This window comes from Streptomyces sp. NPDC001443 (assembly GCF_053597355.1).
In genome coordinates, this window is sequence record NZ_JBSFIA010000016.1 from 56,592 (window position 1) to 112,385 (window position 55,794).

General features: G+C 71.1%; 49 protein-coding genes and 3 pseudogenes (1 of these 52 cut by a window edge). 29 read left to right on the forward strand and 23 right to left on the reverse strand.

Going from position 1 to position 55,794, the window contains the following annotated elements; genetic code table 11:
- The 3 genes in view from ACWC24_RS18525 to ACWC24_RS18535 are tightly spaced (each overlapping or abutting the next) and all read right to left on the reverse strand, a layout consistent with a single transcriptional unit that may run on beyond the window.
- Window positions 1-595, reverse strand: the 5' portion of a protein-coding gene (locus ACWC24_RS18525; protein ID WP_450663892.1) for a phytoene/squalene synthase family protein. Its footprint begins 434 nt before the window's first position; the window shows 595 of its 1,029 coding nt (coding positions 1-595); the start codon lies at window positions 593-595; its stop codon lies beyond the left edge, outside the window.
- Entirely contained in the window at window positions 592-2,130 is a 1,539-nt protein-coding gene (locus tag ACWC24_RS18530; protein WP_450663893.1) for a phytoene desaturase, read from the reverse strand. Before ACWC24_RS18530 ends, ACWC24_RS18525 begins: the two co-directional genes overlap by 4 nt.
- On the reverse strand, window positions 2,127-3,266 hold the full coding sequence (locus tag ACWC24_RS18535; protein WP_450663894.1) for a polyprenyl synthetase family protein: 1,140 nt from the start codon (window positions 3,264-3,266) through the stop codon (window positions 2,127-2,129). Before ACWC24_RS18535 ends, ACWC24_RS18530 begins: the two co-directional genes overlap by 4 nt.
- Before the next feature lie 434 nt (window positions 3,267-3,700).
- On the opposite strand from ACWC24_RS18535, the gene ACWC24_RS18540 reads away from it, so the two are divergent.
- The 5 genes from ACWC24_RS18540 (at window position 3,701) to ACWC24_RS18560 (ending at window position 8,738) form a co-directional block, all read left to right on the forward strand.
- Window positions 3,701-4,894: a lycopene cyclase family protein gene (locus ACWC24_RS18540; RefSeq protein WP_450663895.1), complete on the forward strand. Its 1,194-nt coding sequence runs from the start codon at window positions 3,701-3,703 to the stop codon at window positions 4,892-4,894.
- 17 nt (window positions 4,895-4,911) lie between these two features.
- On the forward strand, window positions 4,912-5,643 hold the full coding sequence (locus tag ACWC24_RS18545) for a methyltransferase domain-containing protein (protein ID WP_450663896.1): 732 nt from the start codon (window positions 4,912-4,914) through the stop codon (window positions 5,641-5,643).
- Window positions 5,644-5,696: 53 nt separating this feature from the next.
- Window positions 5,697-7,208: an FAD-dependent oxidoreductase gene (locus tag ACWC24_RS18550; protein ID WP_450663897.1), complete on the forward strand. Its 1,512-nt coding sequence runs from the start codon at window positions 5,697-5,699 to the stop codon at window positions 7,206-7,208.
- A 55-nt stretch (window positions 7,209-7,263) separates the two neighbouring features.
- Window positions 7,264-7,746: an SPW repeat protein gene (locus ACWC24_RS18555; protein WP_450663898.1), complete on the forward strand. Its 483-nt coding sequence runs from the start codon at window positions 7,264-7,266 to the stop codon at window positions 7,744-7,746.
- Window positions 7,747-7,928: 182 nt separating this feature from the next.
- Window positions 7,929-8,738: a class I SAM-dependent methyltransferase gene (locus ACWC24_RS18560; protein WP_450663983.1), complete on the forward strand. Its 810-nt coding sequence runs from the start codon at window positions 7,929-7,931 to the stop codon at window positions 8,736-8,738.
- A 561-nt stretch (window positions 8,739-9,299) separates the two neighbouring features.
- Here ACWC24_RS18560 and ACWC24_RS18565 read toward each other — a convergent pair.
- On the reverse strand, window positions 9,300-10,004 hold the full coding sequence (locus ACWC24_RS18565; protein ID WP_450663899.1) for a GntR family transcriptional regulator: 705 nt from the start codon (window positions 10,002-10,004) through the stop codon (window positions 9,300-9,302).
- Window positions 10,005-10,154: 150 nt separating this feature from the next.
- On the opposite strand from ACWC24_RS18565, the gene ACWC24_RS18570 reads away from it, so the two are divergent.
- Window positions 10,155-10,694 carry a YbhB/YbcL family Raf kinase inhibitor-like protein gene (locus tag ACWC24_RS18570; RefSeq protein WP_450663900.1) on the forward strand — a complete coding sequence of 180 codons (540 nt, stop codon included), beginning with the start codon at window positions 10,155-10,157 and terminating at the stop codon, window positions 10,692-10,694.
- On the opposite strand, the pseudogene ACWC24_RS18575 reads toward ACWC24_RS18570, so the two are convergent.
- A pseudogene (locus ACWC24_RS18575) lies at window positions 10,630-11,004 on the reverse strand (hypothetical protein); the annotation flags it as partial. The gene ACWC24_RS18570 and the pseudogene ACWC24_RS18575 overlap by 65 nt on opposite strands.
- A gap of 369 nt (window positions 11,005-11,373) precedes the next feature.
- Between ACWC24_RS18575 and ACWC24_RS18580 the strand changes: the two are divergent.
- Complete coding sequence (locus ACWC24_RS18580) at window positions 11,374-12,012, forward strand: hypothetical protein (protein ID WP_450663901.1); 639 nt, start codon at window positions 11,374-11,376, stop codon at window positions 12,010-12,012.
- 196 nt (window positions 12,013-12,208) lie between these two features.
- Here ACWC24_RS18580 and ACWC24_RS18585 read toward each other — a convergent pair whose 3' ends face one another.
- Entirely contained in the window at window positions 12,209-12,760 is a 552-nt protein-coding gene (locus ACWC24_RS18585) for a GNAT family N-acetyltransferase (protein ID WP_450663902.1), read from the reverse strand.
- A 51-nt stretch (window positions 12,761-12,811) separates the two neighbouring features.
- Between ACWC24_RS18585 and ACWC24_RS18590 the strand changes: the two genes are divergently transcribed.
- The gene (locus ACWC24_RS18590; protein ID WP_450663903.1) at window positions 12,812-13,402 is read left to right on the forward strand and encodes a TetR/AcrR family transcriptional regulator; all 591 of its coding nucleotides are present in this window, start codon (window positions 12,812-12,814) and stop codon (window positions 13,400-13,402) included.
- 121 nt (window positions 13,403-13,523) lie between these two features.
- Here ACWC24_RS18590 and ACWC24_RS18595 read toward each other — a convergent pair whose 3' ends face one another.
- Genes ACWC24_RS18595 through ACWC24_RS18605 form a run of 3 tightly spaced genes read right to left on the reverse strand, consistent with a single transcriptional unit; the run spans window position 13,524 to window position 18,903 of the window.
- Window positions 13,524-15,797, reverse strand: a complete 2,274-nt coding sequence (locus ACWC24_RS18595; RefSeq protein WP_450663904.1) for a bifunctional serine/threonine-protein kinase/ABC transporter substrate-binding protein — start codon at window positions 15,795-15,797, stop codon at window positions 13,524-13,526.
- Window positions 15,797-18,037, reverse strand: coding sequence for a bifunctional serine/threonine-protein kinase/ABC transporter substrate-binding protein (locus ACWC24_RS18600; RefSeq protein WP_450663905.1), 2,241 nt, complete (start codon window positions 18,035-18,037; stop codon window positions 15,797-15,799). The genes ACWC24_RS18595 and ACWC24_RS18600 overlap by 1 nt, the downstream gene beginning before the upstream one ends.
- The gene (locus ACWC24_RS18605; RefSeq protein WP_450663906.1) at window positions 18,037-18,903 is read right to left on the reverse strand and encodes a hypothetical protein; all 867 of its coding nucleotides are present in this window, start codon (window positions 18,901-18,903) and stop codon (window positions 18,037-18,039) included. Before ACWC24_RS18605 ends, ACWC24_RS18600 begins: the two co-directional genes overlap by 1 nt.
- 174 nt (window positions 18,904-19,077) lie before the next feature.
- On the opposite strand from ACWC24_RS18605, the gene ACWC24_RS18610 reads away from it, so the two are divergent.
- Window positions 19,078-19,503, forward strand: a complete 426-nt coding sequence (locus tag ACWC24_RS18610) for a hypothetical protein (RefSeq protein ID WP_450663907.1) — start codon at window positions 19,078-19,080, stop codon at window positions 19,501-19,503.
- A gap of 207 nt (window positions 19,504-19,710) precedes the next feature.
- On the opposite strand, the gene ACWC24_RS18615 is transcribed toward ACWC24_RS18610, so the two are convergent.
- Entirely contained in the window at window positions 19,711-20,262 is a 552-nt protein-coding gene (locus tag ACWC24_RS18615; RefSeq protein WP_450663908.1) for a YciI family protein, read from the reverse strand.
- 113 nt (window positions 20,263-20,375) lie between these two features.
- A complete protein-coding gene (locus tag ACWC24_RS18620; RefSeq protein WP_450663909.1) occupies window positions 20,376-20,735 on the reverse strand; it encodes a winged helix-turn-helix transcriptional regulator in 360 nt (119 codons plus the stop codon).
- Window positions 20,736-20,815: 80 nt separating this feature from the next.
- On the opposite strand from ACWC24_RS18620, the gene ACWC24_RS18625 reads away from it, so the two are divergent.
- Window positions 20,816-21,520: an SDR family NAD(P)-dependent oxidoreductase gene (locus tag ACWC24_RS18625; RefSeq protein ID WP_450663910.1), complete on the forward strand. Its 705-nt coding sequence runs from the start codon at window positions 20,816-20,818 to the stop codon at window positions 21,518-21,520.
- A 273-nt stretch (window positions 21,521-21,793) separates the two neighbouring features.
- On the opposite strand, the gene ACWC24_RS18630 is transcribed toward ACWC24_RS18625, so the two are convergent.
- From ACWC24_RS18630 to ACWC24_RS18640, 3 genes are all read right to left on the reverse strand, one after another.
- Window positions 21,794-22,534: an alpha/beta hydrolase gene (locus ACWC24_RS18630; RefSeq protein ID WP_450663911.1), complete on the reverse strand. Its 741-nt coding sequence runs from the start codon at window positions 22,532-22,534 to the stop codon at window positions 21,794-21,796.
- A gap of 244 nt (window positions 22,535-22,778) precedes the next feature.
- Window positions 22,779-24,434, reverse strand: coding sequence for an FG-GAP repeat domain-containing protein (locus ACWC24_RS18635; RefSeq protein WP_450663912.1), 1,656 nt, complete (start codon window positions 24,432-24,434; stop codon window positions 22,779-22,781).
- A gap of 16 nt (window positions 24,435-24,450) precedes the next feature.
- Entirely contained in the window at window positions 24,451-26,256 is a 1,806-nt protein-coding gene (locus ACWC24_RS18640) for an alkaline phosphatase D family protein (RefSeq protein WP_450663984.1), read from the reverse strand.
- A gap of 164 nt (window positions 26,257-26,420) precedes the next feature.
- Here ACWC24_RS18640 and ACWC24_RS18645 point away from each other — a divergent pair, with 164 nt between their 5' ends.
- From ACWC24_RS18645 to ACWC24_RS18655, 3 genes are all read left to right on the forward strand, one after another.
- The gene (locus ACWC24_RS18645) at window positions 26,421-27,098 is read left to right on the forward strand and encodes a DUF4232 domain-containing protein (RefSeq protein ID WP_450663913.1); all 678 of its coding nucleotides are present in this window, start codon (window positions 26,421-26,423) and stop codon (window positions 27,096-27,098) included.
- Between the two features lie 359 nt (window positions 27,099-27,457).
- Window positions 27,458-28,699 (forward strand): transposase, encoded by a 1,242-nt coding sequence (locus ACWC24_RS18650; protein WP_450663914.1) that lies wholly within the window; start codon window positions 27,458-27,460, stop codon window positions 28,697-28,699.
- Window positions 28,700-28,930: 231 nt separating this feature from the next.
- Window positions 28,931-29,437, forward strand: a complete 507-nt coding sequence (locus tag ACWC24_RS18655; protein ID WP_450663915.1) for an allene oxide cyclase barrel-like domain-containing protein — start codon at window positions 28,931-28,933, stop codon at window positions 29,435-29,437.
- A 234-nt stretch (window positions 29,438-29,671) separates the two neighbouring features.
- On the opposite strand, the gene ACWC24_RS18660 is transcribed toward ACWC24_RS18655, so the two are convergent.
- The gene (locus ACWC24_RS18660; RefSeq protein ID WP_450663916.1) at window positions 29,672-31,048 is read right to left on the reverse strand and encodes a serine hydrolase domain-containing protein; all 1,377 of its coding nucleotides are present in this window, start codon (window positions 31,046-31,048) and stop codon (window positions 29,672-29,674) included.
- Window positions 31,049-31,152: 104 nt separating this feature from the next.
- Between ACWC24_RS18660 and ACWC24_RS18665 the strand changes: the two genes are divergently transcribed.
- Entirely contained in the window at window positions 31,153-31,848 is a 696-nt protein-coding gene (locus ACWC24_RS18665) for a TetR/AcrR family transcriptional regulator (RefSeq protein ID WP_450663917.1), read from the forward strand.
- A 150-nt stretch (window positions 31,849-31,998) separates the two neighbouring features.
- Here ACWC24_RS18665 and ACWC24_RS18670 read toward each other — a convergent pair whose 3' ends face one another.
- Entirely contained in the window at window positions 31,999-33,336 is a 1,338-nt protein-coding gene (locus tag ACWC24_RS18670; protein WP_450663918.1) for an aminotransferase-like domain-containing protein, read from the reverse strand.
- A 95-nt stretch (window positions 33,337-33,431) separates the two neighbouring features.
- Between ACWC24_RS18670 and ACWC24_RS18675 the strand changes: the two genes are divergently transcribed.
- Both ACWC24_RS18675 and ACWC24_RS18680 read left to right on the forward strand, forming a co-directional pair.
- Window positions 33,432-34,055: a DJ-1/PfpI family protein gene (locus ACWC24_RS18675; RefSeq protein WP_450663919.1), complete on the forward strand. Its 624-nt coding sequence runs from the start codon at window positions 33,432-33,434 to the stop codon at window positions 34,053-34,055.
- Between the two features lie 394 nt (window positions 34,056-34,449).
- Complete coding sequence (locus ACWC24_RS18680; protein ID WP_450663920.1) at window positions 34,450-34,941, forward strand: DUF1877 family protein; 492 nt, start codon at window positions 34,450-34,452, stop codon at window positions 34,939-34,941.
- A gap of 69 nt (window positions 34,942-35,010) precedes the next feature.
- Here the strand turns inward: ACWC24_RS18680 and ACWC24_RS18685 are convergent, their stop codons facing one another.
- Window positions 35,011-35,691, reverse strand: a complete 681-nt coding sequence (locus tag ACWC24_RS18685) for an SMI1/KNR4 family protein (protein WP_450663921.1) — start codon at window positions 35,689-35,691, stop codon at window positions 35,011-35,013.
- A gap of 289 nt (window positions 35,692-35,980) precedes the next feature.
- On the opposite strand from ACWC24_RS18685, the pseudogene ACWC24_RS18690 reads away from it, so the two are divergent.
- The 3 genes and pseudogenes from ACWC24_RS18690 to ACWC24_RS18700 all read left to right on the forward strand — a co-directional run.
- A pseudogene (locus ACWC24_RS18690) lies at window positions 35,981-36,283 on the forward strand (MMPL family transporter); the annotation flags it as partial.
- A gap of 53 nt (window positions 36,284-36,336) precedes the next feature.
- On the forward strand, window positions 36,337-37,212 hold the full coding sequence (locus ACWC24_RS18695; RefSeq protein WP_450663922.1) for a sensor histidine kinase: 876 nt from the start codon (window positions 36,337-36,339) through the stop codon (window positions 37,210-37,212).
- A pseudogene (locus ACWC24_RS18700) lies at window positions 37,209-37,892 on the forward strand (response regulator). Before ACWC24_RS18695 ends, ACWC24_RS18700 begins: the two are co-directional and overlap by 4 nt.
- Before the next feature lie 172 nt (window positions 37,893-38,064).
- Here ACWC24_RS18700 and ACWC24_RS18705 read toward each other — a convergent pair.
- Window positions 38,065-38,952 (reverse strand): helix-turn-helix transcriptional regulator, encoded by an 888-nt coding sequence (locus ACWC24_RS18705; protein ID WP_450663923.1) that lies wholly within the window; start codon window positions 38,950-38,952, stop codon window positions 38,065-38,067.
- Between the two features lie 215 nt (window positions 38,953-39,167).
- Between ACWC24_RS18705 and ACWC24_RS18710 the strand changes: the two genes are divergently transcribed.
- Together ACWC24_RS18710 and ACWC24_RS18715 are read left to right on the forward strand one after the other, a co-directional pair.
- Entirely contained in the window at window positions 39,168-40,184 is a 1,017-nt protein-coding gene (locus ACWC24_RS18710; protein WP_450663924.1) for a zinc-dependent alcohol dehydrogenase family protein, read from the forward strand.
- Window positions 40,185-40,207: 23 nt separating this feature from the next.
- The gene (locus ACWC24_RS18715; protein ID WP_450663925.1) at window positions 40,208-40,618 is read left to right on the forward strand and encodes a (R)-mandelonitrile lyase; all 411 of its coding nucleotides are present in this window, start codon (window positions 40,208-40,210) and stop codon (window positions 40,616-40,618) included.
- 118 nt (window positions 40,619-40,736) lie between these two features.
- Here the strand turns inward: ACWC24_RS18715 and ACWC24_RS18720 are convergent, their stop codons facing one another.
- Window positions 40,737-41,234, reverse strand: a complete 498-nt coding sequence (locus tag ACWC24_RS18720) for a hypothetical protein (RefSeq protein WP_450663926.1) — start codon at window positions 41,232-41,234, stop codon at window positions 40,737-40,739.
- 126 nt (window positions 41,235-41,360) lie between these two features.
- Between ACWC24_RS18720 and ACWC24_RS18725 the strand changes: the two genes are divergently transcribed.
- Window positions 41,361-42,524, forward strand: coding sequence for a hypothetical protein (locus ACWC24_RS18725; protein ID WP_450663927.1), 1,164 nt, complete (start codon window positions 41,361-41,363; stop codon window positions 42,522-42,524).
- A 171-nt stretch (window positions 42,525-42,695) separates the two neighbouring features.
- Here ACWC24_RS18725 and ACWC24_RS18730 read toward each other — a convergent pair whose 3' ends face one another.
- Both ACWC24_RS18730 and ACWC24_RS18735 read right to left on the reverse strand, forming a co-directional pair.
- Window positions 42,696-44,495 (reverse strand): adenylyl cyclase, encoded by a 1,800-nt coding sequence (locus ACWC24_RS18730; RefSeq protein WP_450663928.1) that lies wholly within the window; start codon window positions 44,493-44,495, stop codon window positions 42,696-42,698.
- Between the two features lie 648 nt (window positions 44,496-45,143).
- Window positions 45,144-45,581, reverse strand: coding sequence for a cupin domain-containing protein (locus ACWC24_RS18735; RefSeq protein ID WP_450663929.1), 438 nt, complete (start codon window positions 45,579-45,581; stop codon window positions 45,144-45,146).
- A gap of 273 nt (window positions 45,582-45,854) precedes the next feature.
- Here ACWC24_RS18735 and ACWC24_RS18740 point away from each other — a divergent pair, with 273 nt between their 5' ends.
- From ACWC24_RS18740 to ACWC24_RS18765, 6 genes are all read left to right on the forward strand, one after another.
- Window positions 45,855-46,079, forward strand: a complete 225-nt coding sequence (locus tag ACWC24_RS18740; protein ID WP_450663930.1) for a hypothetical protein — start codon at window positions 45,855-45,857, stop codon at window positions 46,077-46,079.
- A gap of 625 nt (window positions 46,080-46,704) precedes the next feature.
- Entirely contained in the window at window positions 46,705-48,423 is a 1,719-nt protein-coding gene (locus ACWC24_RS18745) for a hypothetical protein (protein WP_450663931.1), read from the forward strand.
- Between the two features lie 43 nt (window positions 48,424-48,466).
- Complete coding sequence (locus ACWC24_RS18750; RefSeq protein ID WP_450663932.1) at window positions 48,467-50,104, forward strand: ABC transporter substrate-binding protein; 1,638 nt, start codon at window positions 48,467-48,469, stop codon at window positions 50,102-50,104.
- 82 nt (window positions 50,105-50,186) lie between these two features.
- Entirely contained in the window at window positions 50,187-50,546 is a 360-nt protein-coding gene (locus ACWC24_RS18755; protein WP_450663933.1) for a hypothetical protein, read from the forward strand.
- Window positions 50,547-50,960: 414 nt separating this feature from the next.
- The gene (locus ACWC24_RS18760) at window positions 50,961-51,356 is read left to right on the forward strand and encodes a hypothetical protein (RefSeq protein ID WP_450663934.1); all 396 of its coding nucleotides are present in this window, start codon (window positions 50,961-50,963) and stop codon (window positions 51,354-51,356) included.
- Window positions 51,357-51,562: 206 nt separating this feature from the next.
- A complete protein-coding gene (locus tag ACWC24_RS18765; protein ID WP_450663935.1) occupies window positions 51,563-52,525 on the forward strand; it encodes a hypothetical protein in 963 nt (320 codons plus the stop codon).
- A gap of 168 nt (window positions 52,526-52,693) precedes the next feature.
- Here ACWC24_RS18765 and ACWC24_RS18770 read toward each other — a convergent pair whose 3' ends face one another.
- On the reverse strand, window positions 52,694-53,893 hold the full coding sequence (locus tag ACWC24_RS18770; RefSeq protein ID WP_450663936.1) for a hypothetical protein: 1,200 nt from the start codon (window positions 53,891-53,893) through the stop codon (window positions 52,694-52,696).
- 536 nt (window positions 53,894-54,429) lie between these two features.
- On the opposite strand from ACWC24_RS18770, the gene ACWC24_RS18775 reads away from it, so the two are divergent.
- Window positions 54,430-54,879, forward strand: a complete 450-nt coding sequence (locus ACWC24_RS18775) for a hypothetical protein (RefSeq protein WP_450663985.1) — start codon at window positions 54,430-54,432, stop codon at window positions 54,877-54,879.
- A 66-nt stretch (window positions 54,880-54,945) separates the two neighbouring features.
- On the opposite strand, the gene ACWC24_RS18780 is transcribed toward ACWC24_RS18775, so the two are convergent.
- Window positions 54,946-55,770 carry a hypothetical protein gene (locus ACWC24_RS18780; protein ID WP_450663937.1) on the reverse strand — a complete coding sequence of 275 codons (825 nt, stop codon included), beginning with the start codon at window positions 55,768-55,770 and terminating at the stop codon, window positions 54,946-54,948.
- Window positions 55,771-55,794: the final 24 nt, after the last annotated feature.

The following is a 55,794-nucleotide window of genomic DNA, read 5'->3' on the forward strand; positions in this document are numbered from 1 at the left end:
GCAGGTAGACGCGACCGCGGTCCAGATCCTCGCCCACGTCCCGCAGGAAGTTGGTCAGCTGGAAGGCGACGCCCAGCGCGGCCGCGTGCGGCGCGGCCTCCTCGCGGGGGACCACCGTGCCGAGGACCGGCAGCATCTGCAGTCCGATGACCGCAGCGGAGCCGTGCATGTAGGTTCGCAGGTCGTCGTAGGTCGGGTAGTCCCTGACGTCGAGGTCGCTGCGCATGGAAGCCATGAAGTCGCCGAAGTGCCGGTGGTCGATGCCGTACCGGCGGGCCGTGTCGGCGAGCGCCAGGATCACCGGTTCGTCGCTGTCCGCGTCCCTCAGCCCCTGTTCCAGGCCTTGGTGGAGGAGGGCGAGGTCGGCCGAGCGCCTTTCGACCGGGACGGTGGTGTCCAGGGAGTCGACGATGTCGTCCGCCCACCGGGCGAACCCGTACAGCGCGTGGACGGCGGGACGCCGTTCGACCGGCAGCAGCCGGGTGGCGAGGAAGTACGTCTTTCCGTGCCGGGCGTTGAGCATCCGACAGCGCGTGTAGGCACCGCGCAGGGCGGGGTCGGTGATGCCCGCCGCGTCGAGTTCACGGCCGGTCATGAGGACGTTCCCTCGAAAGAGGCCCGCGCTCTGCGTGCGCCGGGCCTGCGGGCCGTGCCTCCGGTGATCCGGGCCGCGGCGAGCTTGCCGGACAGCAGTACGGTCGGTACGCCCACCCCCGGCGTGGTGCCGCAGCCGGCGAGTACGGCGTTCTCGGTGCCCCGGACGAGGTTGCGCGGGCGGAACGGGCCGGTCTGCGCGAAGGTGTGCGCCACCGAGAAGGGCGTACCCGCCGCGTGGCCCTGAGCGTGCCAGTCGGCCGGCGTGACGAGACACTGCTCCTTGATGCTGGAACCGATGCCGTCGAGACCACGCCGCTCGAGTTCCTCCAGGACGCTGTCGCGGTAGCGCGGTGCCAGGTCGCCCCACTCGGCGGCGGCCGGACCGATGTCCGTGTTCGGGCACGGAGCGAGGATGTAGTGCAGGTGGTGGCCGGGCGGGGCGAGGCCGGGGTCGGTGGCCGTGGGGCGGGTGACGAGCAGGGACGGATCGCTCATCAGATCGCCGGTACGGGTCAGTTCGTCGAAGGTGCGGCTCCATGCGGCGCCGAAGGACAGCGTGTGGTGGGCGAGCCCCGGCCAGGTCCGGTCGGTTCCCGCGTGCAGCACGACGGCCGAGGGCGAGTTCCTGATCCGTACCGGCCGGCGGGGCACGTGGCCCAGGAGGCGGTAGGCGACGGGCAGATCGGGGGTGAGGACGACCGCGTCGCACGGGATGCGGTCCTCGCCGGTCACGACGGCGGTGACGCGATCGGCCGAGCGTTCCAGCCGGGTGACCTCCTGTCCGAAGCGCAGGTCCGCTCCCGCTCGGACGGCGGCGTCGGCCATGGCCCGCGGCACCGCGTGCATACCGCCGCGGGGGAAGTAGACGCCCGCGACCGTGTCCATGTAGGCGATCACGGCGTACGCCGCCAGGGCGCGGGCCGGCGGGACGCCCGCGTACAGGGCCTGGAAGGAGAAGACGCGGCGCAGACGCTCGTCGCGCAGGTACCGGCCGATACGCGTGTCGAGCCTGCCGAAACCGCCGAGTGCCGCGAGCCGGCCCAGGTCGGCGGTCAGCAGCTGGAAGGGGGAGTCGAAATTGGCGTCGATGAAGTGACGCATCTGGGCCCTGTAGAGCTGTTCGAGCCACCGGCGCAGCCGCCGGTAGCCCGCTGCCTCACCGGCGCCGGCGAAGCGCTCGACCTCCGCCTCCATGGCCTCGGGGCCGGTGTGTACGTCGATGGCGCTGCCGTCGGCGAAGCAGGCGCGGTAGGCCGGGTGGAGGGGGACGAGGTCGACGTGCTCGCGCAGACTGTCGCCGACGGCGGCGAACGCCTCGTCCGCGAGGTCGGGCATCGTCAGCACGGTGGGGCCGGTGTCGATGCGGAAACCGCCGCGCACCAGGCGCCCGGCGCGCCCACCGGGCAGCGGGTCACGTTCGAGGACGGTGACCCGGCGCCCGGCGCCGAGCAGGTGCAGCGCGGCCGACAGGCCGGAGAGCCCGGCGCCCACGACGACGACGTGGTCCGTACGTCCGGGAACCGTCCGGCTCATGAGCGGACCCCCTCTGCCGCGGACGTGAGCAGCGGGGGAGCGGCCGTGCCGGCTGCGGTGCCGGGCGGGTCCGAGGACGGTCCTCGGGCCGGGGGCGCCGCCACAGCGAGCCGCAGCAGGTCGCACAGACGACCGCGGCCGTCGGGTTCGAGCACCGCGGCTTCCAGACGGCGCAGGCCCTGTGCGAGCAGCCGGTCGGCCTTCGCCTCGACCGCCGCCCGCGCGCCGGTGTCGACGAGGATGTTCCGCACCCGGTCCAGGCCCTCCTCGGACAGGTCGGCGCAGCCGAGCGAGTGCCGCAGCGCCGCAAGAGCGCCCAGGTCACCGCTCCCTTCGGCCCGAGCCAGCGCCACGGCGACGAGATAGGTGGGCTTGCCCGAGCGGATGTCACCGCCCGAGGGCTTGCCGGTGCGACGCGCACTGCCGAAGACGTCGTCGAGGTCGTCCCGCAGTTGGAACGCGATGCCGACGCGCCGGCCCGCCGAACGCAGGGCCGCGGTCGTGGTGTCGTCGGCGCCCGCCAGGGCGGCGCCGAGAGCCAGCGGCCGCTCGACCGAGTAGAGGGCACTCTTGAGGCGGGCGGCGCGGAGCGCACGGGCCGGCGCATGCGACGAGGTGGTCTGGCCCAGGACGTCCAGGTACTGGCCGGCCACCATCTCCGTCCGCATGGCGCTCCACAGGCCGCGTACCCGGCGCGCGGTGTCCGGGGCGAGCTCGGTGTCCGCGACCACGTCGTCCGCCCACGCCAGCGCCAGGTCCCCGGCGAGGATCGCCGCGGCCTCGCCGAAACGCGCCAGACGCGGTGCCGGGGCAGCCTCGGCGTACTGGGCTTCGACATCCGCGTGCAGGGCCGGCCGGCCGCGACGCAGCCGGGAGGCGTCCATCACGTCGTCCTGCACGAGAGCGCAGCTCTGGATCAGTTCGAGGGCGGCGCCGACGCGCAGGGCCGCGTCCGCCTCGCCGGCCCTCCCACCACAGGCGCGCAGCGCCCACCAGACGAACTGGGCCCGGATGCGCTTGCCGCCGGCCAGGGTGAAGCGGGCGACGCGCGCGGCGAGATCGTGGGCGAACACCGGGTCGAGTGCTACGGCCGGTTCGCAGCGTTCGGCCAGCAGGCGGTCGAGGAGGCGTTCCACCGCGGCGGGGACGTCGGCGTCGATCGCCCGGAGTCCGTCCCTCTCCGCGGACCGAGCAGCCGGCGGCTCGCCTTCGGACCGGCCGTCCGGGCGTGATGGCAGCGGCGCGCGATGCGCAAGCCCCACGGGGAGGGCGGCCCACGGCGACGCGGGGGGCGGGCCGGGCGGCGCGTCGCCCGCCCCGGGATCCTTCGCCGTGCTGGGACACATCCCGGTTCCTTTCGTCGTGATCGCAGCCGGTCCGTCGTTATGCCTTCCGCCTCGAGGGCGCTCTCGGATGCACCGAACGGTGGAAACCGCAGCGGCCCGTCCCGGCCGGGCGTCGTAGTGCGCCGCTCGGCCGACCGCTCAGCGTGGCCTGCATCCGGAAGGGCACGGGAGCGGGAATGCTTCCCGGCAACGCAGATGCACACGCGCAAGAGGAGGGAACGCTCGTGCTCGATGCGGACGTCGCCATCGTGGGTGCGGGTGCCGCGGGGTTGTCCCTGGCCCACCTGCTGTCCCGCCGCACGCCCGGGGCACGTCGGCCGTCGGTGCTCCTGATGGACGCCCCGCCCGGGCCCTTGCGGCCCCCACGCCGTACCTGGTGCTTCTGGGAGAACGGTCGCGGACGCTACGACGACGCCGTCAGCGCGTCATGGCGGCGCCTGCGGGTGCACGCCCCGGACGGCCGGGCGATCGAGGACGACATCGGGCCCCTGCGGTACAAGATGATCCACTCGGACGACTTCGAAAGCCTGATCGCACGCGACCTCGCACAGAGCGAGAACGTCCGGCGCCTCGAAGCAACCGTCGAAACGGTGGAGGGCCTTCCCGAGGGAGCCCTGGTCCACACCCGGGACGTCGACGGACACCACTTGGCCGTCCGTGCCCGCTGGGTCTTCGACTCACGCCCCCTGGGCAGCCTCCCGGCGGCCCGCACCACGCTGCTGCAGCACTTCCACGGATGGTTCGTCCGCTGCGAACGGCCGGTCTTCGACCCCGGCACGGTCGAGCTCATGGACTTCCGCACCCCACAACCCCCGCGAGGTCTCTCGTTCGGCTACGTGCTGCCCGCCGGCCGGCGGCACGCCCTCGTGGAATACACCGGATTCTCTCCCGCGGTCCTGGACCGGCAGGGCTACGAAGCCGCGCTGCGCCACTACACCGAGGACGTCCTCGGCCTGCCCCATCTCGAGGTCGTCTCGACCGAGACGGGCGTCATCCCCATGACCGACGCGCCCTTCACCCGGCGGACCGCGCCGTCGGTCTTCCGTATCGGAGCCGCGGCGGGCGCGACCCGGCCGTCGACGGGCTACACCTTCGCCGCTCTCCAGCGCCAGGTCCGCGCCGTGGCGGATGCGCTGCTGTCGGGGCGGCACCCGCTGCCGCCACCCGCGCACTCCCCGCGCTCCCGCCTCATGGACGCTGTCATGCTGCGCGCGCTGGACACCGGCCGGATCGACGGCCCCGCCTTCTTCGCGGATCTCTTCGCACAGGTGCCGATGGAGCGACTGCTGCGTTTCCTCGACGGCCGCACCCGCCTGCGCGAGGACCTCTCCGTGGGCATCCACACCCCCGTGCTGCCGATGCTCCGCACCGCCGCGGAACTCCTGTACCTGCCCCGCCGCCCTTTCCGGGCCGCCTGACGACCGACGGAGACCGCATGACCCTGCTGCGCGACGCGGACCTGGCCGCCGCGTTCGACCACGCCGCTCGCAGCTACGACACGCTGGTGGCCGCCAACCCCGGCTACCACGCCCATCTGCGCCGCTCCGCACGCCGCCTCGGACTCCCGGACGGCGGCCGCGACATGCGAGTGCTGGACCTCGGCTGCGGGACCGGCGCCTCGACCGCCGCCCTCGCCGAGGTGCTTCCCGGCGCCGCGATCACCGCGGTGGACGCCTCCGCCGGCATGCTGGAGCGAGCGGCCGCGAAGTCCTGGCCGGACAACGTCACCTTCCTGCACGCCCCGGCGGAACGCCTGAGGGAGGCGGGCGTCGGGGAGGCGTTCGACGCGGTGTTCGCCGCCTACCTGTTCCGCAACGCGGCCGACCCCGACCGGGTGCTCGCGACCGTGCGTGACCTGTTGTCACCACACGGGCGGCTCGCGGTGCACGAATACACCCTGAGCGGCCGGGCCGGCCACCGGGCGGTGTGGACGGCGGTGTGCGGCGGCATCGTACTGCCCGTCGCCACCGCACTCGGGGACGGACGGCTGTACCGGCATCTGTGGCGCAGCGTCATCGAGTTCGACACGGCGGACGAGTTCGCCGACCGCGTCCGGACAGCCGGATTCGACCGCGTACGGGTACTGCCCCTGCCGGGATGGCAGACCGGCATCGCCCACACCTTCGTCGCCCGGCGCCCGGCTGTCCACGGGAGCGGTGTCCGGTGAGGGCGCCAAGGCCGCACGACGTGGCCCGTCGCGGCAGGGACAGACGGGCCCGGATGCTGGTCCCCCGCCCCGGAAAGCCACGGGCCGACGGTGCACGGCCCCCGACGACCGCCGTCGTGGGCGGCGGCATCGCCGGACTGGCGGCAGCGACCGCCCTGGCCGAACGGGGCGTACGCGTCACCCTCTACGAACGCGAGCCGTCCCTCGGCGGCCGCCTGGCCGGCTGGCCGGTCGGCCTCCCGGACGGCACCACGGCCACCATGAGTCGCGGCTTCCACGCCTTCTTCCGCCAGTACTACAACCTGCGCGGACTTCTGCGGCGAACCGACCCGGGCCTGCGGAGACTGACGGGACTCCCCGACTATCCGCTGCGCCACAGCCGGGGACTGCAGGACAGCTTCCGCAGGGTCCCCCGCACCCCGCCCTGGAGCGCCCTGGCCTTCGTGGCCCTGAGCCCGACCTTCGCCCTGCGCGACATGGTCCGGATGAACCCGGCCGCCGCCCTGCCCCTTCTCGACGTCCGCGTCCCCGACGTGTACGAACGCCTCGACACCGTCAGCGCGCACGACTTCCTCCGGTCGATCCGCTTCCCCGAGGCCGCACACCATCTCGCCTTCGAGGTGTTCTCCCGCAGCTTCTTCGCGGACCCGAGGGAACTCTCCGCGGCGGAAATGGTGTTGATGTTCCACATCTACTTCCTCGGTTCCGCCGAGGGACTGCTCTTCGACGTACCCGGCGAGCCCTTCCCCGAAGCCCTCTGGGAACCCCTCGCCGGCTATCTCCGGGGTCACCACGTGGACGTCCGTGTCGCCACCCCCGTCGAGACGGTCACGCCCACGACGGACGGCGGCTTCCTCGTCCGCACCGCGGCCGAGGAGCAGCGCCACGACACGATCGTGCTCGCCCTGGACACCGCCGGCCTGCGAGCCGTCGTCGCCCGATCACCGGAACTGGCCGACGCCTCCTGGCGCCGGCGCGTGGCCCGGCTGCGCAACGCCCCACCCTTCCTGGTCTCGCGACTGTGGCTCGACCGGCCGGTGGCACACGACCGGCCCGGCTTCCTGGGGACCAGCGGCTACGGGACCCTCGACAACGTCAGTGTCCTCGACCGCTGGGAGGGCGAGGCATCCCGCTGGGCCGCCCGCACCGGCGGATCGGTCGTGGAACTGCACGCCTACGCCCTGCCGGCGGGCGCGGTCCGAAAGGTGGAGCAAGAGCGCCTGGTCGCGCAGCTGCGCACGGTGTATCCGGAGACGAGCGCGGCAACGGTCGTGGAAGCGCACCACGAGTGGCGCTCCGACTGTCCCCTGTTCCCGGTCGGCGGCTACGGCGACCGCCCCACCGTCCGCACCTGCGACCCGGGCCTGGTGATCGCCGGCGACCTGGTCCGCACGGAACTGCCGGTGGCGCTGATGGAACGCGCGGCGACCAGTGGATTCATGGCCGCGAACGCCCTGCTGGAGCGGTGGGACATCCGCGGTCAGACCTTGTGGACCGTCCCCGACCGGGGTCGCAGCGCGCCCTTGAGGGGCCTGGCGCGCTGGGGAGACAGGCCATTTCTGTAAATATGTCGCTTTTATTGGGTACTGGGTGAAGAGTCATCCTTCAAGGGAGAACATCATGGCGTCAATCCATCACGCCGCGCCCATCGAGGAACACCCCGACCTGGCAGAACTGCGCGCCCGGCACGACCGCGTCGCCGCCACCCCACGAGCCCAGACGATCGAGGCCCTCGCCCTGATCACCGGCCTGTACCTGGCGGCATCCCCCTGGATAGTCGGCTTCAACCTCTTCACCACCCTCGCCGTCACCAACCTCATCGCCGGTATCGCCTACATGCTGCTCCTGGGTGGTCTCGGCACCTCCTACGAGCGCACGCACTCCATGGCCTGGGCCGCCGCCGTCATCGGCATCTGGACCTGCGTCGCCCCGTGGGTCGTCGCCGGCGACGTCGCCCACCCCCGCACCATCATCAGCAACCTCATCACCGGAGGCATCGCAACTGTCCTCGCCTGCGCCGCCGCCCTGGCCGCCCGCGGCCACGACACCACCCGCGGATCCGGCAACCTCCACGGCCGCCACAGCATGCCCGGCCGGCTCTGAGAGCTGGTGCGCGCGTGCAGGGACCCCCGTCACGGGATGCCGCAGGATGACGCCTCGCGACGGGGATCGACCGGGTGATCGGGCCACGTGCCTGCCGGTGACCGTCCGCGCTGATCAGACGGCGGGTTAGGGTCACAACTACCTGTCGGTGCTGGGCGAGTTCGGGGAGGGCGCCGGTGACGGTGACGACGTTCGACGAGAGTGAGCGGCTGATCTGGGCGGGCCGGGCGGCCGCTTATGCCGCGAGCTTCGCCAAGTTGTGCGCCTATCCGGTGCCGTCGCTGCTCGATGCCGTTGGGGTCGGACCGGGGGTTCGCCTGCTGGATGTGGGCACCGGGCCGGGAACGGTCGCCGCTGCCGCGTGTGCCCGGGGCGCGACGGTGACAGCAGTGGACGCGGAGCCGACCATGGCCGAATTGGCTGTCAGGGCGGCACCCGCGGCCGACGTGCGGGTGGCCGCTCTTCCCGAGCTTCCCTTCGCCGACGCGGAATTCGACGCCGTCGTGGCCAACTTCGTTCTCAACCATGTCGGTCGGCCCCGAGCGGCGCTGGCCGAACTGCGCCGTGTCGTCAGGCCCGACGGCCGGATCGCGGTGACGATATGGGCGGCGCCACCGGCTCCGGGACAGACGTTGATCGGCCGCGCGATCCGGGCCGGGGGCGCGGTGCGTCCACCGCACCTGCCCGCGGGACTGGCTGCCGAGGACGATTTTCCCCGCGACGAGAGCGGCCTGCGAGGGCTGATGGACGCGGCGGGGCTGCGCGAGGCGACGTGCGAGACCCTGCGCTGGGACCACCGCGCGAGCGCCGACGAGTGGTGGCGCGGTCCCGCGGGCGGCGTGGCGTTCGGCGGGCAGTTGGTGCAGAGCCAGACACCCCCCGTCCGCGCCGAGATCAAGCGTCACTTCGATCTGCTGAGCGCGGAGTTCGCCGACAAGGACGGTCTGCTGACGCTGCCGCACGCGGCCCTCCTCGCGCGCGGCCGCCGCTGACCCCTGAGCCTGCGGATCCTTCCCCTCAGGTGTTCTGGAGGCGCGAGGACGGGAGCTGCGGTTCAGGGCCGGGTTCGATTTCGCCTTCGTGGGACCGAGCCGCCAGGGCGTCGAACATCTCCTGGGTCGGCCGGGTGAAGACGTACCGGCTCCCGTGGACGCCGATGGCCTGGTTGTGCTCGACGTAGGGGCGCAGTGCCCTGTCGTAGGCGGCGAAGGCGGCGGTGTGGTCGCCGCCCGCCGCGGCCAGCTCGGCGGCCAGGACGTAGGCACCGATCAGGGCTTGGGACGTGCCGCGTCCGGACGTGGGGGCGGCGCGGTACGCGGCGTCACCGACGAGGGCGATGCGGCCGAGCGCCCCGCGCTCCCTGCGCGATGCGCGGCGGTCGGGGCGGGCGGTACCCGCGGGCGTTTCACGGGCGGGCGGTCGCTCGTGAACACGCGCCCGTCCGGCGGTTCACCCGCGCGGCCACCGCGGGCCGCCCGCACCGGCGACGGCATCCGGGACCGGCGCATTTCGCGAATCGTCATCAGGGCGAGAACGCCTTCGGCGGAGGTGGATCAGGTTTCCTTCGCGGGTTCGGGATGGGCGCATTCGGTCAGTCCGGCCGCGGTCAGCGTGAGGTGCTGGACGAGCACTTCGGCTGCGGTGTCGGCGTCGCGGGCGAGCGCCGCCTCCTCCAGCCGGCGGTGCTCGCCGACGTGGTCCCGGCCGGGGCGGCGGTGCGACGACCAGCGGCGGGCCAGCTCGCTCGCCGTCCACGTCCGGTCGAAGGTCTCCAGCAGAATGGGGTTGCCGCAGCCTTCCAACAGGGTGCGGTGGAATACCCGGTGTGCTTCGGACCATGCGCTGCTGTAGTACGCGCTCTCGTCCGGCGCGTGTGCCGGAGTGCGGGCCAGGCGGTGGTGGGCGGCTCGTACGCGGGCCTCCCAGTCGACGTCGCCGCGCTCGACGGACATGCGCAGCACGACCGGTTCGATGGTCCGGCGGGCTTCGGCGATGTCCTGCCAGCGGCGGTCGGAGACGGCCGGGACGGCGAAGCCGCGGTTGGGCAGCCGGTCGGCGAGGCCCTCGCCGACCAGGCGTACGAGCGCCTCGCGCACCACGGCCAGGCTCACGCCCTGCTGTTTGGCGAGGTCTTGCGGTTTGAGGGCGTCACCGGGGGCGTGGTGCCCGCCCATGATCGCGTCCCGCAGGTGTGCGTAGACCTGCTCGGAGAGCATCTGCTTCGCCGGCGGGGTCGGGGTGTGGGCCGTCTGAGTCACGGTCCTCAGCATAGACGATCCCGCAAATAATCGATTATTGATGCTATCGTCGATCGAGTGGTCGACGGAGGGCGACGGCGACGCCTGTGCGCGCCCTCCAGCCGGCCCTGTCACCGCCCTTCCGCAGCACGGTCCGAGAGGAACAACGCGATGAATGCCAACGACCCCTTCGCCCGTCTCCCCGAGGCGGCGTCCTTCACCGTCACCAGCACCACCGTCACCGACGGCGCCGCCTGGCCGCCCGAGCAGTTCTCCGGCGTCTTCGGCGTCCCCGGCGGCAAGGACCTCTCCCCGCAGCTGTCCTGGGGCGGCGCCCCGGAAGGCACCCGGAGCTACGCCGTCACCGTCTACGACCCCGACGCCCCCACCGGGTCCGGGTTCTGGCACTGGGCGGTCGCCGACATCCCCGCCACCGTCACCGAACTGCCCGAGGGTGCCGGCGACGACACCGGATCGGGCCTGCCCGCGGGCGCCTTCCAGCTGCCCAACGACGCCCGCGCCGCCCGCTTCGTCGGCGCCGCCCCGCCGGCCGGACACGGCCCGCACCGCTACTTCGTCGTGGTGCACGCCCTCGACGTCGCGAGCATCGGCGTCGCGGCCGACGCCACCCCGGCCGTCCTCGGCTTCACCATGGCCGGCCACGTCCTCGGTCGTGCGGTGCTGACCGCCACCGCCGAGACCCCTGCCTGACCGGCCGCATGCCCCGAAGGGGGCATCGCCGACCGCTCCGGCAGCCCGGGCCGCCGGGTCCTGTCGCCGGTCCTCGGTGAGGAGATCCATGACGGGGCGGCCCGCACGTCGCGGGCCGCCCCTGGTCCGTCGTCGGTCGGAGGTCCTCGAGCAGGCTGGTCACCGATCCGTTCTCGAAGGTCTCCCGGACCGCGTAGGCGATCACCGGTGCCACGGACGGCACCTCGCCCACCACCTCATGGACGCCGACCTGGTGAGCCGCGTCCTCGTCGCGTTCCTTGTGGGCGATCGCCAGCGGTGCGCCGAGTCGGCCATGCCCCCCCGGGGCGGGGACTTGGTGGCCGACGCCTGTCTGTGGACTCGGATGCCGCTCGCCGGGCGGATCGACGGGTTCCGGCGCGGCGGGCCTCCTCCTATCACGACCTGCCGCGCCACATCCGTAGCGACACGCCGATATCGAGTGGCTGTCGGCGTCCAAAGATCCCCCTAAGGGGCTAACCGTAGGTCAATCCGCTGCTTGTGGCGGTGATATGACCGCGTGTCGGCTTCGGGGACGGTCGTAAATACCTCGATTGGCTCTCTTCTGTTGATCATTCGAAATGACCGATATGTCAGCTCTGGGTAAGTTCATTCGCAAGCCGGCTGACGGGTCGGCATCCCTGAAACAGGAGACAGCGACATGAAGCTTCGTTCCAAGGCGGTCACCGCCGCCGTCACGGCCGCCGCGGCTCTGGCCGCGACCGGCATCACCTACGCCTCGGCGGCCTCCGACCCGGCCGCCCCCGCCCCGGCCCCCCACGTGGCCCCGGTTCCTCAGGCGGCCAAGGCCCCCCAGGCGGCCCCGGCTCCCCAGGCGGCCCCGGCGGCCGCCGACCTGGTCGACGGCGGCAACGGGCAGAACGGCAACAACGGCGGAGGCGACGAGGGCGACGACGGCGGCAGGGGCAACGGCGGCGACAGGGGCAACGGAGGCCGCGGAGGCGGCGGAGGCGGCGGAGGCGGCGGCGGGTACCGGGGAGAGGAGGGCCGTATCTTCATCAACGAGCGGTCGTACTCCGCTTACCCGGGCGACTGCATCACCGTGGCCAGCGGCCTGGGCGCATGGAGCCTGAACGTCACCAACGAGTCCCGTCGGACCGTCGAGGTCTTCCGCGGTGCGGTCTGCGACAACGGTGCTCCCATCGCCGTCGTCGGCCCCCGCAGCTCCAGCAACGGCGTGCGCCCGGGCTGGACCGAGGGCATCGACATCCACCACGGCGTCGTGGGCAGCTTCCGGGTGGTCAGGGACTACTACGGCGGCGGCCGCGGGGACTGGTAGCCGACGGCTGCTCACCGCGTGCTGTGGACCCTCGGCCCTCTGGAATGGGGCCGGGGGTCCAGCCAGGTCCAGGTGTGCAGGCGCCGCCTGCCGGGTTCAGTCTTCGGCGGCCACGGCGGCCACGGCGGCCACGGCGGCCACGGCGGCCACGGCGGCCACGCCGTCGGCCGGGTTCAGCGGACGGGGCCGCCGCCGGTCACCGCTCCAGGGCTCGCCACTCGGGAGCGAGTACCGCCCACACCTGCTTGTCGTGGCGCACGCCCTGGTACGCCCATGCCTCGCGGCGCACCCCCTCCAGCGTCATGCCCAGTCGCCTGGCCACCGCCGAGCTGCGGTCGTTGTCGGCCCGGCAGTGCCATTCGCCGCGGTGCAGCCCCCGGGTCGTGAACGCCCAGTCCAGCAACGTGCCGCACGCTTGCGTGATCAGGCCGTGGCCCTCGGCGGACGGCTCCAGCCAGCAACCGATCTCGCACGAGCCGGCGGCGGCATCGAACGCGGTGAACATCACTCCGCCGACCAGCAGGCCGTCCCGCCGGATGCCGTACAGGCGGGCACCGTCATCGGCCTGGCGTTCGGCGTACCGCTTCAGCGTGGCCCGTGCCCCGTGCACGTCGTCGGTGACGAACGAGGGCCCGACCCAGGGGCGAATGTGCTCGCGGGCCCGGTCCATGTGGGCGGCGAACTCCTCGGCATGCCAGACCTCCAGCGGACCGAGGCGAGCCCCGTCGCCCAGTGACAGCGAGAACATGCGACCCTCTCCATTTCCATAACAAGCGTTACGGCAATGTACCGTGGCGGCATGCCACGCACCAAGGGAGATCACGAGGCCCGCCGACGCGACGTCTCCGCGGCGGTCTGGCAGGTCATGGCCACCCGCGGCTTCGCCGGCCTGACCCTGCGCGCCGTCGCCGCCGAACTCGGCGCGACCACCGGCCTGCTCACGCACTACTTCCCCACCAAGCAGGCCCTGGTGGAGTACGCCCTCGACCTGCTCGAACAGCGCACCGTCTCCCGCCCCCGCCGCCACACGGGCGAAGGTCTGGCCGCCCTCAGGGACGCGTTGCTGGACATCCTGCCGCTGACCCCCGAGGCCACCGACAGCAACCGCATCTGGGTCTCCTCCTGGGACACCGCGCTCTCCGACCCCGCCCTGAGCACCGACTACGCCCGCAAGTACGCGAAAGGCAGGGACCGGCTGACCGAGCGGGTGACCGCGGCCCAGGAGCTCGGCGAACTGCCTCCCGGCGACCCCGCCCAAATCGCGGCCGGGGCTCAGGCCTTCGTCCTCGGCCTCGTGGTCCAGGCACTGCTCGACCCGGCGGAATTCCCGCCCCGGCGGCAGGTCGAGCTCCTGGACGACCACCTGGCTGCCCTGACCGCCTCGCACTGATCGACGACGATCACCCGGCGCGTGCTTCCCCGCCGCCGGACCGCTCGGCCATCCGCCCTCGGACCGGCGGCGCGCCCCGCGCGACCACCGGGGCTGCCTGCGGATGACTGGACCATGCCCGTCACGACACCGCGGCCTCCTGGTACTGCCCCAGGTACCGGAACGCGCCGTCGACGACCTGGAACTCGAACATCGCCGCGTGGTTGTAGCCGTACCCCGACTCGTACTCGACCGTACGGGTGATGCCGGAATACGTGACTTCGGGCATCCGGCGGGCGATCGCGCCCCGCTCCCTCAGCGCGGTGCCGTCCTTGTCACAGACCTGGGCCAGGAACATCACGGCGTCGTAGGCCTCCGCCGCGTACCACCCGGGCGCGGTGCCGAAGCGGGCGCGGTAGGCGGCCGTGAACGCGCGGGCGGAGGTGCGGGCCGTCGGGTCGGTGAAGCCGGTGGCGAAGACCCAGCCCTTCGCCGAGGCACCGGCCGATCTCAGGAACCTTGGGTCGAGGGCGCGTTCCGTCGCCATCCGGGTGCCGGTGAACCGGGCGGCGGCCAGCGCCGACGCGAGCCCGGCGGCCCGGGCCGCGTCGCCGGTGAAGACGACCGCGTCCGCGCGGGCGGACCGCACCTCGGCGGCGAGGGCCGCGTAGTCGATCCGTCCGGCGGCCACCCGGGTCACCGTGGTGTCCCGGCCGCCCTGGCGCAGCGCCCGCTCGGCCCTGTCGCACACGGTCCAGGCGAAGTCGCCCTGCGCCCGGTCGTCCACGAGGTGCACACGGCGGGCGTCGACGTGGTCGCTGAGGTAGCGGATGCAGGGAGCGGCGAGAAGGTCGTACGTGACGTGCAGTGCCGCATGGCAGTGGAAGGTCTTCGAGCCGAACGTGGAACTCGTGGTGTTGGCGCCCACCGAGACGGACACCACGGGCATCACCGCTTCGGTGTAGGTCCTCTCGGTGGCGCTGAAGCAGGCGTCGGTCGTGGGGCCCAGTACGGCGAGCACCTCCGCGTCCTTCGCCAGCCGGTCGGCCAGCTCCTGGGCACGCCCGGTGTCGCCGCCGTCGTCGTACGTCCGCAGCTTCAGCCGCAAGGGGCGGTCGCCGTGCGCGTCGATGTGTTCGACGGCCAGCCGGGCGCCGTTGAGCTGGGCCCTCCCGCTCGCCTTGTCCGTGCCGGTCAGGTCGCCGTGGAACGCCACGACCAGTTCCGGGCGTGGACGACCGCTCCCGGACGGTGCGGCCGGCCCCGGACTCGTCCGGGTGCTCCACCACCAGGCCCCGCCACCTCCCGCCGCGAGGAGCCCCGCCGTCGAGCCGAGGCGCAGGAAGCCGCGTCGGCCGAGGGCGCCCGCGGTGGGGCGGGTGGCGGTGACGGCCGTCCTCGTCACGGCCTCCGGCGACGCCTCGCCCGCCGTGTCCGCAGTGCCCACAGTGCCCGCAGTGCCCGCCGTGTCCGCCGTGTCCGCAGTGCCCGACGCGGACACCTGGGTCGGCTCGATCGCACCGATGGTGAGCACGGCGGCGGACCGGTCGTTGATCAGCCGGGTGACCGGCGCGGGCAGCCAGCCGGACGGCTCGGCGGAGTCGGCGGCCGTTGCCTCCACGAGCGTCGCACGCAGGCGCGCGAGGCCCGGCCGGCCGGCCGGATCCTTGTGCAGGCAGGCTCTCAGCAGGGGGGCCAGAGCGTCCGGGAGCGCCGCCGGATCGGGCTCCTCGTACACCGTGCGCAGCAGCACTCCCGCCGCCGCGCCGCCGCCGAACGGCCGTACCCCGGTCGCGGCGAACGCCAGCACGCAGCCCAGCGAGAACACGTCGCTGGGCGGGCCGATCCCGCCGCCCCGCGCCCGCGCCTGCTCGGGCGACAGGAAGCCGGGGGAGCCGACGATCACCCCGCTGGAGGTGAGCGCGGTGGCATCCGGCGCGCGGGCGATGCCGAAGTCGATGAGCCGCGGCCCGTCCGGGGCCAGCAGGATGTTCCCCGGCTTCACGTCGCGGTGGACGAGACCGGCCCCGTGCACCGCCTCCAGCGCCTCCGCGAGCCGCACGCCCAGCAGCCGTACGGAAGCGGGCGGCAGCGGCCCGAAGGTGTCCACCGCCTCGGCGAGCGAGGGTCCCGGCACGTACGACGTCGCCAGCCACGGTGTCTCCGCGTCGGCGTCCGCGTCCAGCAGCGGGACCACCCAGCGGCTGCCGACCTGCCGGGCGGCCTCGATCTCACGGCGGAAACGGGCCCGGAATCCGCTCTCGTCGGCGTACGAGGAGCGGACCGTCTTCAGCGCGGCGATCGCCCCGCCCGGCGCCCGGGCCAGGAAGACCACCCCCATGCCGCCGGCGCCCAGCCGCCGCAGCAGACGGTAACGCCCGATCCGGGACGGGTCGCCGGCCCGCAGCGGCTCCATCAGACGGTCAGCGGCGCGGGGCCGTCGTACACGAAGGCGCCGTCGGCCACCCGCCAGAGGAAACCGCCGGTGCCGTCGATGACCGTTGCGCCGTACTTGTCGAAGGCGAACGACTTCGTGATGCCCGTGTACTTCCCGCTCCGGACGGCCGCGAGCAGGTTCTGCCGGGTGCGGCTCTTCGAGGGCAGCCCGGCCAGCGCCTTGAGCAGCATCCCGGTCACGTCGTAGGCCTCCGCCGCGTACCGGGGCGGTGCCTCCTTGAAGCGCGCGCGGTAGGCGGCGGCGAACTTCCGCGCCTCGGGTTTGCGGCTCGCGTCGACGACCGTGGCCACCATCGTCCAGCCCTCGGCCCCTTCCCGCGCCTGCTTCAGGAACTGTTCGTCCAGCAGCGCCGGGCCCGACACCCGCGCACCCGTGAAGGCGCGTTCCCGGAGCGTCGCGGCGATCAGCGCCGCCCGGTCGGGCAGACCGGCGAAGAACACGGAATCGGCGCCGGCGGAGAGCACTGTGTCCACCGCGCCGCCGAAGTCGTGGCGCATCGCGCTCACCACGTCCGGTACGGACGGGTACGCGATGCTGTCGGCGTAGTTGGCGAGGGAACTGGCCAGCGTCGTCCCGTAAGCGCCGGCCGGGCGGTCGACGACGATACCGATCTTGCGTGATCGCGCCGTGCCCCGCAGGTAGTTGCACGCATAGACGGGCAGCACGGCGTCGGGCAGCCGTGCGCTGAGGAACGAGCGGAACCCCTGGTAGGACAGGGCGGTCGCGCCGGGTGACACGCCGATGACCGGCAGCAGCCCGGCATCGTACTTCGCGAGCGCCGCCTGCGCGGTCTCGTCGGTGGTCGGGCCGACCACGCCGAGGACCGACGGCGTGTCGGTGAGCCGGGCGGCGAGCCGGGCCGAGGCCACCGGATCACCCGCGTCGTCGACCGTCTTGACCTGCACGGTGAACGGGGCGTCACCGCGCGCGTTGAACTCCTCGACCGCGAGCCGCAGTCCGCGCTCCTGGGCCCGGCCCGTCTCCCGGTGCGGGCCACTGAGGTCGCCGTGCAGCGCGAGGGTGTGCACCGGCCGGCGCGGGGGCGCGGTGCTGCCGCCGTCCGGGCCGTTGTCGCGGGTGGCCGCCCACCAGGCGCCGCCCCCGCCCGCCGCCAGCGCCGCGGCCCCGCCGGCGAGGAGCAGGAAACGCCGCCGGCCGGCCGGGCGGGAGTCCTCCGCCTTTGCCGGCCCGGGCGTCTCACGCGTGTCGGGCTCCGCCAGGTCGGGAGCGACCGGTGCGTCGGACGGTGCCAGCGTGTGCTCGATGTCCGGCAGCGCGAGCGCGGCGGCCGAGCGCTCGGCGATCAGCCGGTCGACCGGCTCGGGCAGCCACCCGTCCGTCCCTTCGCCCTGTGGTCCGGCCCCGGAAGCGCCTTCGCTCCGGGCGGCGCCGTCGGCCGTCAGCTCCCGCACCAGCTCGCCGGCGTCCGGCCGCCGGGCGGGATCCTTCGCCAGACAGCGGTCCAGCACCTGGTGCAACCATGCCGGTACACCTTCGAGGTCCGCCGGGTCGTGGACGGCCCGGAACAGCAGGGCGTCGACCGCTCCGCTGCCGAACGGCGCCCGGCCGGTCGCCGCGAACGCCAGGGCACAGCCGAGGGAGAACACGTCGCTCGCGGGGCCGATGCCGTCCCCGCCCCGCCCTTCGGCCTGCTCGGGAGAGAGATAGCCGGGTGTGCCGACCACGACCCCGGTCGCCGTGAGCGTCCGGTCCTCCGGCGCGCGGGCGATGCCGAAGTCGATGAGCCGCGGCCCGTCATGGGCGAGCAGCACATTGCCCGGCTTCAGGTCCCGGTGGACCAGCCCGGCCCGGTGCACCTCGCCCAGCGCCTCGGCCAGCCGGGCGCCGAGCAGCCGCAGCCCGCGCTCGGACAGTGGCCCGTACGCGGTCACCGCCTCGGCCAGCGACGGTCCGGGCACGAACGCCGTCGCCAGCCACGGAGCCTCGGCGTCCGGGTCGGCGTCCACCAGCGGCACCACCCAGGGGCTGTCGACCCGCCGGGCGACCTCGACCTCGCGGCGGAACCGCTCCTTGAAGCCCGGCTCCTCCGCGTACTCGGCGAGCAGCACCTTCAGGGCCACCAGTGCGCCGCCGGGCGAGCGTGCCAGGTACACCACGCCCATGCCTCCGGCGCCCAGCCGCCCGAGCAGACGATGGTCCGCGATACGCGCGGGATCCGACGAACGCAGCGGCTCCATCAGCTGTCACCTCCGAGCTCGGACTCCAGACGGGTGAGCATCGCGGCGTTGGCGTTCGACGCGTACGTGGTCAACTCGTTGTCCGAGTAGCCCTTCGCGCCCTTCACCGACACCGACAGGGTCACCGTGCCGAGCCGGGTGACGTACCAGGCATAGGTCTGCTGGCCCTTCCCGATGAGGTATTTGCCGATCTCCACGACCTGGTCGTCGGCGTAGTCGTTGTTGCCCTGGCCGTAGGGAGTGGCGGTCGACATGAGTCCGGAGATCCACTCGTCCGTCCGGACCTCCTGCTGCCGGCACCGCAGCGGCTCCTCCAACGTGGTGGCAAGCTGCTCGTCGGCGTCGAGGACGGTGGTGTGCACGGTGACCGCCGCGCTCACCTTGAGCTCACCCCTGCCGTCGGCGGCGGGAATCCCGCTGTAGCGGGAGAGGGAGGCCAGGACGCCGTGGGGCAGCTCGTGCCGCTCCCACCGGCACTGCCGGTCCAGCACGGCGACGGTGCCCGGAGTGCTCACGGCAGGCCGCTGCGCCCGGAAGTCCGAGCCCCACCCCTGCGGTCGCAACGCCACGACCGCGGCCAGCGCCTCGGCCCGGCTCCTGGTCCTGGGCACCTTGCCCGGGTCCGCCCGGAACGGGGTCGATGACGGCGCATCACCCTTGGCGGAGCTCGCGGACTCGGCGCCCGAGGGGGAGCCGGACGCGGTCGCGGCGGCGGACCCCGAAGGCGCCGAAGTGTTCGGCGCGGCTGCCTTGCCATGGTCTGCGAAACCGCAGCCGCCGAGCACCAGGGCCGACGCGGCGACCGAGGCCGCGACCCGCATCCACCGCCAAGACCCTCTGTGCGCAACGGCGTTGTCGACGTCCATACCCGCCCCCCAACGGTCACGAGCCCACGCTCGCATCGGATGATCATACTGACCGACGCGAGAAGAAGGCGGGCGGTTGCACGAACAGACGACGAAGGGAGGCACACCCGGGGGGAACTGGTCCTGGGCGCGGTCCGGCCGGTCCCGGCTGTGGGAGGATGCCGTCCATGATCGATGTTCGAAGGGACCGTGCCGCGTAGAACGCCCGCTTCACTGCGGCCGCGGCAACGTGGCGGCAGGAACTCCTGGGTGCGTTACCGCGATGTTCCCGGCCTTTCGGGAGCGGCGAATGCGGCCGTCCGCGTGCTCGAGCGGGACCGGCTGACGCCGGGCATCGTGTCTGCCGCGCTGAGCGTGTGGTCGGTCCGCGTCCACGGCACCGAACGCCGGTGGAGGCGGTGGGAGACCGAGTTCACCTGCCCGTGCTGCGGCGAGGGCTGGGCCCGGGACAAGCTGCAGGACGCCTTGTCCATGCTGCCGCCGAGAGCCGCCGCCGAACTGCGGGTACCGGTCGAACGCCTGGACGAGGTGCTGCTCGGGCGAACGCATCACGAGCCCATGGCGGATCCGCGGCTGGCGTGGTGGCATCGCCGGTGCTGATCGTGCTGATGCCGCCCACCGGCTCGTCGGCTTTCGTGCGACTGGTCTACGCGGCGAGAAGAGCCCCCGCCGGGGCGGCCACCTGATGCCGGCGGTGGCCCGACCGCCCCACCCGGCACCACTAGGGCGTGTTTCGAAAGTAACGTCGTCCGCCCGAAGGGCGGGCCCAGCGGATCTCGGTGGTGACGTCGGCCCGGGCGTCCTCGTCTAGGTGGGCCGCCCGCCGAACTGCCAGTTGTGCACCTCGATGTCGGCGTACCGGTCCGGGGTCAGGACGGCACGTGCCGTCTGCGGGTCCGGTGCCCGCAGCAGCACCGCCGTGCCCAGCCAGGTGGTGCCGTCGTCGGACAGCAGCGGACCGTAGGCGATCAGCTCGTCCCGGTCGGGCGGCAGCGCGAGGTCGGTGGCCTGTCCCGCGCCGAAGCCGAGCACCAGATACCGGTTGCCGCCGTTCCGGCCGCCCGGGAAGTCCCACATGGTGCGCCCCAGCGTGTTGCGCCACCGTCGCAGCAGCACGTCCCGGTACGCGCCCGCCTGGTAGTTCGGCTCGTCGAAGGCGAACGCGCGGGCGGCGGCGGGATCCGGCAGGTCGACGATGTGCACGCTTCCGGTGGGGGCGTCGCCGTCGTCGGCGAGGGTCGGGCCCCGGGCGATCATCTCCTTCGCGTACCGGTCCATGTACGACCAGTGATCTTCGAGCAGTTCGGCGCGCAGCGGCAGGGAGCCGGGCCGGTCGCGGTGGTAGCAGAGGAACTCCATGCCCGCAGGGTCTCGTCCTGGACGTGAGCAGGGCGAGCGAGTTTTTTCCTGTGACGCCCCCTGCGGCGCGAGCCGTAGGCGCCCCTCCTTCAAGAGGAAGAGGAGGTCGAGGGTCAGGGAGTCGGCCGGCGGGATCGGGCCGCCTCGATGTCCGGGACGTGCTCTTCGGCCCAGAGCCGTACGGCGCGCAGGGGGATGAGCAGTGAGCGGCCCAGCGGTGTCAGGGCGTACTCGACGCGGGGCGGGTTCTCTTCGTGATCGTGGCGGCTGATCAGACCGTCGGCTTCCAGAGAGCGCAGGGTCTCGGTGAGGACCTTGGGAGTGATGCCCTGGATGTGCCCCTTCAGTTCACCGAAGCGGCGAGGTCCGTCGTCGAGGGCGTTGACGACGAACACGGTCCAGCGGGCGCCGATACGGTGCAGCACCGTACGGCTCGGGCAGGTCGCCGCCATCACGTTGTACGCCTTGCCCATGGCCGCTCCCAGTTTCGTTGAAGATACCGGTATCAAATCCATACCGTGGTGCCCGATCCTACGAGAGGGAGTCGGGACACATGGAACGCATTTTGGTCATCGGTGGTGCCCGGGCGCTCGGCGCGGCCGTCGCGAGGCGTGCGGCGAAGGACGGGTACGACGTCGTCGTCGGTGCCCGCGATCCGGCCGCGGCCGACGCGCTGGCGAGCGAGATCGGCGCCACAGCGGTGCGGGTCGATCTGCAGGACGAGTCGACGCTCGCGGCCGCGGCGGAACGGCTGAAGGACGGTATCGACCACATCGTGACGACGGGTTCGGCGCCGCACGACGTGCGCGCCACCGAGCTGGATCGCGACAAGCTGCTGGCCGCGTTCACGGCGAAGGTGATCGGCCCGATGCTGGTGGCCAAGCACTTCGCGTCGGTCCTGCGGCCGACCGGGTCGATGGTGCTGTTCTCCGGCGTGGTCGGCTGGCGCCCCGGGCGGGGATCGCTCGTCAAGGGTGTCACGAACGGTGCGGTCGAGTACGCCGCGCGCCACCTGGCGGCGGACCTGGCGCCGGTACGGGTCAACGCCGTCTCGCCCGGTGTAGTGGACTCGGGCGCGTGGGACCGCCTCGGTGACAAGAAGTCCGCCTTGCTGGGCAAGAGCGCGGACGGGACCTTCGTCGGACGCCACGGTGAGGCCGACGACGTCGTCGACACGGTGATGTGGCTCCTGCGCGCGGGCTTCGTCTCCGGCGAGACGATCCACATCGAGGGCGGCGCCCGCCACAAGTCCGCCTGATCGGCAGCGGATTCGAGCCGGGGGTGGGGGGTCCAGGCCGGCCACGGTCGACCGGTTGTCACTGAGGCCGACGCTTCAGGGTGTCCAGGTCGCCACGAAGCAGCTGACGCCGTCCAGTGGTTGCCAGGGGGAGCGGCCCGGCCCGTAGCTGAGTGGGCGCTCACGTTGCCGACGGGCCGGACCGAATTCCGTGGAGTGCCGGGATGCTGCCCTCGACGGGCAGCATCCCGGTCGACGCGGCCTGCCGTCTGCCGGTGGCCGCGTGGTCCGGTCCTACTTCAGGTGCCGGGCGAAGAACCTGGCCGCGTCCTCCCCTGCGAACCGCGGGACGCCGGTGTGGCCGCCCATGTTGGCGTGGAGCGTCTTCTCCTTGGAGCCGAAGGCGTCGAACAGGTCCAGAGCCGCCTGCCGGTCATTGCCTTCGTCGTCCCACTGCAGCAGGACGTGCAGCGGAATGGTGACCTGGCGGGCCTCCTCGAACATGACGCGCGGCACGAGACTCCCGGCGAAGAGGCCGGCGGCCACGACGCGCGGCTCGACCGCCGCGAGGCGGACGCCGATGGAGATCACTCCGCCCGAGTACCCGACCGGGCCGCCGATCTCGGGCAGCGACAGAAGGGCGTCCATGGCGGCCTGCCATTCCGGGACCGCCTTGTCGACGAGCGGGAGGACGAGGGCGTCGATGATCTCGTCGCTGACCGGCGTGCCGGCTTCCATCGCCCGGCGCAGGTCGGCGCGGGCCTGGTCGACGGCGGCCCAACGGGGCCGTTCACCGCTGCCGGGGAGCTCGATGGTGGCCGCGGCGAAGCCGTCTGCCGTGGCCTGCTGGGCCCGGGCCACCAGCCGGGGATACATCCTCTGCAGCCCGAGCGGGGGGTGGCCGAGCAGGATCAGCGGGACCGGTGCGGACGCAGATGCGGATTCAGGCGTCCACAGGATGCCGGGAATCTCGTCAAGGGTGAACTTGCGCTCGAGTACGCCGTCGTCGAGACGCTGTTCGGAAGTGAATTGCATGGTCGTGCCTTTCGGGAGTGCACTGGAACGGCGCTCCCGGACGACGACCTATCGCCCGACCGTGACCCCGGAGGAGAGCACCCATGTCGATACTGTGTTCACGGGTACCACCTCCTTGTTCTCTCGCACGGCCTCCGCGAAATTATCAGAGGCCGCCGTGGTTCGCCAAACGGGTTCCTGCGTGGCCTGTGCGAGGCGGCCCGGCGGGCCGGGTCCCGGGGGAGAGAGCCCGGCAGGGCAGAGCTCACAGCAGGTCGGCCCAGGTGCTCCAGCCGCTGGTGGCCTTGGTGACGCGGCTCTTGAAGCCGCCGGTGCCGGTACCGGCGTAGAAGTACAGGGCGCCGGAGGAGTTCGTGGCCATGAGGTCGGCCTTGCCGTCGCCGTTGGCGTCGCCGGGTGAGAACACCTTCTTGTACTGCTGCCAGCCGGTGCCCACCTTCACCCGGGCCGAGAAGGGGGCGGACGCGCTGCCGGTGCCGGCGTAGCGCCACAGGACGCCGGAGGTGTCCCGGGCCATCAGGTCGGGACGGCCGTCGCCGGTGAAGTCGCCCGCGCCGACGACGGCGTTGTAGCGCTGCCAGCCGGTGCTGACGGTGACGCGGGAGCCCACGTTGGTGCCGGAGTTGTCGCCCGCGTAGAGGTAGAGCGTGCCGGAGGTGCTCACGGCCAGCAGGTCGCCCTTGCCGTCGCCGGTGAGATCGCCCGGACCGAGAACCCGGTTGTAGGAGGTGGAGCCGGTGGCGAGTTGGGGGTCCGAGAGAGCGTAGAACGCCGGGTTGGTCAGCCTGCCGCTGCTGACGGACTGGACGACCAGGTCGGCGAGGCCGTTCTGCCGGAGCGAGGAGGCGTACGCGAGGCGGGTGGTCGCCGACGGCCAGGCGTCACCGACCAGAGCCTTACCGGTCAGCGTGCCGGTGCCGGTGACCTCGTAGCTGTAGAGGCTCCCGGCCGTCGTACGGGCCATGGTCCCGAACTTGCCGTAGTGCGGGTTGTTGCCGGCTCCCGCGAACTGCGTGACCTCGCCCCAGCCCTTGCTGCGGGCGGACCGGGTGCCGAAGCCGCCCTTGCCGTCGCCCGCGTAGAACCACAGGGCGCCGGAGAAGTCCCTGGCCAGCAGGTCGGTCTTGCCGTTGCCGTCCCAGTCGCCGCCGCCGATGATCTGATTGTACGACGCCCAGTCGGTCTTCGGGTCCTTGACCCGGGTGCCGAAGGTGCCCCCCTTCTTGCCGGGGTAGCGGTAGAGGACCCCTGCCGGAGTGCGGGCCAGGAGGTCGCCGACGCCGTCGCCGGTCAGGTCACCGGCGCCGATCAGCTCGTCGTACTGCTGCCAGCCCGTGCCGACCAGCACGCGGGTGCCGAAGGCACCGGTGCCCTTGCCGGGGTAGTAGTAGAGCGAGCCGGCCGGAGTACGGGCCAGCAGGTCCGCCTTGCCGTCGCCGTTGAGGTCCCCGGGTGCGACGACCTTGTTGTAGATCTGCCAGCCGGACGCGACCGTACTGTACGAGCCCAGGCCGCCGGGGCTGCGTGCGTAGAGGCCGGAATGGAAGTACAGCACCCCGCTCGCGCTGAGGGTCAGCACATCCTGGAAGCCGTCCTGGTCGAGGTCGCCCGGGGTCAGTACGTCCTTGACCTTGGCGACGTCCGAGTCGAGGACCATGACCTCGGCCGAACCCGTGTCGAGGTACAACTGGCCCGCGACATTGCGGTAGATCAGGTCGGACGTGCCGTCCCTGTCGAAGTCACCGCGCACCGGGGCGGTGGCGTCCGCGTGGGTGGGCAGCAGCACGAAGACGCCTGTCGTGAGCACCGCCGCCGTGGCGGCCAGTACCGATGCCTTCATACCGGGGGAGCGCCGGCGTCCGGTGCTCCGGTCGCGCCGCCGGGGGCGGATGGTGAACACGTACTCTCCCGGAAGGTCAGGGGGTGGCGGACACGTCGGTGGTGGCGACGTCGGTGGCGGCGTCGTCAGGGGACTGCGTGACGGAGGGCGACGGGGGCGCGGTCGTCGCGGCCGGATCCGTGACCGGCTCCGTCGGCTCCGTCGGCTCGGCCGACTGCGTCGGTGTGGCAGTGTCCGTCGGGGTGGCGGTGTGCGCCGGTCCTGCGGACTCCTCCGTACTCGCGCTCGTACTCGGAGAGGGCTCGGTCTGGACGCCGACCTGGTACACGCCCGGCACACCGTTCTCCACCCGGAAGGTCGCCGCCGTGGTGGTCGTGCCGTTCCTGGTCAGCACGGTGGAGATGGTCCGCAGTCGTGCCTCGATACGGTCCTCGGTGATGTCGAGGAGCAGATAGCCGCGCCGGGCGTCGATCATCTTCCAGTGCGGGTTGTCCGCCAGCTTGGGCGCCCACTCGGCGGCGAAGGCCACCAGGTCCTCGTCCCCGCTGCTGGAGATCGACGTGCCGACGAACTCCGCGCCGACCACGGCCGACTTCGGGTCGGCGTAGTCCAGCTTGAGGTCACTGACGACGGTGCGGTGCTTGTCGCCGGAGAGCACCACGGGGTTGCGGACCTTCTGGAACTCGGCGAGCAGGGAGGCACGTTCCTTCTGGTAGCCGTCCCAGGCGTCGTACGACCACTGCTTGCCCGCACCCGCGAGGAAGTCGCACTCGGCCATCATCACCTGGGAGGCGACCAGGTTCCAGCGCGCGCCGGAGGTGCGCATGCTGTTCACCAGCCAGTTCCGCTGAGTGTCGCCCATGATGACCCGGCCGTCCTTCTTGGCCCCGGCGGCGGTGGTCGCCTGGTCGTCGCGGTACTGCCGGGTGTCCAGGACATGCAGCCGGGCCAGGGGGCCGAAGTCGAGCGAGCGGTAGATCAGCACATCCGGGCCGCTGGGCTTCTGCGCGGCACGGATCGGCATGTGCTCGTAGAAGGCCTGGAAGGCGGCCGCCCGGCGGGCCAGGAATTTCGCGGTGGGCCAGGCGACGGGGTCGTCCGCCACGTCACCGGCCCAGTTCTGCTCCACCTCGTGGTCGTCGAAGACGACGACGAAGGGTGCCGCGGCGCGCATCGCCTGGAGGTCCGGGTCGGTGTTGTACTGCTCGTGACGGGCACGGTACTGGGCGAGCGTGACGGGCTGGCCCACGCCTTCGTGCCGGCGTACGCGATAGGAGTAGGCCGAGCTCTCGTAGATGTAGTCGCCGACGAACAGTACGAGGTCCGGCTGCTGTTCGAGCATGTCCCGGTAGGCGGTGAAGTAGCCGTGCTGCCAGTTCTGGCAGGAGGCCAGCGCGATCCGGAGGTTCTTCGGAGTGTCACCGGCGGCGGGCGCGGTGCGGGTCCGGCCGGTGATGGAGGTGCGGCCCAGCGCCTTGAACCGGTACCAGTAGTCGGTGGCCGGGGTCAGGCCCGTGACGTCCACGTGGACGCTGTAGCCGAGGCTGCTGGTCGCCGTGGCCGTACCGCTCTTGACGACCTTGGTGAAACCGCTGTCCGAGGCGAGCTCCCAGCTCACCGCGACGGTGGGAGCCAGGATGCCGGAGCTGCCCTGCTGGGCCGGCACCACCCTGGTCCACAGCACGATCGCGGTGGGCAGCGGATCGCCGGAGGCGACGCCCAGCTTGAAGACCGTGCCGCTCACCGACGCACCGGCACCGGCCGCGGCGGTCGCCCCGCGCACCGACGCCGAGGCGCTGCCGGCGGCCAACTGCCCGGCGGCCGCCGCACCCGCGCCGCCCAGTGTGACGGCCCCCGCGCCCAGGAACCGCCTGCGACGCATGCCGCTGGCGGCCGTGTTGTTGTCACTCGAGTGCACCGGCGCGCCTTATCCCTGGGGCGTGCCCTGCGCAGCGCCGATTGACATGATCGCCACGGATTCTATGCAATACCCTCACATGTGCAGTACCGGGGGCTGTGATGCCGTTCGAACAACCAGCAGGAGCCATGCACCGACCATTGATCGCCGCAGTCACGGTCCTGCTCCTCGCCGGCGCGGCCGGGTGCTCGTCGTCCGGTGCCGACCAAGAAGCTGGAAGCGGCTCGGGTGCGGGCTCGGGCTCGTCGAGCACCGTGGCCAGGGGCGGGGCGGAGAGCGGCGGCTCGTCGAGCGCCGACGGGGGCCGGGCCTCCGGGGAGGGGGACGGCAGTGGGGGCAGTGGCGGGGAGTCCTCCCCGCCCGCCGGGGTGCTCCTCGGAGCCGACGCGCTCCCCACGCCCGCCGCCGACCACTGCCGTACGGAGAACCTGGCGGCCGTGGCACGCAGTACCGGTCAGGGCCTGGCCTCGGTCGTGATCACCAACGACGGCACCGGCTCCTGCACGGTACGCGGCTTCCCCTCCCTCCTCTTCAAGACCGAGACCGGCCGGACCGAGCTGCCGGTGGACTGGGCCGGGCCGGCCACCGGGGCCGCGAAGATCACCCTCGCTCCGGGCGATTCCGCTTCGGCCGCGCTCAGCTTCGCCGGCCTCGACGAGTGCGAGCCGGTCACCGGCCTCGATCTCGTCCCGCCCGGCGAATCCCGGGCCCTCACCCCTGCTTTCACGACCGCGAGCGGGAAGAAGGCGGCCGTGCGCATCTGCGACACCGGCGTGAAGGTGCAGGCGTTCTCGCCCGCGCGGTGAGGCCGGGGCTTCGCCCCGCGATGCTGTGAGGCCCTGTCGGGGAACGGGGCATCACGGTCACCGTCTCTGGCGACGAGGGCCGGGTTCGGTCGGCGATGACCGCCGGCGAAAATTCCGGGACTTCGGGCGTTCCTGCCGTCACCATCGAGCAGAGGATCACCGGTCCGGGCGACCCGCCACGACCGGGGGACCCGCATCGGCCGACGGTGAGCAGGTCACCGCGGTGCTCACGGACCCGGGAGAGCGCGTTGAGGCATGGCACTCGCCGGCTGGAGAGGGCGCTGACCCCTCAGCTGGACCCGTACTTCGTCGACAAGATCCACGACCTCGTCGGTCTGTATCTCGATCCGCCCGAGCGGGTGCTCGTCTTCGGCGTGGTCGAAGCGAGCGAGCTCCGGTCCCCCGACCGCTCGCGGTCGACGCCGACCGGGGGTTCCCACCGCATCGGGCACGACGACGTGCCGGTCGGCGCCACGACACCGTTCGCCGCCCTGGGCGGCGTCACGAGAACGGTCCGCGGCTTCCGGCATCGCCGGCGTCGAGCCGAGGACCTGAGGGAGTTCCTGAGCAGAATCGACCGCGAAGTTCCACTCGGATTGCACATCCACGTGGTGCTGGACGATCGCGCTCCCCACGAGGTCCGACGCATCAAGACGTGGCCGCTGTACCACTATCGGTTCCACCTGCACGTCACACCCACCAGCTCGTCGTGGCTCAGCATGGCGGAGCGCTGGTTCGCCGCGCGCACCACCAGGCGCACAGGGCGAGGCGTACACACGCCCGAGAACACCCTCGAGAGGGATGTCGAAGCCTGGATCGCCGGCCGGAACACCAACCCCAGGCCCTACGTCTGGATCAAGACCACGGACGAGATTCTCGAGTACCTCGCCGACTCCATGGGCGATACTCCTGACTCCGCAGGCCAACCCGGCGGCACGGACCTCTTCGGGGGACGCCTCCGTGAAATCGATTGGGCGGGTGTGTGCGGGGGCCCCCACCACATTCCCGGCTCGGGGGTACTGATTCCCCGGCTGCTGCACGGCTTGTCGTGTGCGGCCGATCCGGTGTCGGCACGCTGGTGGGGGGAGGAGCTCCACGAGATGGCCCGGCACGACCACTCCGACACGTATCTGCGGTCGGCCGAGTTGATGACGCCCTTCCTTGTCATGATCTGTGACTCGAACCGGACAGCACCCCAGGCAATCGCCCTGACGCTCCTGGCGCACTTCGCCGGTGGCTTCTCGGCCACGATGGGTGAGTGCTGTCAGGGGGAGGTCCTGCGGGAACGCACGGTGGAGGCCGTGCGCGCAGGACTGCCCGGCTATTACACGCGGTTGAGGTCACCGATTCCCCAGGTGAGAGCCGCGGCCTTCGTCCTTCTGAGTGTGCTGGAGCACGCGTCGCTCCGAGAGCTGAGCTCGGCCGAGCGCATCGCGCTCCCCGCGGGAGTTCCGGAGACTTCGGCGCGGTTCCGTCAGGCGCTGGAGCGACTGGCAGCGACGGAAAGGGATCCGCTCGTCCTCCAGCGGATCCAGGAAGCCGGGACAGACCCTCTGTTCGGCATCGGTGAGGCCGCCTTCGGCATCGAGCTGGAACCGTGAGTCGGCTTCGGGCGGCACAGCCCTGAGATCGATGTGGTCGTGGTGGCGATCCGCGCGACGCGTCCTGATACCCGTCCTGTGGTGTGTGGGTCCGGAAATGCGGGCCCGGGTTGGTCCGACCGGTCGGATCTGCCGGTGGGTCGCGCCGGGACGCTCCGGGCGGCGGCGGGGCCGAGGTTATGAATATGCCGCACCTGACCGTCCACGAACATCTACCTCAGGAGCCACACGATGCGCCCCATCAGGGCAGCCTGCCTCGGCACGGCCACCGCGCTGGCCGGCCTTCTCGCCTGCGCCCCTCTCGCGGCGGCCGCGACGGACACCGCATTCGACCCCGCCACGGGCAAGGACCGGGTCATCACGCTCATCGGCCATCTCGTGCAGCAGACGCGCTTCCCCGTGAACCCTGGCGGCAGCCCCGCCCAGGGTGACCGGACCGTCTTCCGCTCGGACCTCTTCGACCTGAACGGCAACCAGGTCGGCGACACCGCCGGTACCTGCACCACCACCCGGGTCGACAACGGTGGAGCGGAGGTGTGCAACGTGAACTACAACCTCCTCGGCGGGCAGCTCACCGTGCAGGGGATGGTCTTCGGCAATCTCGTCCCGGGCCCTCCGCCGTCGTTCGACAACGCGATCACCGGCGGCACCGGGGTGTTCGACCGGGCGCGGGGCCAGGTCCACGCCGACACGATCGGCATGGGTATCAGACGCTTCACGATCGACCTCGACCGCTGACCGATCCCGCCCCTGCCCGGGGAGAAGGCTGGGCCGTGCACGGCACGGCCCACCGGTTCGATCGGTCCCATCGGCGACGCCGCGACCAGGCCCGGTCCCGGACCGTCCGCCATCAGCGGCCGGCCGCCCAGGCATGAAGACCGCGATCTGCAGCCGGAGTGCGAGAGTCGGCTGGCTCCGGTTCGCGTTGCAGGCAGGGGCTGCCGCTCGGGTCGGCCCCCTGCCGGCGTTGGGTCAGAGTGCTTGCGTGACTCGGCTGAAGAGCCGGCCGGCGAGGTCGACCCCGGTGACCGCGCCGTCGGTGTCGCGGGAGAAATAGCCGCGCTGCCCTTCGAGGCCGCCTTCGGTGACGATGTACTCGTCGCCGTCGCCGGGAACGAAGCCGATCTCCGCGGCCGGGTAGTCCGGGGGCATCTCCTCGTCCGATGCCTCGCGGATCTCCGGCTTGATGCCGACCGCCAGGGTGAGACGGGTGCCGTCGGTGGCGATGTCGAGGTTCATGGCGTCGATCTCGTAGCGGCCGGCGACCTGTTGGGCCCGTCCTTTGTCGTACGGGACCGGCTGCGCCGTCTGCTCGACGACGCCGAGGCAGTTCTCCAGGGCCCACCGCACGACGGACTGGTTGAAGGGGTAGCCGTCCGGGCCGGCGTTGGCCAGGGAGACCACCGCGAAGTTGCGCTCGGGCACGATGAGCAGCTCGGCGAACTGACCGTTGCCCGAGCCGCCGTGGCCGATCCCGAGCAGGCCGTCCAGGTCGTGCAGGAACCAGCAGATGCCGAAGCCGTCGCCGAGCGCGCTGGCGCGCAGCCCGACCGTCCGCTCCCGCATCCGGTGCAGCTCTGCGGTCGGCAGCACGCCTTCGCCGTCGCCGAGTTGGAAGCGTGCCCAGCGCAGCAGATCGCTCACCGAGGAGGCGAGGCCGCCGCCGGGGTTGTCGGCGCGCGCGCCCTCCCTGAACGCCGCCCAGGGCCGGGCGGGGCGCAGTTCGCCGTCGTCGCCGCGGTTGTAGCCCACGGCGAACTTGCGGACCATCACCTCGGACAGTCCGTACACGGTGTCCTTGAGGCCCACCGGCTCCAGGACGAGCGACGCCATGGCCTGCTCGAAGGGCAGACCCGTGACCTTCTCGACGATCCGCCCGGCCAGGTTGTAACCGGCCTGGCTGTACGAGGCGCGGGACCCGGGCGGTGCGATCAGCGGCAGCCGGGGCAGCTTCGCCACGAGCCCGGCCAGGGAGCGGTCGCCCTCGCCGTCGTCGATGAGGTTCCAGTCCAGGCCCGCGGTGTGGTTGAGCAGGTTCAGGACGGTGATCCGGGCCGCGGCCCGCTCGTCGGCGAGCTCCAGCTCGGGCACGTAGCGTCGTACCGGTGCGTCCAGGTCCACCTTCCCCTCGGCGACCAGGCGCATCAGCGCAGTCGCCGTGAAGGTCTTGGACACCGACGCCAGAGGGAACAGCGTGTTCTCGTCGACCGGCAGGGGGTTGCTGACGCTTGTCACCCCGTGCGAGACGTGGATCTCCTCGCCGTCCACGAGCACCCCGACGGCGACACCGGGAACGCCGAGGTCAGTGGCCTGCGTCTTGATGAACTCCTGGAGCTTGTCCCGCAGCATTGTCTCCCCCTCAGGTACTTGAACTAAGTACGAGACGCAGCCTAGGGGGCGACTTGAGCAAAGTGCAAGGGCTTAATGAACTAAGTTCAATTAGAGTGGTGGTCATGCCGAGAGACACCCTGACCGCAGACCGGATCGTCCGTGCGGCCATCGAGCTGCTCGACGACGAGGGACTGGACGGCCTCAACATGCGGAGCCTGGCGAAACGGCTCGGCTCGGCAGCCACGGCCGTCTACTGGCACATCAAGACCAAGGACGACCTGGTCCGACTCGCCGGCGACGCGATCTGGCACGAGGTCGAGCTGCCCGACCTCGGCACCACCGACTGGCGCACGGCCGCCGCGGCCCATGCCGCCGGCATGCACGCGATGCTCACCCGACACCCCTGGCTCGTCCAGGCGTTCGGCAGCCACCTCCTGCACGGCCCCGGCCAGGCCCGGAACAACGACCTCGGCCTGGCCGTCTACGAGAAGGCGGGCTTCGCCTCCGACGACGCGGACCGGGCGGCCGCCACCGTGTTCACCTTCGTGCTCGGCAGCGCACTCGGCCCTGCCGCACAGGTCTCGCTGAACCGCCGGCTGGGCAAGAACGGCGCGGACGCCGAGCAACTGATGGCCGACGCCATGACAAGCGCCACCGAGACCGCCATGCGATTCCCGCGTCTGCGTGAACGCCTCGACACCACTGCCGCCATGGAGTACACCGCAGCGCCCGACAGCACCTTCGAGTTCGGTCTTCGGTCCCTCCTCGACGGCTTCGAGGCCCGCCTCGCCGACGACAGCGCCAAGCGGCGAAACTGAACCACGCCTCCCTGACCGGGACACCGAGCCACCCGGATCCGCTGTGCGCACGAGCCGGGGGAGCGGTGACAGGCTCGGCGGCTGGACTTCCAGGGGCCGGTGCCGGGTCCTGCCGGGGTGGGGAGGTCGGCGATTGCGGCAACGCGTGGTTCAGGTGAATGCGTCCTCGAGGGCAAGACGCCGTACCGTGCGCAGCGTCGATCGGAGGCTGCGCAGGTCGGCCGAGCCCAGGGCGAGGCGAATCGCCTGCGGCGCGTGGGCCGAGGTGGTGAACGGCTCCGCCGTGGTGACCGAGATGCGGTGACGCGCGAGGGTGGCGGTCAGGCGGTCGGCGCGTGCGTTGTCGGGCAGCGGTACCCAGGTGAAGTAGGACGCGGGATGGCCGACCGGCGTCAGCCCTGCCAGTTCTTGCACGGCGAGGGCCTGGCGGGCCTTGGCGTCCTCTCGCTTCCGCGCCTCCAACTCGTCCACGGTGCCGTCATCGAGCCAGCGGCAGGCGATCGCCGTGGTCAGGGCCGGGGTGTTCCAGGTGGTCGCCCGGATCGCGCGTTCGAGCAGCGGTACCGCGCTCGGCGGGGCGAGGACGAAGCCGACCCGCAGGCCCGTGGCGACGCTCTTGGACAGCCCGGAGACGTAGACGGTGATGTCCGGTGCGACCGCCACCAGCGGCGGCGGCGGGTTCTCGACCAGGTAGGCGTACGACGCGTCCTCGATGACGAGTACGCCGTGCTGTCGGGCGATCCTGATCAGCCGTACGCGGTCGGCCTCCGGCATGACCCAGCCCAGGGGATTGTGCAGCGTCGGCATGGTGTACACCGCGCGCACCGGCCGGGTGGCGCACAGCTTCTCCAAGGCGTCGAGGTCTGGCCCGCCGATGGTGGTGGGGACAGGCTCCAGGCCGAGGCGCAAGGTGTGCGCGAGCACCTTGAAGCCGGGATAGGTGAGCGCGTCGACCGCGACGACGTCGCCGGCGTCGAGCATGGCCATGGCCGTGACGGCCAGGCCGTGCTGCGCACCGTTGACGACAAGGACGCGGTCCGCGTCAGCGGGGATCCCCCGGCGGCGCAGGTGCCGTCCGATCGAGGCCCTGTCCTGGGGGCGGCCCGGGTGCGGCTGATAGCGCAGCAGCGAGTCGAGATCACTGGAGACGGCCACTTCCCGCAGGGTCTGGCGCAGGAGACCGGACTGGCCGGGCAGCGACGGATAGTTGAAATTGAGGTCGACCGCGTCCGTGGCGACGACCTGCTGGTCGATGCCCTGGCCGGGGGGAACCGCGAGGTCGCGCACGAACGTGCCGCGGCCCTGCTCCCGGCTGACCAGTCCCATGGCCTCCAGCTCGGCGTACACCCGCGTCGCGGTCACCACCGCGACGCCCTCGCGGGCGGCCAGCGCGCGGTGGGTCGGCAACTTGGCGCCCGCCGCGAGTCGCCCCCTTCGGATGTCGGAGGCGAGTGCGTCGACGAGTGCTTTGTAGCGCGGGGCTGCCATGGGCCGAAATTGTATCCATGACAATTCTTTGACTGTCCTGCTCCCGGATCCGTACCGTCGCGGTGATTCCACGCCCACCTGGAAGGACAGCCGCCATGCACGTCGCCATCCTCACGTTCGAGGGGTACAACGAGCTCGACTCCCTGATCGCGCTCGGAGTGCTCAACCGCATCAAGGCGGACGGCCGGCGCGTCACCATCGCCACGCCCGGCCCCAAGGTGACGTCCATGAACGGGGTCGTCATCGAGCAGATGTCCACACTGGAGGAGGCGTGCACCGCTGACGCCGTCATCATCGGCAGCGGCATCGCCACCCGTGAGGTCGTCGAAGATCCGGCGATCATGGGTGTCCTGCGGGGCCTGGACCCCTCGCGCCAGCTCATCGCGGCCCAATGCTCCGGCGCGCTCGTACTGGCCAGGCTCGGGCTGCTCAACGGCATCCCCGCCTGCACCGACCTGACCACCAGGCCCTGGGTCGTCGCGTCCGGCGTAGAAGTGCTGAACCAGCCCTTCTACGCCAAGGACAACGTCGCCACCGCAGGCGGCTGCCTGGCTTCGCACTATCTTGCCGCCTGGGTCATCACCCGACTGCAAGGCAAGGACGCCGCTGAGAGCGCATTGCACTATGTCGCGCCGGTCGGTGAGAAGGACGAGTACATCGAGCGGGCCTGGCGCAACATCACCCCCTATCTGCCCGCCCCCACGCCGACGCTCGTCTGACGCTTCACGCGGGACCTCCGGCCCCTTCGGCAGCCCGACGACGTACGGATCGCAGCACTTGGCGGCTCGCCTGGCCGTATCTCCACCGTCACCTGCCCGGATGCCGCCGTCCGGCCGTCGACGGCGTCGTCCTCCTCGTCGGCCTCGGCCGGATCGTGAAGGGGCCGAAGCATCCTTCCGACCGAGGTGGAGCGGTGGTGTTGTTCACGAGGTCCGGTTCCGGATCGGCTTTCGGATGCTGTTGGTGATCTTCACTCGGTGGAGTGAAGATCACCAACAGCGTCCAGAACCTGAGCCAGAGCAGGCCGGCCGACAGAAGCAGCCCACTGCATCCGACCGCCGCCGGTGTGGTTGGATCGCGCGGAACGGATCTTCGCGGTGGTGGGAGGACACGATGGCGGCTCGTGCGGTGCTGTTCGCCCTGGAGGCCACGTACGCCGAACGCTTCCTGGCCTGCCAGGACGACGAAGAGGTCATGGAATTCGTCGCAGAGGTAGAGGAGCAGTGGGACCGAGACCACCTCGTCGAACTCGACAAGTCCTGGGACGCCCTGCACCGGTGCTTCACCGACGGCGACCTCGCCTTCGACAACGGCGACTACCCGTTGTCGCACGTCATCCTCGGCGGAGTGCCGCTGCATGAAGGCGACGACTACATCGTCTGCTACGTCGCCGCGGACCAGGTCCGCGAGGTCGCGAAGGCCCTGGAGCCACTGGACGGGCAGTGGCTGAGCGATCGCTTCGCCACCCTCACGTTCGACGCCTACCAGGGCACCGGCGACGCCGCCGACATCGCCTACACCCAGGCGTTCCTGCCCGCGCTGAAGGACTTCTACCTCACCGCGGCACAGAACGACCGAGCGGTCGTCTTCACCGTCGACCAGTAGACCGGGGTCGGAACCCGGGGGCGAGCTCGCCCCCGAGCGATCTGCCTCCGCTGCCTTTCGAAACACGCCCTAGTGGTTCTGTTCGACTGCTAGGAGTGCTTCTGCCAGCCAGTTCCGGTACCAGCGGGAGAAGGTGATCGGTTCCTCTTCCGGCCCGAGGAGCGGCTCGAGGTCCCGCTCGTCGACCCGGTCGTCGGACCAGATGCGACCGCGTTCGGGGCCGCTCACGATGAGCCACTGGCGGTAGGCGCAGCCTTGATGGCACAGGACGACGGCGCCGACTGTCCGCTCGGGATTCCACATCACCGCGTCCCACTTCTCGTCCCAGGCCTCGTACGCCTGGTCGAAGTCCTCGATCGCCTCGAAGTCCTCCTCCTCCGGACACTCCTTCCGAAGCGCGAGGACCAGCGCAGGGTCGGGACCCTGGACCGGGAACGGCTCGGTGAGCCGGGCAAGATCCGCCAGGTCCGCGCCGTCTCCTTCCCACCGCCACCGTCCGTCCACCCGGCGTACCGGGAAGACTCCGTAGGCAGGGCCGGTGCCACCCGCACCGACCTGGGTCAGGAACTCCCGGTAGTCCTCCGGAAGCCGGGTGCCCAACTGCTCCTCCAACTCGGCCAGCTCGCGCTCGCCGAGAGGATCCTCCAGCGCGAATCCGTGACCGCTGAAGCCGAACACCGCGCCGGCTCCCGGTGCCTTCGCCAGTCGCTGTATCTGCTCGCGGACGCCCGCCCATGACCCTGCACTCATGGCCGAAGCGTACGGGGCGGCCCTGACAACCACCGGCGGGCCGTCATCCGGCCCACTGAGGTCGTGGACCACATCGATGCCGATCCCGCCGACCGGAATCACATCCAGGACGAGTGGGCCCGACGTCCTACCGGGGCAGCATGGAGGCCTCCTCCCCGAGGATGAGGCGGACGGGGCGGTTGGTGCTCTGTCACCAGGCGGAAGTGCGAACAGGTGGACGATGCCTCGGGGCGGGTCTTGCGGTCGGTCTGGTGGTCCACCCGAAACCAGACCTGGAGATCCGTTTCCCGTGGCTGCTTTGCTCTACCGACTGGGCCGGACCGCCTTCCGCCGACGCTGGCTCGTCACCCTGCTGTGGGCGGTGATCCTGGGCGCCGTCGGTGTCGGCGCCGCCACGGCTCCGTCCTCCTCGGACGACGGCACGTCCTTCATGCCCGGCATCGAGGCGCAGAAGGCGTTCGACCTGATCGGAGAACGCTTCCCGGGCTGGTCCGCCGACGGAGCCGGCGCGCAGATCGTGTTCGTCGCGTCCGACGGGGAGAAGGTGACGGCCACCGGCCATCGTGTCGCGATCGACACCTTCGTCGAGGAGGCCCGCCTCCGAGCCTCATGGCGCCGCTGCTCGTCGCGCAATACTCGCTCAGCGTGCAGAGCCGTCGGCGCACGACGTGGAACAGCGCGTTCGTCGCCGCCGTCGGCATGGTGGTGACGGGATCCGTCCTCACACCGCTTCACAAGTCGCCCGTGCCGGCCGTCGTCAACCCGACGGCATGGGTCCTGCTGTCCGCGGCCTTCGGCAGCTACGTCCGGGTGCGCCGCGAGTACGCGGTGGTCCGCGCGGAGCACGCCGCCTGGGAACGCGAGGAGGAGGCGCGTCACCGGGTCGTCCAGGAACGTATGCGCATCGCCCGGGAACTGCACGACGTCGTCGCCCATCACCTGACCCTGGCCGACGCCCAGGCCGGCACCGCCGCGCACCTCGCCCGAACCCACCCCGACCAGGCGCTCGCGATCATCGGCAAGCTGCCGCAGACGACATCCGCGGCCCTGCGCGAGCTCAAGGCCGCCGTCGGCCTGCTGCGCCAGGACACCGACGCGGACGACGACCTGGCCCCCGCACCGGGGCTCGATGACCTGCCCGCTCTGGTCGAGACCTGCGCGTCGGCGGGCCTGACGGTGACCGTCACGGTCGACGGCGCGGCTCGTCGGCTCACCCCGGTGCTGGACCTGACGGCATACCGCATCGTCCAGGAAGCCCTGACCAACGTCGGCAAGCACGCCACCACCCGCACCGCAGTGGTGCGCCTCGCCCACACCCCGCACCATGTGACACTCACCGTCACCAACGACGCGACTCCCGGCGGGTTTTCCGGTCCTCAGGGTGGATTCGGTCTGCTGACCATGCGCGAGCGCGCCACCGCCGTGGGCGGCACGTTCCACGCCGGCCATCGCCCGCAGGGCGGCTTCGAGGTCGCCTGCACCCTCCCGCTCGACAGCCACGACGAAGGCCCCGCCACATGACCGTCCGTGTTCTGCTCGCCGACGACCAGGCCCTGCTCCGTGCCACCTTCCGCATCCTCATCGACACGGTCGAGGACCTGACCGTCGTCGCCGAGGCGGCCGACGGGCGGCAGGCCGTCGGCCTGGCCGTCGAACACCGTCCCGACGTCGTCGTCATGGATCTTCGGATGCCGGACATGGACGGCGTCGCCGCGACCGCCGCGATCTGCGCCCGGCCGGAACTCTCGTAGACCCATGTCCTCGTCCTCACCACCTTCGAGAACGACGAGAACGTGGCCAAGGCCCTGCGCGCCGGCGCGAGCGGCTTCCTCGGCAAGGGCGTCAGCCCCGAGGTCCTGCTCTCCGGGATCCGCACCGTCGCGGCCGGCGAATCCCTGCTCTCGCCAACCGCCACCCGGGCCCTCATCACCCGGTTCCTGGCCGCCCCCGACACCGACGGCGTCCTCGCGCTCACCGACGATGTCAAGTCCCTGACCGACCGCGAACGCGAGGTCACGGCACTGGCCGCGTACGGCAGGTCCAACGCCGAGATCGCCGAGCACCTGGTCGTCAGCCCACTGACCGTGCGCAGCCACATCCAACGGGCGATGGCCAAGGTGGGCGCCCGCGACCGCGCCCAACTGGTCGTCACCGCTTACCAGAGCGGTCTGGTCAAGGCGCATCCGACGCCAGGTGGGTGAAGAAGGCGGTCATGACCGGTGAGGGGCCGTCCGGGGAGCAGGTCGACGGACGTGGGCCGGCATCGCCTACATCCCGTGGCCGCATGCTCCCAGGTGGCGTCGGCCGTGCGGTCCGCGCCCGGAACCGTGTGCGGTCGTCCTCGCGCGCGGCGTGGAGTCCGTTCGGCGAGGGTCAGCGGGTCCCCTGCTCCGCGGGAAGACCGGCGTCCTGAGTCGCGGCCCAGGAGGCGAGCAGACGCAGACCCTCTTCGGAGGCCGAGCCGGGTTCGGCGGTGTAGACGGTCAGCGTGAGGCCGGGTTCGGCGGCCATTTCCAGGCCTTCGTAGGCGAGGGTGAGGTCGCCGACGGCCTGGTGGTGGAAGCGCTTGGTGCCGGTGCCGTGGTGGCGGACGTCGTGGGCGCCCCACCGGGTGCGGAACTCGTCGCTGCGGGTGGACAGCTCGCCGACCAGGTCGTGGAGGTCCTTGTCGTGCGGGTCGCGGCCGGCTTCGGTGCGCAGGATGGCGACGGCGATGTCGGCGGCCTGGTCCCAGTCGGGGTAGAAGCGGCGCGAGGCGGGGTCGAGGAACTGGAAGCGGGCCAGGTTGGCCTGGTTGCCGGCCGTGACATGGACGTCGTCGTAGAAGGCGCGGGCGAGCTGGTTCGTGGCGATCAGGTCCATGCGGCCGTTGCGTACGAAAGCCGGTCCGGCGGTGACGGCGTCCAGCACCCACTGCAGGCTCGGATGCGGAGTCCAGACCCGCGCGGTGCGACGACGGGGGCGAACGAGGGCGTCCGAGCCGTCGGCGGTGTGGGCGAGGTTGAGCAGGTGGGCGCGTTCGGCGTCGTCGAGCCGGAGGGCGCGGGCGAGGGCTTCCAGGACGGCGGGGGAGGCGCCGGCGAGGTTGCCGCGTTCGAGCTTGGCGTAGTACTCCACACTCAGGTCGGCCAGAGCGGCGACCTCGCTCCTGCGCAGGCCCGGCACCCGGCGCCGGCTGCCGATGGGCAGGCCCGCCTGCTCCGGGGTGATCTTGGCTCGCCGCGAGGTCAGGAACTCGCGGACCTCCGCTCGGTTGTCCACGCCTTCGACGGTACGTCCCGCACGCGTCCAGAGGGATGTACCGGCAGTACACCCCTCGACGGTGTCTCGCTGCCTGCGCCAGGACCGGGTTACCTGGATGTGGTGGTGCTTTCCGCCCGCCCCGTCACGGCGGGCGCGCACCCCGCCCTGCACACGGCGACGGTCCCGGTCATCCCGCGGCCGTACGCCTTGGAACGCAAAGGAAGACCCCACTCATGCGCGGCGCAGTGATCCACGCTCCCGGCGACGTCCGGTTCGAGACCGTGGACGACCCCGAGATCATCCATCCGACCGACGTGGTCATCCGGACCGCCGTCACCTGTGTCTGCGGCTCGGACCTGTGGCCCTACCGCGGGGCCGAGCCGATCGGCGACCCCCACCCGATGGGCCACGAGTACGTCGGCTTCGTGGAGGAGGTCGGCTCCGCCGTCACCGCACTGCGGCCGGGGCAGTTCGTCGTCGGCTCCTTCGCGACCTCCGACAACACCTGCGCGAACTGCGCGAACGGCTTCCAGTCGAACTGCCTGCACCGCGAGTTCATGTCGACCTGCCAGGCCGAGTACGTACGCATCCCCAACGCCCAGGGCACCCTGGTCGCCACCGACGAGGTGCCGGACGAGGAGCTCTGGCCGGGTCTGCTGGCCGTGTCCGACGTGATGGGCACCGGCTGGTGGGCCGCCGACGCCGCCGAGGTCAGGCCCGGCTCGACGGCCGTGGTCGTCGGAGACGGCGCGGTCGGCCTGTGCGCAGTGATCGCCGCGAAGGAGATGGGCGCGGAGCGGATCATCGCCATGTCCCGGCACGAGCCCCGCCAGAAGCTGGCCCGGGAGTTCGGCGCCACCGACATCGTCACCGAGCGCGGCGAGGAGGGCGTGGCCCGGATCAAGGAGCTGACCGGCGGGATCGGCGCCGACAGCGTCCTCGAGTGCGTCGGCACCGCCGAAGCCATGCGACAGGCCCTGCACTCGGCACGGCCCGGCGGCGACGTCGGCTTCGTCGGCGTCCCCCACGGGGTCGCCGTCGACGGTCAGGAGCTGTTCTTCTCCCACGTCGGCCTGCGCGGCGGCCCGGCCCCCGTACGCCGCTACCTTCCCGACCTCATCGACCGCGTCCTGTCGGGCCGGATCGACCCGGGCAGGGTCTTCGACCTCACCCTGCCCCTGGACCAGGTCGCCGAGGGCTACCAGGCGATGGACGAGCGCCGCGCCGTCAAGACCCTCCTCGAGCCCTGACCCCCCGCCACCAAGGAGCAACCGTGCAGATCACCCGCAGTTCGATCGACACCGCCAAGGGCCCCGCCGACTGGTTCACCGGCGACGTCTACGTCGACGCCGTCGCCGCCGCCCCCGACCCGTCCCGGGTCACCGCGAACCTGGTCCACTTCATGCCCGGCGCCCGCACCCACTGGCACCGCCACCCGTTGGGCCAGACCGTCTTCGTCACCGAGGGCGTCGGCCTGTGCCAGCGCCGCGGCGGACCGGTCGAGGTCATCCGCCCCGGCGACCGCGTCCTGTTCGAGGCCGACGAGGAGCACTGGCACGGCGCCGCACCCAACCGCCTGATGGTCCACCTGGCCATCAACGAGGGCGACGCCGACCACGACGTCGTGCACTGGCTGACCCCCGTCACCGACGAGGAATACCAGGCCGCCCCGGCCACCGGCTGAACTCGGTCAGGCGAACCACCGTGACCGCCTTCGCCATCGTCGGTGGCGGCCCCGGCCCGGGCCCGAGCCGGCCCGGGAGGGCATCCGGGCCCGCGGGTCCACCGCCGACGTCCAGCGATCAGTCGCCTCGCCGGCTTCGTTCCTCGGCTTCGGCCGGCGTGTCGTAGTAGCCGGGCTGCGCGACGAGGACCGAGCTGAAGTAGTGACCCTGCGCTTCCTCCGGTTCATCATCGGCTGCGAAGGGACGCCAGAAACTCAGCAGCAGATCGGGGGCGACGAACGATGCCCGATCGTCTGGATCTTCCTGGACCCTGGTGTGCTCGCGCATGACCCTGACCACCTCACGGGCCGGCATGGAGAACACGTCCAGACCTCGGAACCTCACCCGGTCCGTCGCGGCCGCCGGGCGTCCGAGCTCGACCGCCTCCAGCTGACCTCGCATGAAGTGAACGCTGATCATCAGCCCGCTCGGGCGGAAGATGTGCTGTCCCGGCCGGTCCGAATCCGACAACGAGGTGAGATCGCGGAGCGAGTCCAAGGCTGTGGTGGCCGCTTGCTGAGCCATACCGATCTGCAGAGGGCCGACTCCGGCAGGAGGAACAAGGTCAAGATCCATGCCGGCATGATGCCAAAGGCAACGAACCACTCCTGGTCCAGCGCTTCGGCACGAGCGTCCGAGCCGGCTGACACGGAGGTTCACGAAATCCGCTGTCCGGACGGGCGGCACAGTCAATCTTGAGGGATGAGTGAACCAGAGGAGTTCGACGTCTCGGCGCCGTGGAGCTGGAACGCCCGCCACTTCGTGGACCGGGGATGCCCTCGGACCGGTGGATTCGAGTTCCTGCTCTACTCCGACAGCGGCGCGACCGGCGGGTTCGAGGCGGCATGTCCTCCGTACGTGCTGACCAATTGCCTCGGGGAGCCCGAGAACGGGCGCCTGGCCCCGGTCATCGCGGTCTACCTCGATGACCACAGCCCGGTCTTCGACGTACAGCCGCTGGACAAGACGGACACCGACGGCTGGTTGAACCTCTCCCTCGACGACGAGATCGCCTGCCTCATCTCCGTCGTAGCGGGGGTGCGCCTGCGTTCCGGCGGCCCCGTCCGGCGCTTCACGGAAGAGCCCGCCGACCGGGGCACGCCCGGGTTCTCCGCACATCGCGTGCCCGACTGGACGGCGGCCGCACGCCCCGTCCACCCCACCCCGCGGCAATTTCCTCTCGAGCCGTTGGCCGACTGGATGAACCGCTACCTCGCTCTGGGCAGAGAGGACGCCGTGACCCTGGTCCGTGCGGCCCGCCAGTTCAGAGACGCCCTGTGGGTGGCCGATACGGATCCGGAGCTGGCCTGGCTGCTCCTGGTCTCGGCGGTGGAGGTCATCGCCGGTCGGGAGGCCCTCAAGGACGTACTCCCTGCCGAACTGCTCCGGCACGAGATGCCGGCCCTGGCGGAGCAACTGCTCGAGGCAGGAGGTGACCCGCACCTGGAGGCCGTGGCGGAGCAGCTCGTCTCCATCGTGAAGGCCACCACGCGGTTCATGTCCTGCATGGACAGGTACCGACCTGACCCTCCGGTGATCCGGCCCGAAGTTTATGCGCAGGTCGACTGGGAGTGGGCCCGGCTGAAGAAGGCCATCAAGCTGGTCTACAGGTACCGATCGGAAAGACTCCACGCGGGCGTGCCCTTCCCGCAGCCGATGTGCCATCCGCCCATGACGAGCGGGGCCGCCCTTGACGAGCGGCCTTCGGTGCGGGCTGTCGCGGCGGGGAACTCCGCCTGGATGGCCCGGGACCTGCCGATGCACCTGCACACCTTTGGATACATCGTCCAAGGGTGTCTCCTGAATTGGTGGCGGTCCTTGCTGCCCGCGGCAGTCGAAGCACCGGGTCCGGACGCTTCAGGGTGAGGTGCAGGCGATTCGGATCGTGCGGGACGCCGACGCCGGGGAGACAGCTGCCTGCCCCGGCGTCGGATCCCGGAGGCCCGCCATTTCCTCGGAGGTCATGGTGTCGGACTCGCCCCCGCTCACGGCCGACGAGTCCTTCGATCGGGCCGGTCGCCGTCGCGTGCGCGGACGTCAGGTGCCGGTGACGCCGTTGGAGTAGGACTTCATGTAGTACGTGGCGAAGCCGTTCTGGACCGGATCGCCGGCCTTGTCGATGGCGTGCAGGATGCCACCGCCGCCGGCTCCGTTGAGGCAGACCGTCATGAGATCGGTGAAGACGACGCCGGGGGTGTTCGGGACCTCGTACGCGCAGTCGGTGTAGATGTCCGCGTTGAGGTTGAAGAAGCAGTAGCTGCCCAGGCCCCAGGCGTGGTGGTCGCGTACGTGGTCGCCGACCTTGTAGGCGGCGTAGCCGAGGGTGGAGCCGTGGCGCCAGGCGGTCTGGGTGGGCACGTCGTAGGGGTGCTCGTTCTGGAAGAAGTAGGTGCGGCCGTGCTCGCCCTGCCAGAGCACCTCGTACTTCTGGTAGTGCTCGACGAACAGTCCGTACGCGGTGACGTGGTCGCCGTTGACCACGATGCCGGTGTCGGCGGGGTTGACCGTCCAGCCCACGGTGTTGTCGAGGCCGTGGTCGGCGCGCCAGAGCCAGAGGTGGTCGAGGACCACGTCGTTGCTGTCGACCTGGACGCTGACGCCGGCACCACCGGGCAGCGCTCCGCCGATCCTGGCGACGATGTCGAACAGCACGGTCGGGTCGGTGCTGTGCCGACGCCGGCTGCGGCCGTGGCCGACACGCAGCAGGACCGGGGTGTGGTGGGAGGCCGCTTCGAAGAGCAGGCCGGCGAGGGTGACGCCGGGGACGTCGGCGACCTCGAGCACGGTGTTGCCGTGGGTGGAGCGCAGGGTGGTCAGGCCGAGGCCGAGGACCACGGTGCCGGGCCGGTTCACGCGCAGCGGTGCGGAGATGTCGTAGATGCCCGGGGTGAACAGGAGGTGCTTGCCGGCCGCCAGGGCCCGGTTGATCTGTGCGGCGGAGTCGCCCGGCTTGGCCACATGGAAGTGGGACAGCGGGATGTCGTGTCCCTTGGCCGGGCCCTTCGCCCAGGTCGTGCCGGTGCTGTCGGTGCGCAGCGCGGGTACGAACACCTGGTAGGAGCCGTGGCGGTCCACGGTGAGGAACGGCTTCTCCCGGATCACGGGGGTGCGGCCGACGGTGGTGTGCGGCGGGCTCGGGAAGGACTGCGCGGGGGCGCCCTGGGTGCCGACGAACACCATGTTCCAGTTGGCGCCGTTCCAGCTGCCGAAGGTGTCGTTGCGCGAGAGCCACTGCTGCTGGGAGCCGGACTCGACCTGCCCGTCCACCACGCTGTCGGCGAGGAAGCCGCCGCTGGACCACCGGTTGCCGGGCGGGCTCGGCCACAGGGTCATGTCGCCCTTGATGTGGACGCGGCGCATCGGTGCGGCCTGGGCGACGGCCCAGCGCTCCAGTCCGTCCGGCGGCACGATGGTCAGGTTCTCCGCGGCCCGCCAGAAGTTCTGGGTGCCGTTGCCCTCGAACCACTGCGCGTCGACGGTGACGTGACCGTTGATCACCACGTCGGACGGGCTCGCGCCCAGGCCCAGGACGTGGGTGTAGAAGCCGACGTTGATGTCGACGGTGTAGGTGCCCGGCAGGAAGGCCAGGGCGAAGCGCTCGTCGCCGAACTGGTTGGACTCCTGGACGGCGAACACGGCGTCGACCTTGGCCTGAATCGAGGCGTCGCTCATGGACGGATCGAAGACCAGGACGTTCGGGCCGAGCACGGTGGAGCTGTGGCCGGGCCGGTGCGAGTCGGCGGCCGACGCGAACGCCTGTCCCGAGCTGATACCGCCGATGAGCGGCACCGACGCAGCGGCCGCCCCGCGCAGCACACCACGACGAGAGGGAATCATGGACACGGCTCTCCCTGCATAGGGTGAATGGACGGGACCGTCAACCGGCCCCCGATCTCTGAGAGCGCTCTCAGCCACGAAGTGAATCACCGTGGCTGGGGATGGTCAATGCGCTTGTGGCAAAAGGGATTTGAGCGCTCATCAGGGGCTGTGCGTGCCCGTGTGAGCCCGGGAGAATCGCCCGGTGGGCTTTCGTGCGCGCGGACGCGACCGGCGGGCTGCGCGGCGGCCCCGTTGCAGACGGGGGCGGAGGCGGGGCGGGGGCCGGAGGGCCGGGGGGCCGGGGGCGCGCCGGACGTGCGCCGTTGTCGTACGGCGGACGTGCGCCGCTGTCGTACGGCGGACGTGCGCGTTCGGCAAGCCGCAAGGGGAGTCAGGACGCGCCCGCCCCTCTGACCGGGCTGCAGGCGGCTCCGTGACGGACGGCGCGAAGTCGGCCGCTCCATGACGGGGTCGCATCAGGCAGACGTCTGCCCTGGCGGGATCCGTCGTTCGGGTGCCGGCGCCTGCGGTGAGTCACGGTGAGTCGGTCCGGGTGGCAGAACGTGCGCGGGTTCGTCAGAGCACTGCGACGAAGGCCGGAGGTCGCTGCGGAGCCCGGTACCTGGATCGGTGCTCCGGACTCCGCACTGTTGCCGATCTCGCAGGTCAGCCCCCGGAGGGACGTGGGGCGCGCAGGTGCGCCCGTTTCTTCAGCTCCTCCTCGTCGACCAGCCTGAGCATCGGCTGACCCGGCGCGCACACCATGGTCACCACGAACTTGGTCGGTGCATCCGACAGGGCGTTGCCGTCCTGGTAGTGGATCACGTCACCGCCGGGCTCCCAGAACGTCCCACCGGCCCTGACCACACGCTCCGGCTCACCTTCCAGCTCGAACCGGACGGCGCCGTCCATCACGTAGCCGAATGCCGGGCCCGAGTGGCGATGCGGAGGGAGACCGGGGTGACCGGGCGGCCAGTCGACGAGGATGGTCATCGCCGAACCGCCTTCGGGAAAGAAGGGCGGAGCGACCTCCTGCAGCAACTTCACTTCGGGCGGCAGGGAGATCTCGTGGGCGCTCTCGTGCTCAGGGTTCTTCGCTGACATGCATCACACCTCCGTAAGCCTGCCCGGAAGAGGCGATCTGCGTCGGCCACCGCATTCCGGACCGGTGTGCGACCCACTCGCTCGGCGGTGACCGAGTTCGCCGACGCTCGGCTCGCACGACTCGCTTCGCGATGAGGCCAGGCCACAGCCCGCATCCGTGACAGGCCTTGTGGCTTCAGCCTCGCCTGAACGGTCTCGACACCACCCTGCCGTCCGTCGGCGACCGCCACAATCCGGGAGCGGGCGGCACCGAGAACCGGCACTGGACATCCCATGGCTCTCGACTGCCGAATCGGCTTCATGGCCGCGTGCCTGGCCATGGCCGAGGACCCGGCGTTCGCCGAGCGCATCGCGGAGTCGGCCGACACGACGCCGGACCGGCTGATCGCGGGAGACTTCCGGGCGATCGAACTCGACGCCGAGGACGCGGCCAGGAGCGCGAGTTCGGGCCCTGGGCCATCAGTGGCCTCAACTACCCCAGTGACACCGCTCGTTTGACAGTCCGATCTCTGGGGGCGCACGTGGTCGGTCCGCGCAACAACCCGTGCCGGGGTGAAAAGTTGCTGCGAGCCGGCAGGGGAGAACCGCCGGATCAGCGCATTCACTCCCGGATGGCCGCCCGCGTCGGGTGCTCGTGGTGCTCGCGACGGCCTTGCGGTCACGGGCTCCCCGTGAGATGCCGTGGCCCCTGCACAGATCTTGCCTAGCATGAGCGTGGAGCTGAGCACTTGACGCGCATATGCGCGGGTTCCGGCGGTTATGCGGCCTTCTCGGCGCAGCATGGCCGTCAGGCAAGCGGGGGGAGCAGGCCATGGCGGATCAGAGCAGGGTCGTGGACTTGGGTGGCGGCCGGAGGGCGCTGGTCCCGCACGGCGTCCACAGGATGTATGAGCAGTGCAGACGGCGGCCGTATCCGCCGGATGCGGCCGGGGAGCCCGGGGCGGGTGAGCTTCCTACCGTGATCCTGCTGGGCCCTGCGGGTAGTGGGAAGAGTGCTGTCGTCGAGGGCCTCCAGAAGATCGGGGAGGGGCGCGCGAACGGGCGGCATCCGTTCGTCACGGGAGAAGAGCCCCGGCCCTACGAGATTGCGGCGAGCCTCGCACGGGAGCTTGCCCTGGTGAGGGTGAGGGGGATCCCTGCTCCGCCGTTCCCGCGGCTCAGGGTCGGTCTCATCGCCGTGGACCCCCAGCTCAGCCTGAACCTGGACCCGCATCTGGCCGTGAAGCAGCTCCGGTCTGCGATCCGCGGTCCCAGAGCGCCGCAGCCGGGCGAGGGAAGGTATGCCCTGGTGCTCAACGCGATCAAGGAGATCACCGGCCTCGAGATCCCCGGCGGGGAACTGGTGACATCCACCCTGTTGAGCCTGCCGAAGCTGCCTCACACCCTGGCCCAGCGGACCGGGCTTGCCTGGTACGGCGACCGGAACCACCCGCTGCACGGCCTGATCGCTCTCAACCACCAAAGCAAGAGAGCAACGACGGACGACCGCTCCGCGGTCGATCGCAAACTCGTCGCGGCGTTCCTCGCGGACCTCAGAGCCGCCTACGAGCGCCAGTCCCACGACCGGCGATGCGTGGTCTTCCTCGATGACATCGACCGACCTGGCGGTCTCGCGTTCCTGACCCACCTCACCGCCGCCCGCGACGCCGACCAGGGCACCCCGGACCCTCTTCTCGTCATTGCCACGGCCTCCTCCACTGCCGGCCTCCCCGGCCCCCGGGACGAAGAGTCCGCCGAGCTCGTGATCCATCGCTCCGAGGTGGCGACCTTCCGGCACTGGGGCAGCACCATCGCCACGCCCACCTCGCGGCACTACTACTGCATCGCCCTCGGACACCTTGCGGAAGAGAGCGTCAGTGAACTCCACCCCGCGGCCGGGGCAGCACTGCCTGCCGCGCCACCCGTCATCCATGGCCTGACCCGCGGCCACGGCGGCGGCACCGTGCACCTCCTCGAGGCCGCAGCCGCGTACCGTTCCGCCCCACAACTTCGCGCCCTGATCCCCCGACCGGGAACACCGCAGGCAGGCGATTTCCTGCGCGACGCCCTGAAGCCCCTGCTCCGCGACTTCACCGACCAACAACGGACCGCCCTCGTACTGTGTGCCGCAGCCAGAAACTTCGACGCCGCCTGCGCGGCAGGGCTCATCGTCGGCGACCTGGGCGCGCGGATCGCGTTGGCCCAGAAGCTGGAAGACTGCTTGTGGCTCGTCGTCCCCCAGCCCCAGGACGCCCGCGCCAGAGGCGGCCACGGCGTCGGCATCCACACGGAAGCACACTCCGCCTCCCCCGTCATCCACCCCTGGCTGCGACTGCTCCTTCTCACCGAGCTCGCAGGACTGCCTGGCCCCGCAGACCCCTGGGAGAACACCCACCGCACACTCCGAGACCGGGCCGGCGCACAACCCGTGGACCAGCACTACCACTCTCTGGCGCTCGAAGACATGGACCCGGCCGTCGACCACCTCGTCGACCGACTGCGCGACTCCACGGTCCCGGTAGGCGTATGGCTCCGCGACCTCTACGCGATCACGGCCGCCCCCATGAGGGAACCGGTCGACACGGCCGTCCCCGCTCCCCAACGGGCGCTCGACCTTGCCCACCGCTGCGCCCCGCGCAACTATGCCAATCCCGGGATCTGGCGGGACCTCGCGGTGCTCGTGGCGTGCCTCTGGATGGCGAGCGACCCGCGCAACAGGCTCCCTGCCCGGCCCATACCGCCTGGATCAAGCCCGTCGGCGGAGCTCAACGAGACCATCGCCCGCAAACTCGGGAACCTGGCTGAAAGCCCCCTCCTCGTCAGGAGCGAGCTGATCAACGAAGCCCGGATGTATTGGCACTGACCGGACCCGTCGGCCTGTTCCCACCTTTCAGGAGCCCGATAGCATGCGCACACGTGTCGCAGAAGACCCCGACTCCGAGAACTTCGGCCCCGATCCGGTTCCTCGCTGGTGGCAGGGCTGGCGCGGCCGCACCGCCCTGTTCGCCGCCCTTGCCGTGGTGGCTGCCGGACTTGTCCGGTGGCTTCCCCCCACGCCTGCGGACACCAGTTGCGCGAAGGACAATCCCGATCTGCATTGGACGGGAGCCGGCGATTCCCGCGAATGCGTCGGGGTGCTGACCGAGCATCCCTACTCATTCGACCCCGCGCTGGACGCCATCGTCGGCAAGATCACCAAGGAGAACCGTCGTGTTCGCGCAGCGTGGGAGAACCCCGGCATCAAGATCCCCTACGTCAGAATCGCAGTCGTACTGCCCTTGACCGGCGACGACACGACCGCACTTCCTGTCAAGCAGATCGTCAAGAGCCTGGAGGGCGCCTACACGGCCCAGTGCCGCGCCAACCAATGTGCCGCCCTGCACGGCAGGCTGGGAACCGGCCTGTACTGGAAGGTCCCCCACTTTCAGCTCGTCCTCGCCAACATGGGGAAGCTGGAGACTCACGGGAAAACCGTCGTCGGTCAACTCGCCGCAATGGCCGACGAAGACGAGGACGAGCACCCCCTGGTCGCCGCGACCGGCCTCGGGATCAGCATCCCGGAAACCAAGCAGGCGGCCGTCGAGCTCGCCAGGCACCACATCCCTGCTGTCGCGGCCGTGGTCTCCGCGGACGACATCAACGCCGCGCAACTCTTCAAGATCAGTCCGTCCAACCGGGACTACACCAAAGCCATCACGGACTATCTCGCCACGCGCCCCGACCTCACAACGGGCTGCCTTGTCTACGACAGTAAACAAGAAGACAATTTCACCCAGACCCTGAAGCATGATTTCGAACAAGCCTTCAAAGCACGGTTCAAGAGCCAGGGCAAGAGCCAGGGCAAGGGTCAGGAGAATAGCCAGGATCTCTGCACCGCGGCGTTCACCGGGAAAACCATCAAGCGTAATCGCGCCCTCACTGGCCTTTTCCCTCCGGCTATTGACAATATTTGCAAAGTCAACGCGAACACGGTCTTCTATGCCGGTCGCAGCCGTGATCTGCCGGACTTCCTCGACGCCCTGACCAAGCGGGATCAGAAATGCAGTCGCCACCCCATCACGGTCATCACCGGCTCAACCGGCCTCTGGGGGGCAGGTCAAGGCGTGGGTATGAAGGCGAAACTCACCGACAGCCACACCAGCTTGGTCGAAGCCTCCGCCTCCGACCCCGACGACTGGGCCACTGTCTCTCCCCGAACGCCCGATGGGTTCGACGACTTCCGCCGATCATTTCTCGCACTCGGATTCGCCCGGTCTGAGCTGGACACCGGATACGCCATCCTTCACCATGACGCCGTAGCGGCCGTGGAAATCGCAACACAGATCGTCGCAACAGACAGAGATCTGGCCACCCCCAACGCGGCAGACGTCGCCGACGCGCTCGTCAACCTCCACACCGCCCGCCATGCGGAGCTCGCCAGTGGCACCGTCGAATTCGACGGCTTCAACAACGGATGGCCCCACAAGAAACCCGTCCCCATCATCATCGTGCCGCAGCCGAAATCTCCGAAACCGGCCACCGAGAAGCCTTACGTGACGCCCTGACCTACCGTCGGCGATGCGTACGCAGAGGACGTGGCCTGGTCGCGGCTTCGTGCGGCCCTGGGCCGGAGGCGCGTTCGTCCGCATGCCCACGGCGAACATGGCCTCCGAGGACTTCGCCCGGGTCGCGGCCCTCGTGCCGGGCGCCCAGTTCGGCATCGGGGCGCGACCGCTCGCCGCGCCCCCGGACGCGCCGTTCGACCACTCGCCCCACGCGGTCTTCGGCGACGGCGCCCTGCCGGTGGGTGCCGCGTTCCTGGCCGAGGTGGCCGAACGGCGACTGCGGCGCCGAGGCGGCCGAACGGCGACTGCGGCAGGGCTGACGGCGCCATCAGGGTGTTTCCGGGCGGTAGATGTGTCCGCCTGGCGCCATACGCGCCGGGCGGACACCGGGTGGGGCGCGGCGGACAGCACCGCACCCGGCCCTCGCATCGTCGTCCTCTGAAGTGCTCCGGTTGCGGGTGCCACATACCGGCACGAAAATCGTACAAAGGTGCGTGATGCTCGCCGTGACGGCGTCGGCGACGCGCCGGCCGCTTGCAGTCCGCTTGCTGCGGCAATGTCGAGACGCAGACGCGGGCACGACCAGGCGACACCAGCTCGACTCACCGAATGTCCCACGGCCGTGCTGTGCCCGCGGACAAGAGTCCCACGGCACCACGGCGACGGCATCGAGGCGCGTGCGCGAGGTGATCAGAAGATGAAGTCGTCCACCGATCCGGCATCAGTGGCCACCGCCGTCATACCGAGCGCTGAAGGCGCCACCTCCGGAGGAAGCGACAACCGTCCGGCCCGGCAAGGCGGAACCCTGTTCCCACCCGGCATGCGGCGCGGCCGGTGGGTGTGTGCCATCGCCTGCGTGGCGCTCGCCGTTCCGCTGGGAGCGGCCTCGGCGCAGGAAGCGTCTGCGGTCTCCGCAGGCGTACGGCAGGGCGCGATGGCGCCCTCCGCCGACAGCGCCCCGTACACGTGTACCGTCCGGCCCGGCCCCTTCAAGTTCTGCGCCAGGGTCGTCGCGCTTCCGGGCGAGACGGTGACCGTCTCGGTCGGCGATTCAGGGACGGTGACCCGGGGGGACTTCCAGGCCGTCAACCGCCATACCCAGGAGGTGCTCGGCACTGTCATCGGAGTGCTGCCGTCGTTCGGCTCTGCCGTCATCTGGAGGAACGACACGGACCGCTCGGTGACCGTGGACCTGCTGGCGAGCGCGGACGACGAAGGCAGGATCGACGGGCAACTGGTCGCCGGGGGCTGACCGTCCGACCTCATCGCGCGTTATGGGAACCGGCCAGGCGATTCCGCTTCGGGCTGTGCTTGGTGCGACGGCTCCGACACTTCCGAGCGGGCCTGCCGCAGGGCCCGGAACTCCATCGGAGTACGGCAGATGCAGGCCGTGGTCCTGATCATCGGCCGTTAGACTCCCAAGGTCCGGATGGTGTCGGTGGACCGGGAGGCCAGGCCATGGAGGACGACCGCTGGGCCAGGTGGCCGGAAGCGTGGGTGGGCACGGACGGCGACATGCGGACGGTCGTGGGTGCGATCCCGCGGGAGGCCAAGGACGGGTTCAGGTACGACGGGATCCCTTGGCGGCGGTACCCGCACTTCTACGGCCCGGGCGAGGAGGTCCCCCCTCTCCTCGCGACGCTCGCCGACGAAGACACCGAAGGCGCTCGCCGGGCCTTGAACCAATTGTGGGACGGTCTCCACCACCAGGGCAGCACGATCGCCGTGGCAGCACTCGCCGTCCCGTTCCTGCTCCGGATCGCGGCCACCGGGTCCCCCGGACTCCGCGCGAGCACCCTTCGCCTGGTTGCCGAGATCGCACGGTGCCAGGCCTACGGGGACGGCACACGCGAAGGCCTCCTCCAGGTCGCCGAGGATCCTGAACTGGTGGAGGGCAGCACGATGGGCCCGGTGGACTGGACGATCCAGGCCGCTCGCACCGCCGTCACCGCGGACCTGCACCTCCTGTTCCCCTTCCTCCTCGATCCTGATCCCGAGGTCCGCTCCGCCACCGCCTTCGTCATGGCGACGGCGAACGGCGAGACACCGCGCATCTCCAGCGCCCTGCACAGCAGGCTGGCCGCGGAAGAAGATCCGGCGGTCCGGGTGAGTCTGATCCTCGCGATCGCCCAACTCGCGCGCGAGGACCGGGACGAGGACGCTCCCGAGTGGGCCCGGGCCCTGTGGTCGGACGCCGCCCAGCCGCTCGGGACGCGCGTCGGCGCCGCCCTCGCCTGGCTGTGCCTGGTCGACGTCCCCGTCCCCGACGAACTTCGCGCCCTCCTCGCCGACCCCGGTGCCGACCGGCTCGGCGAGCTGTTCCAGCGGGTGCCCTGGATTCCCCCGGTCGACCCCATCGACGGACTGCGCCGATGCACCCACGAGATGCTCACGCCGGATGTCCCCTGGAGGAGCGGTTGATGGTCCTGCGCCACTCGGGTGCCGGCCTCGAACGGGCAGTTCCTGTGTGACCTCGGAGCACAGGAAGGGACGCCGGTGCCGGGGGCAGGAGTGGGATGAATCCGCTTCCAGCCGAGCAGAGGCACCTCCCGTCCTGCCGGGCGGGAGGTGCCTGGGCCGCGTCCGGGGTCAGGCCCGCGTGCGGCGGCGGCGCAGGGCCACGGCGCCCAGTGCTCCGGCTCCGGCCAGCAGGAAGGCGCCGGAGGCCGCGGCGATCGTGGACGTCCCGCTGCTTCCGGTCTCGGCCAGCTGTGTGCCCGCCCCGGAGGTGCCCGAGGTCGCGGACGGAGTCTGGGCCGAGGCGGACGGCGAGGCGGAGGCGGAGGCGGAAGCAGTCGGGGTCGGCGAGGGCGTGCCTCCGGTGGAGCCCGCCGCGAGCACCGTCAAGGTCACGTTCTTTCCGCAGAACGTGGTGCCGCGGAACGGTGCCGACCCCTGGTTGACGAATACGCAGGACTGCACGGTGGCCTTTCCGGTGGGCGTGTCCTTGCGGTACGTCACCCGGACCTTGGCGACCGTGCTGCTGTGCGCGGCGAGGGAGGCGTCCTTGCCGATCACGTCGAATCCGTACACGTCGGCCTCGGCGTCCGAGGTGACCGGCGTGAGGGTCTTCCAGGTGCCGGAGCGCAGCACCTGCACGGAGGCGTACTTGTCGGTGATCAGCGTGTCGGTGACGTTCTCGTACCCCGAGGCGGTGGGGTTGGTCACCGTGGCCTCGAAACCGACCGCGGGGCCGCCGGCGGTCACGGTCGCCGGGACCCCGGACAGCGCGGTGTCGAGGCCGTCGACCTTGATGGTGTCGTCGTCGGTGCCGGAGGCCGCTCCGGAGGCGCCGTGGGAGACGAGGGTGGTCAGCTTCAGCTGCTGGGTCCCGCCGTCGCTGTCGCCGTCGTGCGGGGTGCCCATGGGCACCCCGATGCGCAGCTGCACGGTGCGGGACTGGCCCGCGGCGAGCGGGAAGGTCTCGGGAATCTCTCCGGAGAACTTCCCGTCGGCGTACGTCAGCGGCACCGTCTTCCACTCCGTGCCGCTGAGCTGGTACTGGAGGCTGACGGCGTCCGACGGCAGGCCGGCTCCGCCGTCGATCCGGTAGATCAGCCGTGTCGACGAGGAGTCGTAGGAGCCGGTGTTGGAGACCTTGGTGGTGAAGGCGACCGGCAGGCCGGCCAGTCCGACCTCCGCCGGCGCGGCCGTGGCGACCGCCAGCGTGGGCGGCTGGGACTCGTCCGCGAAAGCGGCGGGCGCGAGGCCCAGGCCCGCGGCGGCCAGCAACAGGGCAGTCCCCGAAATGGCGACCGACGTACGGGCCTTGCGTGCAAACGTGCTCAACGTGTCCCCCAGGTGCGCGTGTTGCGCGGTATCGCCGCGCTCGGTCGTCAGGCAATGTGCCGTGATCAGGCAATGTGCCGTCGTCATGCGCAGTTAGACCCATCGGCCCGGCAGCCAGTTGTGCCTCGTAGTGTGACAGTTCTGTCACCAGAGGACTTGGACAGCCCTTCTTGCGCCGTCGGCGAGGTCCTGGTCGCAGCGGGCGGGGACGGTCGGCGCTGCGACCGGCTGCCGGGAGAGAAGACTTGGGCGCTGTTTCTCGGATTTCCCTTGGTGAATGAGGAGTTGGGGGCAGGCTGGCCGCATGGGACGTGGTGACCTGACGAATGCGGAGTGGGATCGGCTGCAGTCGTTCTCACCTCGTGGTGGTGCGCGTGGGGGCCGGTGGAGCGATCACCGACGGGTGATCGACGGAGTGCTCCACCGGGTTCGCATGGGCCCGTGGGCGGTGCTCTTCTGCCTGGCGGCGGCCGCCCTGGCCGTGGACCTCGGCCCCACCACCGTTCTCGGCGGCCTTGAATCTCACGGAGGCTTTCATGCAGATCTCTTCGTTGCCGTACCTGGATGAGCACGCGACGGCCATCACCGCGGAGACCGACGAAGTCTGGCACGTACTGGCCGCGGCATTGGACCGGTCCTTCTCGCGCCCCGGATGGGCCACGTACACGAGACTGGTCGGATGCGTCGACCGCTCGGTGTCCGGGCCGCGTCCTCTCGCCGAAGGCTCGACGTTCCCCGGTTGGCGAGTGGTCGCCGCGGACCCGGGACGAGAGCTGGTCCTTCAGGGACGCCATCGTTTTTCGTCCTACGCCCTGATCTTCCGCATCGATCGCCTCGGCCCGGGGCGATCGCGGCTACGGGCCGAAAGCCGGGCCGCCTTCCCCGGTCTGGCCGGCGGCCTCTACCGGGGGCTGCTCATCGGGACGGGCGGGCACGTGGTCGGCATGCGGCGCCTCCTCTCGGCGATCCGCCGCCGATCCGGGTAGCGCACGCGAGGAGGTCACCTCGTGATGCCGGGTTCGGCTGACGTACGGCAGTCCGGTCGTCCTGCCTTATCGGCGGCGAGCCGGCTGCAGGCGCTCGACGCGGTCGAGGTCGCCGGCGAGAAGACTCCGATGGCTGATGGTGAAGTCCCCGTTGAGCAGGGTCTGGTCTTCGCCGAAGTACCGGCCCACAACGGCGGTGGGAAGGAAGGAACGCAGACTGTGACGCATGTTCCCGGGGTAGTCGACGGGTTCGCCCCAGCCGGCAGGGGCTTGGTCGGTGGAGAGCAGGACCCAGTGGTCCACGGGCACGGTGGCGTCGAGGTCCGGTGCCGCTCCGGTGTGGCTGTCCAGGGCCGGCACGGTCAACTGGTCGGGGTCCAGGGGCGAGTACCACAGCAGCAGCGGCTTGGCGTGCCGGGCGTCGGCGTTGTCGAAGCAGCACACGGCGATGGTGTGGTCAGGAAAGTGGTCGGCGTAGAAGCGCAGGAGGTCCGGGTCGAGGTCCGGTCGGCGGTGCAACGGCACCTGCCGCAGCGCCGTGGGGACAGCGGTGGGGTCGGTGGCAAGGAGCACCGTGTAGACGTCATGGTCGAAGATCTGGACCTGCGGTTCCGCGCTCATCCACGCGATGTCGTCGGCTCCGACGGCGACGGGTTCGACAGCGGCGACCATGCGGCGCAGGACGTCGCCGGTGCGCCCAGCGGAGAGAAAGTGGCTGGGGGTGAGCTGCCTGGTGGGCAGGTGCAACAGCATGGCGTTCGGTCCGTCCGCCAGATTGACGGCAGTGTTCTGGTAGCCCAGGACGTGGATCAGACCATGCACCGGGTGGTGCTGCCTTCCGCAATACACGATCGTGCCGGAGAACGCGGCCTCACCTGTCGAGATGCACATGGCGGCAGAATATCGCCCAGTCGT

Bases quoted from the DNA above. Each gene is read 5' to 3' on its own strand.
- ACWC24_RS18655 (WP_450663915.1), top strand. From the start codon at position 28,931: ATGCGCCCCATCAGGGCAGCCTGCCTCGGCACGGCCACCGCGCTGGCC.
- ACWC24_RS18665 (WP_450663917.1), top strand. From the start codon at position 31,153: ATGCCGAGAGACACCCTGACCGCAGACCGGATCGTCCGTGCGGCCATC.
- ACWC24_RS18585 (WP_450663902.1), bottom strand. From the start codon at position 12,760: ATGTTCTCGCTGTCACTGGGCGACGGGGCTCGCCTCGGTCCGCTGGAG.
- ACWC24_RS18720 (WP_450663926.1), bottom strand. From the start codon at position 41,234: ATGGATCTTGACCTTGTTCCTCCTGCCGGAGTCGGCCCTCTGCAGATC.
- ACWC24_RS18710 (WP_450663924.1), top strand. From the start codon at position 39,168: ATGCGCGGCGCAGTGATCCACGCTCCCGGCGACGTCCGGTTCGAGACC.
- ACWC24_RS18780 (WP_450663937.1), bottom strand. From the start codon at position 55,770: ATGTGCATCTCGACAGGTGAGGCCGCGTTCTCCGGCACGATCGTGTAT.
- ACWC24_RS18630 (WP_450663911.1), bottom strand. From the start codon at position 22,534: ATGCAATTCACTTCCGAACAGCGTCTCGACGACGGCGTACTCGAGCGC.
- ACWC24_RS18660 (WP_450663916.1), bottom strand. From the start codon at position 31,048: ATGCTGCGGGACAAGCTCCAGGAGTTCATCAAGACGCAGGCCACTGAC.
- ACWC24_RS18725 (WP_450663927.1), top strand. From the start codon at position 41,361: ATGAGTGAACCAGAGGAGTTCGACGTCTCGGCGCCGTGGAGCTGGAAC.
- ACWC24_RS18735 (WP_450663929.1), bottom strand. From the start codon at position 45,581: ATGTCAGCGAAGAACCCTGAGCACGAGAGCGCCCACGAGATCTCCCTG.
- ACWC24_RS18555 (WP_450663898.1), top strand. From the start codon at position 7,264: ATGGCGTCAATCCATCACGCCGCGCCCATCGAGGAACACCCCGACCTG.
- ACWC24_RS18590 (WP_450663903.1), top strand. From the start codon at position 12,812: ATGCCACGCACCAAGGGAGATCACGAGGCCCGCCGACGCGACGTCTCC.
- ACWC24_RS18675 (WP_450663919.1), top strand. From the start codon at position 33,432: ATGCACGTCGCCATCCTCACGTTCGAGGGGTACAACGAGCTCGACTCC.
- ACWC24_RS18625 (WP_450663910.1), top strand. From the start codon at position 20,816: ATGGAACGCATTTTGGTCATCGGTGGTGCCCGGGCGCTCGGCGCGGCC.
- ACWC24_RS18740 (WP_450663930.1), top strand. From the start codon at position 45,855: ATGGCTCTCGACTGCCGAATCGGCTTCATGGCCGCGTGCCTGGCCATG.
- ACWC24_RS18615 (WP_450663908.1), bottom strand. From the start codon at position 20,262: ATGGAGTTCCTCTGCTACCACCGCGACCGGCCCGGCTCCCTGCCGCTG.
- ACWC24_RS18550 (WP_450663897.1), top strand. From the start codon at position 5,697: ATGCTGGTCCCCCGCCCCGGAAAGCCACGGGCCGACGGTGCACGGCCC.
- ACWC24_RS18610 (WP_450663907.1), top strand. From the start codon at position 19,078: ATGTTCGAAGGGACCGTGCCGCGTAGAACGCCCGCTTCACTGCGGCCG.
- ACWC24_RS18750 (WP_450663932.1), top strand. From the start codon at position 48,467: ATGCGCACACGTGTCGCAGAAGACCCCGACTCCGAGAACTTCGGCCCC.
- ACWC24_RS18580 (WP_450663901.1), top strand. From the start codon at position 11,374: ATGAAGCTTCGTTCCAAGGCGGTCACCGCCGCCGTCACGGCCGCCGCG.
- ACWC24_RS18595 (WP_450663904.1), bottom strand. From the start codon at position 15,797: ATGGAGCCGCTGCGGGCCGGCGACCCGTCCCGGATCGGGCGTTACCGT.
- ACWC24_RS18775 (WP_450663985.1), top strand. From the start codon at position 54,430: ATGCAGATCTCTTCGTTGCCGTACCTGGATGAGCACGCGACGGCCATC.
- ACWC24_RS18600 (WP_450663905.1), bottom strand. From the start codon at position 18,037: ATGGAGCCGCTGCGTTCGTCGGATCCCGCGCGTATCGCGGACCATCGT.
- ACWC24_RS18605 (WP_450663906.1), bottom strand. From the start codon at position 18,903: ATGGACGTCGACAACGCCGTTGCGCACAGAGGGTCTTGGCGGTGGATG.
- ACWC24_RS18685 (WP_450663921.1), bottom strand. From the start codon at position 35,691: ATGAGTGCAGGGTCATGGGCGGGCGTCCGCGAGCAGATACAGCGACTG.
- ACWC24_RS18730 (WP_450663928.1), bottom strand. From the start codon at position 44,495: ATGATTCCCTCTCGTCGTGGTGTGCTGCGCGGGGCGGCCGCTGCGTCG.
- ACWC24_RS18570 (WP_450663900.1), top strand. From the start codon at position 10,155: ATGAATGCCAACGACCCCTTCGCCCGTCTCCCCGAGGCGGCGTCCTTC.
- ACWC24_RS18755 (WP_450663933.1), top strand. From the start codon at position 50,187: ATGCCCACGGCGAACATGGCCTCCGAGGACTTCGCCCGGGTCGCGGCC.
- ACWC24_RS18530 (WP_450663893.1), bottom strand. From the start codon at position 2,130: ATGAGCCGGACGGTTCCCGGACGTACGGACCACGTCGTCGTCGTGGGC.
- ACWC24_RS18680 (WP_450663920.1), top strand. From the start codon at position 34,450: ATGGCGGCTCGTGCGGTGCTGTTCGCCCTGGAGGCCACGTACGCCGAA.
- ACWC24_RS18640 (WP_450663984.1), bottom strand. From the start codon at position 26,256: ATGCGTCGCAGGCGGTTCCTGGGCGCGGGGGCCGTCACACTGGGCGGC.
- ACWC24_RS18620 (WP_450663909.1), bottom strand. From the start codon at position 20,735: ATGGGCAAGGCGTACAACGTGATGGCGGCGACCTGCCCGAGCCGTACG.
- ACWC24_RS18765 (WP_450663935.1), top strand. From the start codon at position 51,563: ATGGAGGACGACCGCTGGGCCAGGTGGCCGGAAGCGTGGGTGGGCACG.
- ACWC24_RS18545 (WP_450663896.1), top strand. From the start codon at position 4,912: ATGACCCTGCTGCGCGACGCGGACCTGGCCGCCGCGTTCGACCACGCC.
- ACWC24_RS18645 (WP_450663913.1), top strand. From the start codon at position 26,421: ATGCACCGACCATTGATCGCCGCAGTCACGGTCCTGCTCCTCGCCGGC.
- ACWC24_RS18670 (WP_450663918.1), bottom strand. From the start codon at position 33,336: ATGGCAGCCCCGCGCTACAAAGCACTCGTCGACGCACTCGCCTCCGAC.